Source organism: Sphingomonas sp. AOB5 (assembly GCF_029433115.1).
GTDB lineage: Bacteria > Pseudomonadota > Alphaproteobacteria > Sphingomonadales > Sphingomonadaceae > Sphingomonas.
In genome coordinates, this window is the sequence record NZ_JARNTV010000001.1 from 54925 (window position 1) to 108309 (window position 53385).

General features: G+C 66.3%; 66 protein-coding genes (2 of these 66 cut by a window edge). 33 read left to right on the forward strand and 33 right to left on the reverse strand.

Annotated elements, in window-relative coordinates; all coding sequences use genetic code 11:
• A protein-coding gene (locus tag P1X14_RS00310) for a M20/M25/M40 family metallo-hydrolase (RefSeq protein WP_277313296.1) crosses the window boundary here: on the forward strand, positions 1 to 30 show its 3' end. It extends 1674 nt beyond the left edge of the window; only the last 30 of its 1704 coding nucleotides appear in the window; its start codon lies beyond the left edge, outside the window; it ends in the stop codon at positions 28 to 30.
• Positions 31 to 36: 6 nt separating this feature from the next.
• On the opposite strand, the gene P1X14_RS00315 is transcribed toward P1X14_RS00310, so the two are convergent.
• The 7 genes from P1X14_RS00315 to P1X14_RS00345 form a co-directional block, all read right to left on the reverse strand.
• Positions 37 to 939 (reverse strand): SDR family NAD(P)-dependent oxidoreductase, encoded by a 903-nt coding sequence (locus tag P1X14_RS00315; RefSeq protein WP_277313297.1) that lies wholly within the window; start codon positions 937 to 939, stop codon positions 37 to 39.
• 124 nt (positions 940 to 1063) lie between these two features.
• Positions 1064 to 1741, reverse strand: a complete 678-nt coding sequence (locus P1X14_RS00320) for a TetR/AcrR family transcriptional regulator (RefSeq protein WP_277313298.1) — start codon at positions 1739 to 1741, stop codon at positions 1064 to 1066.
• Positions 1742 to 1795: 54 nt separating this feature from the next.
• Positions 1796 to 3376, reverse strand: coding sequence for an AMP-binding protein (locus P1X14_RS00325; protein WP_277313299.1), 1581 nt, complete (start codon positions 3374 to 3376; stop codon positions 1796 to 1798).
• Positions 3373 to 5004 (reverse strand): carboxylesterase family protein, encoded by a 1632-nt coding sequence (locus P1X14_RS00330; RefSeq protein ID WP_277313300.1) that lies wholly within the window; start codon positions 5002 to 5004, stop codon positions 3373 to 3375. The genes P1X14_RS00325 and P1X14_RS00330 overlap by 4 nt, the downstream gene beginning before the upstream one ends.
• Positions 5001 to 6332: an MFS transporter gene (locus tag P1X14_RS00335; protein WP_277313301.1), complete on the reverse strand. Its 1332-nt coding sequence runs from the start codon at positions 6330 to 6332 to the stop codon at positions 5001 to 5003. The genes P1X14_RS00330 and P1X14_RS00335 overlap by 4 nt, the downstream gene beginning before the upstream one ends.
• A complete protein-coding gene (locus P1X14_RS00340; protein ID WP_277313302.1) occupies positions 6329 to 8635 on the reverse strand; it encodes a TonB-dependent receptor in 2307 nt (768 codons plus the stop codon). Before P1X14_RS00340 ends, P1X14_RS00335 begins: the two co-directional genes overlap by 4 nt.
• 155 nt (positions 8636 to 8790) lie before the next feature.
• Positions 8791 to 9258: a GreA/GreB family elongation factor gene (locus tag P1X14_RS00345; protein WP_277313303.1), complete on the reverse strand. Its 468-nt coding sequence runs from the start codon at positions 9256 to 9258 to the stop codon at positions 8791 to 8793.
• Positions 9259 to 9422: 164 nt separating this feature from the next.
• Here P1X14_RS00345 and P1X14_RS00350 point away from each other — a divergent pair, with 164 nt between their 5' ends.
• Positions 9423 to 9869: an SRPBCC domain-containing protein gene (locus tag P1X14_RS00350; RefSeq protein ID WP_277313304.1), complete on the forward strand. Its 447-nt coding sequence runs from the start codon at positions 9423 to 9425 to the stop codon at positions 9867 to 9869.
• A 42-nt stretch (positions 9870 to 9911) separates the two neighbouring features.
• A complete protein-coding gene (locus tag P1X14_RS00355; protein WP_277313306.1) occupies positions 9912 to 10424 on the forward strand; it encodes a CAP domain-containing protein in 513 nt (170 codons plus the stop codon).
• Here the strand turns inward: P1X14_RS00355 and P1X14_RS00360 are convergent.
• The 12 genes from P1X14_RS00360 to P1X14_RS00415 form a co-directional block, all read right to left on the reverse strand.
• The gene (locus P1X14_RS00360) at positions 10414 to 10770 is read right to left on the reverse strand and encodes an iron-sulfur cluster assembly accessory protein (RefSeq protein WP_277313307.1); all 357 of its coding nucleotides are present in this window, start codon (positions 10768 to 10770) and stop codon (positions 10414 to 10416) included. The genes P1X14_RS00355 and P1X14_RS00360 overlap by 11 nt on opposite strands.
• Positions 10771 to 10873: 103 nt before the next feature.
• Positions 10874 to 11344, reverse strand: coding sequence for an SUF system Fe-S cluster assembly protein (locus tag P1X14_RS00365; protein WP_277313308.1), 471 nt, complete (start codon positions 11342 to 11344; stop codon positions 10874 to 10876).
• The gene (locus P1X14_RS00370) at positions 11341 to 12552 is read right to left on the reverse strand and encodes a cysteine desulfurase (protein ID WP_277313309.1); all 1212 of its coding nucleotides are present in this window, start codon (positions 12550 to 12552) and stop codon (positions 11341 to 11343) included. The genes P1X14_RS00365 and P1X14_RS00370 overlap by 4 nt, the downstream gene beginning before the upstream one ends.
• Positions 12549 to 13646: a SufD family Fe-S cluster assembly protein gene (locus tag P1X14_RS00375; protein WP_277313310.1), complete on the reverse strand. Its 1098-nt coding sequence runs from the start codon at positions 13644 to 13646 to the stop codon at positions 12549 to 12551. The genes P1X14_RS00370 and P1X14_RS00375 overlap by 4 nt, the downstream gene beginning before the upstream one ends.
• Complete coding sequence (sufC, locus tag P1X14_RS00380; RefSeq protein WP_277313311.1) at positions 13643 to 14386, reverse strand: Fe-S cluster assembly ATPase SufC; 744 nt, start codon at positions 14384 to 14386, stop codon at positions 13643 to 13645. Before sufC ends, P1X14_RS00375 begins: the two co-directional genes overlap by 4 nt.
• A gap of 93 nt (positions 14387 to 14479) precedes the next feature.
• Complete coding sequence (locus tag P1X14_RS00385; RefSeq protein WP_277313312.1) at positions 14480 to 15397, reverse strand: hypothetical protein; 918 nt, start codon at positions 15395 to 15397, stop codon at positions 14480 to 14482.
• On the reverse strand, positions 15394 to 15933 hold the full coding sequence (locus P1X14_RS00390; RefSeq protein ID WP_277313313.1) for a hypothetical protein: 540 nt from the start codon (positions 15931 to 15933) through the stop codon (positions 15394 to 15396). The genes P1X14_RS00385 and P1X14_RS00390 overlap by 4 nt, the downstream gene beginning before the upstream one ends.
• Positions 15933 to 16130 (reverse strand): hypothetical protein, encoded by a 198-nt coding sequence (locus P1X14_RS00395; protein WP_277313314.1) that lies wholly within the window; start codon positions 16128 to 16130, stop codon positions 15933 to 15935. Before P1X14_RS00395 ends, P1X14_RS00390 begins: the two co-directional genes overlap by 1 nt.
• A complete protein-coding gene (locus P1X14_RS00400) occupies positions 16130 to 16465 on the reverse strand; it encodes a hypothetical protein (RefSeq protein WP_277313315.1) in 336 nt (111 codons plus the stop codon). The genes P1X14_RS00395 and P1X14_RS00400 overlap by 1 nt, the downstream gene beginning before the upstream one ends.
• Positions 16462 to 17925, reverse strand: a complete 1464-nt coding sequence (gene sufB, locus P1X14_RS00405; RefSeq protein WP_277313316.1) for a Fe-S cluster assembly protein SufB — start codon at positions 17923 to 17925, stop codon at positions 16462 to 16464. The genes P1X14_RS00400 and sufB overlap by 4 nt, the downstream gene beginning before the upstream one ends.
• Complete coding sequence (locus tag P1X14_RS00410) at positions 17925 to 18344, reverse strand: SUF system Fe-S cluster assembly regulator (RefSeq protein ID WP_277313317.1); 420 nt, start codon at positions 18342 to 18344, stop codon at positions 17925 to 17927. Before P1X14_RS00410 ends, sufB begins: the two co-directional genes overlap by 1 nt.
• A gap of 95 nt (positions 18345 to 18439) precedes the next feature.
• Positions 18440 to 19297: a DUF6597 domain-containing transcriptional factor gene (locus P1X14_RS00415; protein ID WP_277313318.1), complete on the reverse strand. Its 858-nt coding sequence runs from the start codon at positions 19295 to 19297 to the stop codon at positions 18440 to 18442.
• A 296-nt stretch (positions 19298 to 19593) separates the two neighbouring features.
• Here P1X14_RS00415 and P1X14_RS00420 point away from each other — a divergent pair, with 296 nt between their 5' ends.
• On the forward strand, positions 19594 to 20571 hold the full coding sequence (locus P1X14_RS00420; RefSeq protein WP_277313319.1) for a quinone-dependent dihydroorotate dehydrogenase: 978 nt from the start codon (positions 19594 to 19596) through the stop codon (positions 20569 to 20571).
• Between the two features lie 112 nt (positions 20572 to 20683).
• Here P1X14_RS00420 and P1X14_RS00425 read toward each other — a convergent pair whose 3' ends face one another.
• Entirely contained in the window at positions 20684 to 22417 is a 1734-nt protein-coding gene (locus P1X14_RS00425) for a gamma-glutamyltransferase family protein (protein WP_277313320.1), read from the reverse strand.
• Positions 22418 to 22590: 173 nt separating this feature from the next.
• On the opposite strand from P1X14_RS00425, the gene P1X14_RS00430 reads away from it, so the two are divergent.
• Positions 22591 to 24402 carry an AMP-dependent synthetase/ligase gene (locus tag P1X14_RS00430; protein WP_277313321.1) on the forward strand — a complete coding sequence of 604 codons (1812 nt, stop codon included), beginning with the start codon at positions 22591 to 22593 and terminating at the stop codon, positions 24400 to 24402.
• A gap of 98 nt (positions 24403 to 24500) precedes the next feature.
• Here P1X14_RS00430 and P1X14_RS00435 read toward each other — a convergent pair whose 3' ends face one another.
• Complete coding sequence (locus tag P1X14_RS00435) at positions 24501 to 24830, reverse strand: cupin domain-containing protein (RefSeq protein ID WP_277313322.1); 330 nt, start codon at positions 24828 to 24830, stop codon at positions 24501 to 24503.
• Between the two features lie 45 nt (positions 24831 to 24875).
• Between P1X14_RS00435 and tgt the strand changes: the two genes are divergently transcribed.
• The 4 genes from tgt to P1X14_RS00455 all read left to right on the forward strand — a co-directional run bounded on the left by tgt (position 24876) and on the right by P1X14_RS00455 (position 27872).
• Positions 24876 to 26012, forward strand: coding sequence for a tRNA guanosine(34) transglycosylase Tgt (gene tgt / locus P1X14_RS00440; protein WP_277313323.1), 1137 nt, complete (start codon positions 24876 to 24878; stop codon positions 26010 to 26012).
• Positions 26013 to 26025: 13 nt separating this feature from the next.
• Positions 26026 to 26346, forward strand: coding sequence for a hypothetical protein (locus P1X14_RS00445; protein WP_277313324.1), 321 nt, complete (start codon positions 26026 to 26028; stop codon positions 26344 to 26346).
• A 155-nt stretch (positions 26347 to 26501) separates the two neighbouring features.
• Positions 26502 to 27491 (forward strand): cell wall hydrolase, encoded by a 990-nt coding sequence (locus tag P1X14_RS00450; RefSeq protein ID WP_277313325.1) that lies wholly within the window; start codon positions 26502 to 26504, stop codon positions 27489 to 27491.
• Positions 27492 to 27500: 9 nt separating this feature from the next.
• The gene (locus P1X14_RS00455) at positions 27501 to 27872 is read left to right on the forward strand and encodes a hypothetical protein (RefSeq protein ID WP_277313326.1); all 372 of its coding nucleotides are present in this window, start codon (positions 27501 to 27503) and stop codon (positions 27870 to 27872) included.
• A gap of 215 nt (positions 27873 to 28087) precedes the next feature.
• On the opposite strand, the gene P1X14_RS00460 is transcribed toward P1X14_RS00455, so the two are convergent.
• Positions 28088 to 28474: a hypothetical protein gene (locus tag P1X14_RS00460; protein ID WP_277313327.1), complete on the reverse strand. Its 387-nt coding sequence runs from the start codon at positions 28472 to 28474 to the stop codon at positions 28088 to 28090.
• 302 nt (positions 28475 to 28776) lie between these two features.
• On the opposite strand from P1X14_RS00460, the gene P1X14_RS00465 reads away from it, so the two are divergent.
• The 4 genes from P1X14_RS00465 to P1X14_RS00480 are packed head-to-tail and all read left to right on the forward strand — an operon-like array spanning position 28777 to position 31564.
• On the forward strand, positions 28777 to 30006 hold the full coding sequence (locus P1X14_RS00465; RefSeq protein ID WP_277313328.1) for an acyltransferase family protein: 1230 nt from the start codon (positions 28777 to 28779) through the stop codon (positions 30004 to 30006).
• Positions 30003 to 30635, forward strand: coding sequence for a hypothetical protein (locus P1X14_RS00470; RefSeq protein WP_277313329.1), 633 nt, complete (start codon positions 30003 to 30005; stop codon positions 30633 to 30635). The genes P1X14_RS00465 and P1X14_RS00470 overlap by 4 nt, the downstream gene beginning before the upstream one ends.
• A gap of 4 nt (positions 30636 to 30639) precedes the next feature.
• Entirely contained in the window at positions 30640 to 30933 is a 294-nt protein-coding gene (locus tag P1X14_RS00475; protein WP_277313330.1) for a transcriptional regulator, read from the forward strand.
• A 19-nt stretch (positions 30934 to 30952) separates the two neighbouring features.
• Positions 30953 to 31564 carry a hypothetical protein gene (locus P1X14_RS00480; protein WP_277313331.1) on the forward strand — a complete coding sequence of 204 codons (612 nt, stop codon included), beginning with the start codon at positions 30953 to 30955 and terminating at the stop codon, positions 31562 to 31564.
• A gap of 528 nt (positions 31565 to 32092) precedes the next feature.
• On the opposite strand, the gene recN is transcribed toward P1X14_RS00480, so the two are convergent.
• Positions 32093 to 33754 (reverse strand): DNA repair protein RecN, encoded by a 1662-nt coding sequence (recN, locus tag P1X14_RS00485; RefSeq protein ID WP_277313332.1) that lies wholly within the window; start codon positions 33752 to 33754, stop codon positions 32093 to 32095.
• Positions 33755 to 33809: 55 nt separating this feature from the next.
• On the reverse strand, positions 33810 to 34610 hold the full coding sequence (locus P1X14_RS00490; RefSeq protein WP_277313333.1) for an outer membrane protein assembly factor BamD: 801 nt from the start codon (positions 34608 to 34610) through the stop codon (positions 33810 to 33812).
• Positions 34611 to 34737: 127 nt separating this feature from the next.
• Here P1X14_RS00490 and P1X14_RS00495 point away from each other — a divergent pair, with 127 nt between their 5' ends.
• The gene (locus P1X14_RS00495) at positions 34738 to 35562 is read left to right on the forward strand and encodes a class I mannose-6-phosphate isomerase (protein WP_277313334.1); all 825 of its coding nucleotides are present in this window, start codon (positions 34738 to 34740) and stop codon (positions 35560 to 35562) included.
• 93 nt (positions 35563 to 35655) lie between these two features.
• The gene (locus P1X14_RS00500; RefSeq protein WP_277313335.1) at positions 35656 to 36201 is read left to right on the forward strand and encodes a glycine zipper 2TM domain-containing protein; all 546 of its coding nucleotides are present in this window, start codon (positions 35656 to 35658) and stop codon (positions 36199 to 36201) included.
• 77 nt (positions 36202 to 36278) lie between these two features.
• On the opposite strand, the gene P1X14_RS00505 is transcribed toward P1X14_RS00500, so the two are convergent.
• Positions 36279 to 36506 (reverse strand): hypothetical protein, encoded by a 228-nt coding sequence (locus P1X14_RS00505; RefSeq protein WP_277313336.1) that lies wholly within the window; start codon positions 36504 to 36506, stop codon positions 36279 to 36281.
• Between the two features lie 182 nt (positions 36507 to 36688).
• On the opposite strand from P1X14_RS00505, the gene P1X14_RS00510 reads away from it, so the two are divergent.
• From P1X14_RS00510 to P1X14_RS00545, 8 genes are all read left to right on the forward strand, one after another.
• Positions 36689 to 37417: a hypothetical protein gene (locus P1X14_RS00510; protein WP_277313337.1), complete on the forward strand. Its 729-nt coding sequence runs from the start codon at positions 36689 to 36691 to the stop codon at positions 37415 to 37417.
• Between the two features lie 194 nt (positions 37418 to 37611).
• The gene (locus P1X14_RS00515; RefSeq protein ID WP_277313439.1) at positions 37612 to 38103 is read left to right on the forward strand and encodes a methylated-DNA--[protein]-cysteine S-methyltransferase; all 492 of its coding nucleotides are present in this window, start codon (positions 37612 to 37614) and stop codon (positions 38101 to 38103) included.
• 42 nt (positions 38104 to 38145) lie between these two features.
• On the forward strand, positions 38146 to 38520 hold the full coding sequence (gene crcB / locus P1X14_RS00520; protein ID WP_277313338.1) for a fluoride efflux transporter CrcB: 375 nt from the start codon (positions 38146 to 38148) through the stop codon (positions 38518 to 38520).
• On the forward strand, positions 38517 to 39632 hold the full coding sequence (locus P1X14_RS00525; RefSeq protein ID WP_277313339.1) for an RluA family pseudouridine synthase: 1116 nt from the start codon (positions 38517 to 38519) through the stop codon (positions 39630 to 39632). Before crcB ends, P1X14_RS00525 begins: the two co-directional genes overlap by 4 nt.
• Positions 39632 to 40234 carry an FMN-binding negative transcriptional regulator gene (locus tag P1X14_RS00530; protein WP_277313340.1) on the forward strand — a complete coding sequence of 201 codons (603 nt, stop codon included), beginning with the start codon at positions 39632 to 39634 and terminating at the stop codon, positions 40232 to 40234. The genes P1X14_RS00525 and P1X14_RS00530 overlap by 1 nt, the downstream gene beginning before the upstream one ends.
• The gene (locus P1X14_RS00535; protein ID WP_277313341.1) at positions 40231 to 40890 is read left to right on the forward strand and encodes an HAD-IA family hydrolase; all 660 of its coding nucleotides are present in this window, start codon (positions 40231 to 40233) and stop codon (positions 40888 to 40890) included. The genes P1X14_RS00530 and P1X14_RS00535 overlap by 4 nt, the downstream gene beginning before the upstream one ends.
• Positions 40887 to 41108 (forward strand): hypothetical protein, encoded by a 222-nt coding sequence (locus P1X14_RS00540; RefSeq protein WP_277313342.1) that lies wholly within the window; start codon positions 40887 to 40889, stop codon positions 41106 to 41108. Before P1X14_RS00535 ends, P1X14_RS00540 begins: the two co-directional genes overlap by 4 nt.
• The gene (locus P1X14_RS00545; protein WP_277313343.1) at positions 41105 to 41782 is read left to right on the forward strand and encodes an ATP12 family protein; all 678 of its coding nucleotides are present in this window, start codon (positions 41105 to 41107) and stop codon (positions 41780 to 41782) included. Before P1X14_RS00540 ends, P1X14_RS00545 begins: the two co-directional genes overlap by 4 nt.
• Here the strand turns inward: P1X14_RS00545 and P1X14_RS00550 are convergent.
• The 8 genes from P1X14_RS00550 to P1X14_RS00585 all read right to left on the reverse strand — a co-directional run bounded on the left by P1X14_RS00550 (position 41774) and on the right by P1X14_RS00585 (position 47235).
• A complete protein-coding gene (locus tag P1X14_RS00550) occupies positions 41774 to 42346 on the reverse strand; it encodes a hypothetical protein (RefSeq protein WP_277313344.1) in 573 nt (190 codons plus the stop codon). The genes P1X14_RS00545 and P1X14_RS00550 overlap by 9 nt on opposite strands.
• Before the next feature lie 22 nt (positions 42347 to 42368).
• Positions 42369 to 43016, reverse strand: coding sequence for a guanylate kinase (gene gmk, locus P1X14_RS00555; protein ID WP_277313345.1), 648 nt, complete (start codon positions 43014 to 43016; stop codon positions 42369 to 42371).
• A 47-nt stretch (positions 43017 to 43063) separates the two neighbouring features.
• The gene (locus P1X14_RS00560; protein WP_277313346.1) at positions 43064 to 43264 is read right to left on the reverse strand and encodes a hypothetical protein; all 201 of its coding nucleotides are present in this window, start codon (positions 43262 to 43264) and stop codon (positions 43064 to 43066) included.
• A complete protein-coding gene (locus P1X14_RS00565) occupies positions 43261 to 43476 on the reverse strand; it encodes a hypothetical protein (protein WP_277313347.1) in 216 nt (71 codons plus the stop codon). Before P1X14_RS00565 ends, P1X14_RS00560 begins: the two co-directional genes overlap by 4 nt.
• Before the next feature lie 54 nt (positions 43477 to 43530).
• Complete coding sequence (gene fumC / locus P1X14_RS00570; RefSeq protein ID WP_277313348.1) at positions 43531 to 44922, reverse strand: class II fumarate hydratase; 1392 nt, start codon at positions 44920 to 44922, stop codon at positions 43531 to 43533.
• A gap of 77 nt (positions 44923 to 44999) precedes the next feature.
• The gene (locus P1X14_RS00575; protein WP_277313349.1) at positions 45000 to 45731 is read right to left on the reverse strand and encodes an HAD family hydrolase; all 732 of its coding nucleotides are present in this window, start codon (positions 45729 to 45731) and stop codon (positions 45000 to 45002) included.
• Positions 45728 to 46651, reverse strand: coding sequence for an aminotransferase class IV (locus tag P1X14_RS00580; RefSeq protein WP_277313350.1), 924 nt, complete (start codon positions 46649 to 46651; stop codon positions 45728 to 45730). Before P1X14_RS00580 ends, P1X14_RS00575 begins: the two co-directional genes overlap by 4 nt.
• Positions 46652 to 46752: 101 nt before the next feature.
• Positions 46753 to 47235, reverse strand: a complete 483-nt coding sequence (locus tag P1X14_RS00585; protein WP_277313351.1) for a ClpXP protease specificity-enhancing factor SspB — start codon at positions 47233 to 47235, stop codon at positions 46753 to 46755.
• A 112-nt stretch (positions 47236 to 47347) separates the two neighbouring features.
• Here P1X14_RS00585 and hisB point away from each other — a divergent pair, with 112 nt between their 5' ends.
• The 10 genes from hisB to P1X14_RS00635 all read left to right on the forward strand — a co-directional run.
• Positions 47348 to 47935, forward strand: a complete 588-nt coding sequence (gene hisB / locus P1X14_RS00590) for an imidazoleglycerol-phosphate dehydratase HisB (RefSeq protein ID WP_277313352.1) — start codon at positions 47348 to 47350, stop codon at positions 47933 to 47935.
• Entirely contained in the window at positions 47932 to 48204 is a 273-nt protein-coding gene (locus P1X14_RS00595; RefSeq protein WP_277313353.1) for a YciI family protein, read from the forward strand. Before hisB ends, P1X14_RS00595 begins: the two co-directional genes overlap by 4 nt.
• Positions 48201 to 48803 carry an imidazole glycerol phosphate synthase subunit HisH gene (gene hisH, locus P1X14_RS00600; RefSeq protein ID WP_277313354.1) on the forward strand — a complete coding sequence of 201 codons (603 nt, stop codon included), beginning with the start codon at positions 48201 to 48203 and terminating at the stop codon, positions 48801 to 48803. Before P1X14_RS00595 ends, hisH begins: the two co-directional genes overlap by 4 nt.
• Positions 48791 to 49534 (forward strand): 1-(5-phosphoribosyl)-5-[(5-phosphoribosylamino)methylideneamino]imidazole-4-carboxamide isomerase, encoded by a 744-nt coding sequence (gene hisA / locus P1X14_RS00605; protein WP_277313355.1) that lies wholly within the window; start codon positions 48791 to 48793, stop codon positions 49532 to 49534. The genes hisH and hisA overlap by 13 nt, the downstream gene beginning before the upstream one ends.
• Positions 49535 to 49634: 100 nt before the next feature.
• Complete coding sequence (gene hisF / locus P1X14_RS00610; RefSeq protein WP_277313356.1) at positions 49635 to 50393, forward strand: imidazole glycerol phosphate synthase subunit HisF; 759 nt, start codon at positions 49635 to 49637, stop codon at positions 50391 to 50393.
• A 104-nt stretch (positions 50394 to 50497) separates the two neighbouring features.
• The gene (locus P1X14_RS00615; protein ID WP_277313357.1) at positions 50498 to 50695 is read left to right on the forward strand and encodes a hypothetical protein; all 198 of its coding nucleotides are present in this window, start codon (positions 50498 to 50500) and stop codon (positions 50693 to 50695) included.
• A gap of 31 nt (positions 50696 to 50726) precedes the next feature.
• A complete protein-coding gene (locus tag P1X14_RS00620; protein WP_277313358.1) occupies positions 50727 to 51041 on the forward strand; it encodes a phosphoribosyl-ATP diphosphatase in 315 nt (104 codons plus the stop codon).
• A gap of 70 nt (positions 51042 to 51111) precedes the next feature.
• A complete protein-coding gene (locus P1X14_RS00625) occupies positions 51112 to 51906 on the forward strand; it encodes a DUF4198 domain-containing protein (protein WP_277313359.1) in 795 nt (264 codons plus the stop codon).
• Positions 51907 to 51989: 83 nt separating this feature from the next.
• The gene (locus P1X14_RS00630) at positions 51990 to 52367 is read left to right on the forward strand and encodes a histidine triad nucleotide-binding protein (protein WP_277313360.1); all 378 of its coding nucleotides are present in this window, start codon (positions 51990 to 51992) and stop codon (positions 52365 to 52367) included.
• Positions 52368 to 52505: 138 nt separating this feature from the next.
• Positions 52506 to 53385, forward strand: partial view of an amino acid permease gene (locus tag P1X14_RS00635; RefSeq protein WP_277313361.1) — the 5' portion only. 650 nt of this gene lie beyond the right edge of the window; the window shows 880 of its 1530 coding nt (coding positions 1–880); its start codon is at positions 52506 to 52508; its stop codon lies beyond the right edge, outside the window.

Here is a 53385-nt window from a genome sequence, read left to right on the forward strand (position 1 = left end):
AGCGTGGCGGTTTATAGCAGCTTCAACTGAGCCTGCTCAGGCGTCGGCGGTTACCGCGGCGCCTGCACTCGCCAGCTCGCGCTCGGACTGGGTGAAGCCATAGTCCGGCACGATCTCGCCGCTGCGATCCGACACCGAGTCCCATGAAGCGACCAGCGCCGCGCCCGCCTGATCGCCCGCGCCGAGATACACGCCATTCGACAAGGTCACGCTCGCGGTCGCGAAATGGCCGGCACCGGCGCACAGGATTGCGCGGGTCGGCGCTTCCTCGCCGGTCAGCGCCAGCAGGCCCGGGCTCACCAGCGACGGATCGAGCAGTTCGAGGCTGGCGCCGGACAGCACGCCCTCGGTCATGCCGGTCGCCGCAGTCGGCGCCAGACAGTTCACGCGGATGCCGTATTTCTCGCCTTCGATCGCCAGCGTCTGCATCAGCCCGACCAGCGCCATCTTCGCCGCGCCGTAATTCGCCTGGCCGAAATTGCCGTACAGGCCCGATGACGAAGTGGTCATCACGATGCGCCCGTAATTCTGCGCGCGCATGATCTCCCACACCGCCTTGGTGCAGATCGCCGCGCCCATCAGGTGCACGTCCACCACCAGCCGGAAATCGTCGAGGCTCATCTTCGCAAAGCTCTTGTCGCGCAGGATGCCTGCATTGTTGATCAGGATATCGATCCGGCCCCAGCGCGCCATCGTGTCCGCCACCATCGCCGCGACGGCGGCTTCGTCGGTCACCGACCCGGCGGCGGCAATCGCTTCGCCGCCCGCTGCCACGATCTCGTCCGCCACGGCCTGCGCCGCTTCGATGCCCAAATCGTTGACGACGATCTTCGCGCCCTGACGCGCCAGGAACAGCGCATGGCAGCGGCCCAGCCCGCCCCCGGCTCCGGTCACGATTGCGATACGGCCATTCAGCGGCGCTGCGGTTTCGAGCGACATCAGACTTCTCTCCCATCCCGCCTGCCCCATCCCGGCAGGCAATATGCGACTAGCCAAAGTTGAATTCACTCACAAGTGAGTTAGTTTTCTGATCGTGCTTTGGCCTAGGCGATGTTCGCCACGTTCAGCCGTTCGCGGCCCGCTGTGCGCAAACCGCCAGGAAACCCGCGGCCATGAACGACGCCATCCGGTCCTTCACCGCGACGAAATCGTCCGACCGGCACAGCCCGCCCGACAGCTTGTCGATACGCCCGGTCCGCGCCAGCGTCAGCATCAGCGCGCCGGTCACGAAGTGATAGCCCCAGAAGACATCGGCTTCGCTGCAATCGGGCAGCGCGCGTTTCAGCAGCTCGATCAGCCGCAACACGACCGGATCGAAATGCTCGTCCATCAGGTCGGCGCCCCATTCGGGTGCGTTCGCCACCTGCGCGCCGAGTGCGGCGTAGTTCTTCCAGCCCTCGCCGCCCTCGATATAGAGATCGAGATCGGTATCGAGAAAGGCGCGCAGCGCGCCCTCGACGGTCGGCTTGCCCCGGGTCGCCGCCTCATATTCGTCGAGCGCCTTCATCCGCCGCTCGCTGGTGACGACCGCACGCCGCGCGAACACCGCGTCGAACAGCTTCTTCTTGTCCTCGAAATAATAGTTGAGCAGCGTGTGATGCACGCCCACCCGCTTCGCCACGTCCTTCAGCGTGACGCCGTACAGCCCGTGCTTCGAGAACAGATATTCCGCCGCGTCGAGGATCTGCTCCATCATCTCGGCGCGCTGTTCCGCCTTGGTGGTGCGACGGCGGGGAGTCACGGTTTCGGGCACTAAACAGCCTTTCGGTGGCGGACGTCGCGGCCGGTTCCGCGCTCAGCCTTCACTATATTCGGATCGCAGACGCATCTTGTCGATCTTGCCCGTCGACGCCAGAGGCATGTTGGGCAGGCGATAGATGGCGTCGGGGATCCACCACGGCGCGAACCGGGCCTGAAGCGGCGCCAGCAGCGCCTCGTCGCTGATCGCCTCCTCGCCGCGCGTCTCGACCAGCAGGATCGGCCGCTCGCCCCATTTGGCATCGGCCCGGCCGATCACCGCCGCCAGCGACACTTCGGGCAACGCACCGACCACCGCCTCGATCTCGGCCGGATTGATCCATTCGCCGCCCGACTTGATCAGGTCCTTGGCGCGCCCGGTGATGATCAGATTGCCGTGCCCGTCGATCCGCGCGAGGTCGCCGGTGCCGAACCAGCCATCCGCATCCAGCGCGCTTTCGTCATGCCCGAAATAGCGATCGATCACCGCCGCACCGCGCACCCGCAAATGCCCTTCGACATCGCGCTGCTCGGGCAGCGCCACGCCGTCCGCATCGGTCAGCAACAGGTCGACGCCGATTGCGGGCCGGCCCGACAGCGCGGCCGAACGCCCGGTATCGCCCGGCGGCGAAACGGTGCCCGAGGGCGAAAGCTCGGTCATGCCCCAGCTCGTCTGGATCTTCACGCCCAGCCGCGACTCGATCCGGTCGATCAACGCGGGCGGCAGCGGCGCGCCGCCCATGATGATCCGCTTGAGCGACGGCACGTCGCCGCCGGTCGCTTCGAGATGCTCGATCAGCCCGAGCCACACCGTCGGCACGCCGACCGCGACGGTCACGTCCTCGGCGCGGATCAGCTTGGCCAGGCTCGCGCCATCGGCCTGCCGCCCGGGCAGCACCAGCTTGCCGCCAACAGCGGGCACCGCGAAGGGCAGGCCCCAGGCATTGGCATGGAACATCGGCACGACGACCAGCACCGCGTCCATGCCCGAGACCGCCATCACATCGGTCTGCAACAACCGCAGCGTGTGGAGATAGCTCGAACGATGCGTGTAGGTGACGCCCTTCGGCGCACCGGTGGTGCCCGAGGTGAAGCACAGGCCCGAAGGCGCGGTCTCATCGAACTCGCCCCAGACAATGTCGCAATCGGCTTCGGCGATCAGCGGCTCGAGCGGACGGACATTGGCGGCGGGCACGAAATCGCCCGGCGCGTCGATCACCAGTATCTGCGTGATCGCGGAGACCCGCTCGGCAATCTCGCGCGCCAGCGGCACCAGATCGGCGCTCACCACCAGCGTGCGGACCTGCGACTGCGCCGCCATCGACGCCAGCTGCGCCCCGGTCAGCCGCGGGTTGAGCGTATGGCACACCGCGCCAATGCCCATGATCGCGTACCACACCTCGACATGCGCCTGGCTGTTCCAGGCGAGCGTCGCGACCCGGTCGCCGCGGCGCGTGCCGAAGCTTTCCAGCACCACAGACACGCGCTTGCTGCGCGCCATCAGGTCCGCATAGCCGATCCGCTCGATCCGCCCGCCCTCGCGCGCAGTGACCACTTCGGCGCGTGGGTGCCATTTGGCGGCGTGTTCGAGAAACTTGTCGAGCGTCAGCGCGAACGACTGCATGCTGCCGTCGATCATCGGCACGACGCCACCGGCTCGGGGATCGGCGGGGCAAGCAGCCCGTAATTCCAGTTCCACGGCACACCGCCCTTGGCACGGCGGCGGCAGATCAGCTGCTCCATCAGCTCGTACATGCCGGGCAGCAGGCGCGTGCCTTCCTTCGGCGTTCCGGCAAAGGTGATGTACGCCCGGTCCGACCCATAGGCCGACCAGCGCGCCGATCCGGCAGCCGCGGGCACACCGTCACGCGCGAACGACACCCAGTAATCCATCATCGCGTCGGAGAGCTTCGCTTCCGCCGCAGTGTCCGGGATCTTCGGCCAGTTGGGCGGCGTGCGGCCGGGATTGCCGAACATGTACGGCAGCTCGGCGGCATGGAATGCGTGCAGGTCCAGCGCATCCGCGGCCGGATAGCCATGGTCGAAATAATAGAGGAATGCCGGCAGGCCAAGCGCGGTCTGCCGCGCCACCAGCCGTTCCGACGTCCAGCCATACAGCGCATCGCGCGGGATGGCGAGCATGCTGCCGGGCAGGTCGCTGGACGGATAGAGTTTAAGGAAATCATCGGCCAGATCGCCATAGCGCGCGCGGATCTGCGTCTCGTATGCCGCGGCATCGGCAGGCATCGGCGCCATCAGCATGCGCAGCGAACGGATCTCGCCGCTGTTGAACCCGGCGATCATCGGCACGCGCGCCTGCTCGCCGCGATCGAAGGTATCGACCAGCTGGCGCGGCAGGATCTTCCCGTCGACCGTGCCCCAGGGCGCATAGCCCGCGGCACCCGCCGCCGTGATCAGCGCCTCGGCATCGATACCGCGCATCGCGGCGATATTCTCCGCGCCCAGCTTGCCCATCAGATAATAGCCGACGCCCTCGGCCGGGATATCGCCATGCGGCGAGTTCCGCAGCTGCGGGGTCGAGATCATGTACGCGCTCTGCGCGATCGCCTTGGCGAACAGCCCCTTCGCGCGCGGCGAGGCCATCAGATACATCACGCTCAGGCCGCCCGCCGACTCCCCGGCTATGGTGACGTTGGCGGGATCCCCGCCGAACGAAGCGATATTCTTGCGCACCCATTGCAGCGCCGCGATCTGATCGAGCAGGCCGTAATTGCCCGAGATATCGTGCGCCGATTCCTTGCTCAGCTCGGGGTGCGCCATATAGCCGAGCACGCCCAGCCGGTAGTTGATCGAAACGACGATCACGCCCTTCTTCGCCAGCGCCGCGCCGTCATACAGGCTCTCGCGGCTCGATCCGCCCGACAGCGCGCCGCCATGGATCCAGAAGAAGACCGGGGCATTCTTCGCGTCCGCCGGCATCCAGATATTGAGCGACAGGCAGTCCTCGCTCATCGCGGGATAGGTCTGCGAATAGATGCTCTGCACCCGCGGCCGGGCCTGCATGCAGGCCGGGCCATAATCGCTCGCCGCCCGCTCGCCCTTCCAGGCAGGCATCGCCACCGGCGGCGTCCAGCGGCGGCGGCCGACCGGCGGCAGCGCATAGGGAATGCCCTTGAAGCTGTTGATCCCGTTCGCCGCCTCACCGCGCAGCTTGCCCGCGGGCGCCGCGACGACGGGCGCCTGCGCTGCCGCCAGATCGGGAACGGTCATGGATGCCGCCAGCGCGGCAGCGAGAAGCAGCTTCATACGGACACCTGCCTGGTACCGGCCTCGCGCCGCAGAATCCGCGCGAGCCAGAGGAAGAGAGCGATTGCGACGAGGTAGAAGGGCGTCAGCGTGTAGAGCGCGGTCTGCAGCCCATGGGGATTGCCCATCGACTTGAACCAGTCGCTCGCAAAGCCGACCCAGGTCGGGCCGAGGCCCAGACCGATGAAGTTCATGATCAGCAGCAACAGCGCACCCGCCAGCACGCGCTGGTTGGGCTTCACCTCTTCCTGCACCAGCGCCACCGACGCGGAGAGGTAGAAATAGTTGAACACCATCACGACGGCGAGCAGCGCCAGCGCCAGCGGCCAGCCCGGCGCCCAGACGAAGCCGAGATAGAAGGGCATCGCCACCGCCAGCGACAGCGCGGGTGCCATCGCATATCCGGCGCGCGACCGCTTCGTCATCCAGTCGATCACCCGGCCCGAAACGACCATGCCGCCGCCCATGCCGACCAGCAGCACCAGCGCATACCAGACCGCGACTTCGCTGAAGACCATGCCCTTTTCGCGCATCAGGAACAGCACGGCGAAATTGCCCAAGCCATAGGTGACGAACTGCGTCGCGCCGCTGCCCAGTGCCGCGAGCATCAGGATCGGATTGGACAGGAACATGCCGACCGTGGGCCAGAATGCGGCCTTCTCCGCGGTCGCCGCCTTGGGTACCGGATCGGTCGCGCCGCGCTCGGGCTCGCGCACCAGCAGCCACACCGCCAGCGCGGTGACGATGCCGATCGCGCCGACGACGATGAAGGGAATGCGCCAGCCATAGGTCTCGGCGATCGCCGCGCCGATCGCCACGACCGCCGCCGCGCCGATCGCCGGGCCGAGGTTGAAGATGCCCAGCGCCGCGGCACGCTTGCCGGGCGGATAGGTGTCGGTGATGATCGCATAGGAAGGCGGCACGCCGCCCGCCTCGCCGAAGCCGACCATCATCCGCGCGACGACCAGCTGGGTATAGTTCGACGCCAGTCCGCAGGCGACGGTCGCCCCGCTCCAGATCGCGCAGGCCAGCGACAGCACGCCGACCCGGTTGGTCCGGTCGGCGAACCAGCCGACGGGGATGGCGATGAAGCAATAGAACATCGCGAAATACAGGCCGCCGATCAGCCCGAGCTGACCATCGGTCACGCCCAGCGAATCCTGGATCGGTTTGGCCAGAATCCCGATCAGCTGGCGATCGAGGAAATTCAGCACATAGACGAAGCAGAGCATGCCAAGCACGAAGCCGGCCCGGGGGCCGGGTTGCGCCGGCCGTCCGGCCGATCCGGCCGCGGGTGCAGCAGCGATCGGATCGGCCGGCCCGCTCACAGGCCGTAACCCAGGCGGATGCCGAAGGTGCGCGGACGCATGGTGCCGAAGCGGCTCACCAGGAATGCCTCCGGATGGATATAGGTGACCGAGTGATCGTCGAAGACATTCTCGACATAGAGCTGACCCGACCACGCCCCCTTCTTCACGCCGAAGCTCAGGTTGACGTTGTTATACTCGTCGGTCACCCCGAAGGTCGACAGACGGACGGTCGGCGCGCCCGGCGTGTTCGGGAACGAGCTGTTGTACGATCCGACATGCTGGCCGTTGATCGCCAGCGTGCCCTTCGCATCGCTGCCGATGTCGAACGTGTAGGCGATGTACATCGATCCCTGAAGCCGTGGTGCGGACAGGCGATGGCCCAGCACCGCGCCCGAGATCGCCGCTTCGGTGGGCGAAAGCTTGGTGATCTTGGAGTCGTTGTACGAACCGTTGAAGCCGATCAGCAGCCCGGTGGTCGGCACCACGCTCATCTCGACTTCGAAGCCCTTGCTGCGCGCCGCGCCGATATTGGTGGCGAACTGGACCGAGTCCGACACGCGGTTGGCCTGCGCCTGGATGTTGCTCCAGTCGATCAGGTAGAAGGCCAGGTTGATGTTGACCCGCCCGTCCGCAAAGCGGCCCTTGGCGCCCAGTTCATAGCTCTTCAGATCGTCCGAGGACGCACCGTTCGGGATGATGATGTCGGCCGGATTGACCAGGCTCGGCCGCCCGGCGAACGCATTGACGATCGGCGCGCGGAAGCCGGTCGAGAAGGTCGCATAGGTGGTGACCGTATCGCTCGGCTTGAAGGTCGCGCTGAACTTCCACGACGGCTTCGAACCCGTCGCCTTGACGCCCTCGGTATAGGCATAGGGGGTGAAGGTGTTGAAGTTCACCGGAATGCCCAGCAGCGCATAGGTGAAATAGTTGAAGCCGCCCGCGGTCGCGAGATAACCCCCGGCCTCGGTGAAGCCCTGTGCCGAGGTGCGGCCATAGCGCATGCCGCCGGTCAGCCAGAACTTGTCGGAGAAGCGGTAGGTCAGCTCGCCGAAGCCCGCCAGTTCCTCGCTGATCGAGTGGGTGTACTGCTTCTGGTAATACTGGTCCGGCAGGCCGGTCAGCCCGCGCGCCGCAAGGAAGCTGGGCGACGAGCGGTAGAAATAGTCCACGTCGCGGCGGCGGTTGAGATAGAAGCCGCCCACGACGAACTGGAACGGACCATCGAACGACGAGACCAGCCGGGTCTCCTGCACGAACACCTTGTCGAAACCGTTGGCGTCCAGACCGAAGGCAATCGGCGCGCCGGCATAGGAGCCCGCAGGGAAGGTGCCGGCCAGATCGACCCAGAAGCGCTGGTCGAAATCCGAATAGGTCGACGAGCTGGTCAGCCGGGCGAAGTCGAAATCATATTCGATCGTCGCGTTCAGCACGGTCTGCTTGCCGGTGAAGCGGTCCGGCTGGTCCGACACGCGCTTCTCACGGCCGAGCGACGGCGAGGTCAGCGAAGAATCCTTGGGATCGCTATTCTCGTACGAACCGAGCAGGCGGATCGAGAGCCGGTCGTTCGGGCGCCACAGCGCGATCACCCGCCCGCCATAGTCGATCAGCGTGTTCGAGTTGTGGACGCCGGTGCCGACGTTATCGAGATAGCCTTCCTCGTTGCGATAGAAGCCGACTGCGCGGATGCCGAGCTTGTCGCTGACGATCGGCACGTTGACCATCACGTTATAGCGCTGGCGCAGCGAATCCGAACCGGTCAGGCCGATATCGGCCAGCGCCGCATAGTCGAAATCGTTGAGGTTCGGGCTCTTGGTCAGGATGCGCATCGCACCCGACAGCGAACCCGATCCGAACAGCGTACCCTGCGGGCCGCGCAGGAACTCGACGCGCTCGACGTCGAACAGGTTGGGATCGACCACCGTGGTGTTGCCGATCGTCGAGACTGGCAGTTCGTCGATATAGACCGCGACCGAGCTTTGCAGATTGGCGTTGTAGCCGTTGGTCGCGATGCCGCGCGCGGTGAAGTTGTTGAAGTTCTGGGTCGGGCGGTTGAGCACCACACCCGGTGTCTCGCGGGCGATGCCTTCATAGCCGACGATACCCTTGTCGGTCATTTCCTTCTGGGTGAAGGCGGTGACGCTCAACGGCACGTCCTGCAGCCGCTCTTCGCGGCGAGTCGCGGTGACGATGATTTCCTGATTGTCGGCGCTGTCTTCGCCATGGTCCTGCGTCCGGGCGGGCGCGGAGTCCTGCGCCATTGCCGGCGCGGCGGTGACGAGCAAGGCACCGGCCGCAGCCGACGCGAGAAGAATTGCTCTCATGCGTTCTCTCCCAGCGAGCGCCGATCGTGAATGCCGGTCGCTACGAGGGTCAAGCTGCATGCCGGGGCGGCAAATGTCAACACTCACTATCAAGCGTGTGAATATCTTTGAGGCCGCGCTGGTTACGCCTCCGGAACGGCAATTTCACCGCAATGTCAGTCGGGAATCACTTCGCTCGCCAGGATTTCGATGGCGTCGGGCTTGCCGTTGAACGCGACGAACTCCCCCGTTTCCGCGCCGATCAGCGCGCGGGCGAGCGGCGCCTGGAACGCGATCCGGTCCGCCGCGGGGTCGGCTTCGTCATGGCCGACAATGTCGATCACCCGCTCCTTGCCCGCCAGCCGGATGCGCACGCGCGATCCGATGGCGACCACATCCTCCTCGGGCACCGGCGCAACCTGCGCTGTCGACTGGCGCGTGTGCCAATAGCGCAATTCGCGCTTCAGCACTTCGCGGGCCTCGTCGTTGCTTTCGGCCGCAACCGCGGCTTCGATCTCCGCGACCTTGGCCGCCAGCAGCGCGGGTCCGCGCGGCGTGACCATGTTCGGACCGGCCGGCAGCGGCAGTTCGAACTTCGGCTCCTTGTGTTCCTCATCGCTTTCGCGGCGAAACGCGACACTCATGACTCTGATTCCAAGCTGTAAAATCCATCTCTGCCGCGCCCGCGCCAATTCTTCAAACGCCATGGCAAGAGGGATATTGATATTGTGCGCTTGCGAAGGAATACTGCTGCGATGCAGCACGCACCGGATTCGCTTCAGATCCTTCCGCCAGGCGGCGCCTGCTGATGCCCGTCGCGCCGCGGCTCACCCTGCTGCTGCGCCTCAAGGCTTCGCCCGAAACCGTGTTCGCATTGTGGACCAAGGCCGATCATGTCCGCCAATGGTGGGGCGGGACGAAGGGCCGCGCGATGATGGCGCAGCTCGATCCACGACCCGGCGGACGCTTCTGGGTGCCGGTGCGCCCCGCAGAGGGTCCGGGCTATGACACCTACGGCATCTTCAGCGATGTGATCCGCGGCGAAGCGCTGATCATCGACTGGGAAACCGACAATGCCCGCCCCTCGCGGCTGGTGATCCAGTTGCTCAAGCTGGGCGACTGGACCGAGATCACCATCACCCATCGCAACTTCCCCAGCGAAGCCGCGCGCGACCTGCAACTGGCGCGCTGGCAGGATTCGCTCGTGGCGCTGGAAACCTATGCGGCGACGATCGGACCCGACGACGAGGATTGACCGCGCTGGCCTTTCCCGGCCCCGCGATGTTAGCCTTCACCGATGCACAGCTTCCTGTTCCCGCTTGCCGCGCTCCTGACCCTGACCGGCGCCGTGCCGCCGCAATCGCCGTCGCTGCGCGACGCGATGCTTGCCGTCCATAATGGCGAGCGGCGCCAGCTCGGCGTACCGCGGTTGAAGTGGAACGAAGCGCTGGTCGCCGATGCGCGGGTGCATGCCGAATGGATGGCCCGCACCGGCCGCTTCGAACATTCGACCGCACGCAACAATCAGGGCGAGAATCTTTGGGCCGGCACACGCGGCGCCTATCGCTTCGCCGAAATGGCGCAGTCCTGGCTGGACGAGAAACGTTACTATCGCGACGCGCCGTCACCCAACAATTCCACCACCGGCAAATGGTCGGACGTGGGCCATTACACCCAGATGGTTTGGTCGACGACGACCGATGTCGGCTGCGCCGTCGCGAGCAGCGCATCGATGGACTATCTGGTGTGCCGCTATTCCCCGCCCGGCAATTATGCGGGGCAGAAGGCCTATCAGCCGTTCAGACCGTGAAGCTCTCGCCGCATCCGCATGCGCCCTTGGCGTTGGGATTGTTGAACACGAAGCCCGCGGTGAAATCGTCCTCCACCCAGTCCATCGTCGATCCGACCAGGTAGAGCACCGACGCGCCATCGACGAAGAAGGCGCCGCCCGGCGTCTCGATCCGCTCGTCGAACGGCTTGGCGTCGCTGACATAGTCGACCGAATAGGCCAGCCCCGAACAGCCGCGGCGCGGCGTCGAGAGCTTGACGCCCACCGTGCCCTCCGGCGCGCGCGACATCAGGTCGGCAATGCGCGCCTCGGCCGAGGGAGTGAGATTCAGCGCGGCTGGACGTGCGCGGGTTTTGATCTCGGTCATGGTCGGTCCTCAAAAATCCGGCGAGACCCGGTCCGTCGCTGGGGCGTTGCCGCTCCGACGACACCTCTCGCCTCACCCCTCCCGTTCGCGGGAGGGGATATTTTCACAACATGCCCAGTTCGAGCTTGGCTTCGTCGGTCATCTTGCTCGGGTCCCATGCGGGATCCCATACCAGATTGACCTCGGCATGGCCCACGCCGGGCACCGAACCCACGCGCAGCTCGACTTCGGCGGGCATCGATTCGGCCACGGGGCAATGCGGCGTGGTGAGCGTCATCGTCACCACCGCATGACCGTCCTCGGTCACCTCGACGCCATAGATCAGCCCCAGATCATAGATGTTCACCGGAATCTCGGGATCGTAGATTTCCTTCAGCGCATCGACGATCGCCGCCTGCAGCGCGCCGCCCTCGCCCGCTTGCGGGTCGGCAGCAGGCTTCTGCGACAGGAAGCCTTCGAGATAGTCGCGCTTGCGCTCGAACGTCTCGCGCGGGCTCGCATCGTCGACACGTGCCTTCGCCGGAGCCTCGACCGACTCGACTTCCTCGACTTCGAATTTGGGTTGTTCGCTCACCCGAATATCCTCGTTACGCGTTCGACGCCCTTCACCAGCGCCTCGATATCCCTTGGCCCGCTATAGACCGCGAAGCTGGCCCGCGCGGTGGCCGGCACGCCCAGCACGTCCATCAGCGGCTGTGCGCAATGATGCCCGGCGCGGATCGCGACCTGCCCTTCGTCCAAGATGGTGGCGACGTCGTGCGGATGCACCCCCTCCACCGCGAAAGAAACGATGCCCGCGCTGTCCTCCGGCCCGAACAGCCGCACGCTGTTGATCGACGACAGCGCCTCGCGCGTCATCCGCACCAGCGCGGTCTCGTGCGCATGGATGCGCTCCAGCCCGATCCCGTCGACATAATCGCACGCGGCATGCAGCCCGAGCACGCCGACGATATGCGGCGTCCCCGCCTCGAACCGGCCCGGCGGCGGCGCATAGGTGGTCTTGGCGAAGGTCACCCGGTCGATCATCGATCCGCCGCCCTGATAAGGCGGCATCGCGTCGAGCAGCTCGTAGCGGCCCCACAACACGCCGATCCCGGTCGGGCCGTACAGCTTGTGACCCGAGAAGACGTAGAAATCGCAATCCAGCGCCGCGACATCCACGGCCATCCGCGGCACGGCCTGACACCCGTCGAGCAACAACTTCGCACCGACCGCATGCGCCAGATCGGCGGCCCGCTTCGCATCGAGCGTCGAGCCGAGAACGTTGGAGACATGCGCCAGCGCGACCAGCTTGTGCCGCTCGGTCAGCATCGCCGCCATCGCGTCGAGATCGATCCGCTGGTCGGCGGTCAGCGGGATCACGTCGATCTCCGCGCCCACCCGCTCCGCGACCATCTGCCACGGCACGATGTTCGAATGATGCTCGAGCGTGGAAAGCAGGATGCGGTCGCCCGCCTTCAGCTGCGTGCCCGCCCAGCATTGCGCGACCAGATTGATCCCCTCGGTCGCGCCGCGGACGAAAATCGTCTCCTCGGGCTTGCCGCCGATGAACTTCGCCACCCGGTTACGCGCCGCCTCGAACGCATAGGTCATGTCGGCCGAGCGCTGATAGACGCCGCGATGGACCGTGGCATAGGTCTCGCCATAGCCGCGATGGATCGCATCGATCACCGGCTTCGGCTTCTGCGCCGTAGCCGCGGTATCGAGATAGGCCCAACCCTCGGGGATCGCCGGGAAATCGGCGAGCAGATCGAGCGGGCGGGTGTCGATGGCCACGCTCACAGCGCCGCCTCCAGCCACGCCTCGGCATCCGCCGCGAAAGCCTCACGCACAGTCTCGTCGCCGATCCGGTCGAGCGCATCGCCGACGAACGCATGGGTCAGCAGCGCCTTCGCACGCGGTTCGGGAATGCCGCGGCTTTCCAGATAGAACAACGCCTTGCGGTCCAGCTCGCCCACGGTCGCGCCGTGCGCGCACTTCACATCGTCGGCGAAGATCTCCAGTTCGGGCTTCAGATTCACCGTCGCGGTGCGCTTGAGCAGCAGGCCGCGCAGCGACTGCTCGCCATCGGTCTTCTGCGCATCGCGGCGAACCTGCGCGCGCGATGCCATGCTGGCAGTGGACAGGTCGGCCGCGACCGCGCGCCACACCTGACGGCTGGTCCCTTCGGGCAAGGCATGGTCGATGACGGTGGCGCTATCGACATTCTCGTCGCCGCGCGTCAGCAGCGCGCCGCCGGCTTCGCCATAGGCGCCTTCGCCGCACAGCAGCACCAGCGCCTCGATCCGCGCGGTGCGGCATCCGGCCACCAGCGCGGTGCTGGTGAAGCTGGCTGCCTTGGCGACCGTCGCCGACACATAATCGGTATGCGCGCCGCGATCCTTGAGGACCCGCACCGCACGCATCAGCCGCGCACCCTCGGCCAGCTCGACCCACAGGCTGGCATTGCTCCAGCCGGTGCCGACATGCGTTTCGACCAGCGAGGCGACTGCGTCGGACTGCATCACGATCTTGTTCGAAAGATGCGCGACACCGCCAGTGGTGGCGTGGATCACCTGGATCGGACCGTCGAGCGCGGCCTGGGATCTGAGATGCAGCACATAGCCCGCCTGCGCATCGTCACAGGCCCGGACGGTGTACGCATTGGCGCGGGTCTTGACCCGGGCCGCGGAAATCTCGAGCGGACCGGGTGCACTGCCCTGTGCATCGAACACACCGTCGACGAACAGCAGGCGCGGGCCCGGCACATCGATCCACAGATGCGCGATATCGGGCGCATCGCCGCGCGGCGATGCGGCCAGCGCCTCGAGCGGCGCGGCATCGAACCAGCGCCAGTCTTCCTTGATCGGCGCGTCGAGGACGAGGCCTTCGGTCACGCCGCCACCGCCCCATAGCCTTCGGCTTCCAGCGTCAGCGCCAGTTCCGCCCCGCCGGTCTTCACGATGCGGCCATCGGCCAGCACATGCACCACGTCGGGCCGCACATAATCGAGCAGGCGCTGGTAATGGGTGATCAGCAGCACGGCCTTGTCCGGCGCGCGCATGATGCGGTTGATGCCTTCGCCCACCGCCTTCAGCGCATCGATGTCGAGGCCGGAATCGGTCTCGTCGAGGATCGCGAACTTGGGGTCGATGATCCCCATCTGCACCATCTCGTTGCGCTTCTTCTCGCCGCCCGAAAATCCGACATTCACCGGCCGCTTGAGCATCTCCATGTCCATCCCCAGCGCCTCGGCCTGGGCGCGGGCTAGCTTGAGGAACTCGCCACCCGACAGCGGCGCCTCGTCGCGCGCGCGACGCTGCGAATTGAGCGCCTCGCGCAGGAACTGCACGTTGGAAATGCCGGGGATCTCCACCGGATACTGGAAGCCCAGGAACAGGCCCGCGGCCGCGCGCTCATGCGCGCCCAGTTCGAGCAGGTCGATCCCGTCGAACGTCACCGAACCGCCGGTCACTTCATATCCCGGGCGACCGCCCAGCACATAGCCCAGCGTCGACTTGCCCGCGCCGTTCGGCCCCATGATCGCGTGCACTTCGCCCGCATTCACGGTGAGGGTCAGTCCCTTGAGGATGGCCTTGCCATCGATTTCGGCGTGGAGGTCTTCGATCTTCAGCATGTTCATTCCTTGGGGCCGCCGTCACGGCGTCCGATGATTTGGGCGGACTTGAAGTCCGGCTGCGCAAGCTGTTCTCCGGGCAAGGTCATGGCTTCACCTTCCCACCCCCGGAAATTGCGCGTCGATCTCGATCTCGCCTTCATCGAGCAGCTTGTTCCGGGCCGCGACATCCGAATGCCCAGATGCCATCAGCGCGGCATCCGCGCGCTTGCGGGACTGGCTTTTCGTATCCGCGCATTCCAGCGCCGTGCGCGATTGATAAGTCGGCAGACCATTTCTGGGCGCGAGTTCCCGGCCCTTCAGCCGGCACTCCATATAGGGCGCATAGGCGTTATAGATCTCGGCGAGTATCGGCCGTGCGGCACGCGGCGGCGGCGGCATCGGCACGCCTTCACCGTCGATCCGATCGATCTCGGCCAGCGTCGCTTCCACCCGGGCATTCCGCTCGGCCGCATCGGAGACGCCGCTGCCAAGCAGAGCATGATCCAGGTTGCCGGCCACCGCCTTTCTCACCCTTGTGCAATTGGGCGCGCGCGATCGACGCGATCCGTCACCGATCCGGCACATGATATAGGGCTTCACCACCGGCATCAGTTCGGACGGAAAGCTGAACGTCGCCAGCAGTCGTGTGTTCGACGATGACCCGATGTTGCGACGCGCCGGCGGCGCCTCATCGGACTTGGTCGCGCTGGCGATTTCGACCTGCTCATAGCCGTCAAACGCAGTGACGATCGCGTTCCGGCGGCGCGAGGGATCGCTATAGGCGGGCAAGGCTGCGAGCAGCCTTTCCGACTGGTTCATCGCATCGACCTTCACCGAAGCGCAGGCGGCGAAGGCCGCACGGACGCGCGGCAAACGCGGCGCCGGCATCATGGCGGGACGAATCTTGTCGTACTCCTCCACGAAGCAGTCGCTGTATCGCACGACCTGCGGCGCGATCGCCTTCGGCACCGGGGCCCCGCCCGCATCCTGCACAGGCAGCATCAGCAATGCCATCATGGTAGCGATCATCGCGGCGTTTCCTGCCCGTTCGAAAGGGTGATGGCCGGGCCGCTGCTCGGCGCCTTGGGCAGCGGCGGCAGGGTCACCCGCTGGCGCTCGGTATCGCGGCTGACGCTTTCATTGGTGATCGGGCCGATCGCGGTCGGCGAAACCGGGGCGACCGGCTTGACCAGCGCGGGCATGGTGAAGGTCTGGACCCCGCTGTCGTCCTTGCCCGTCTCGACCGGCGGCGGGATGACGATCGCGGCCTGCTCCAGCGCGGTCAGCTCGACGCAATCGCTCACTTCGTCGCGGGTTTTTTCGTAGCAGACCGGCGTCGCCTTGCACGCGTCGCTGTCGCGCTTCTGGCTGCCGCTGGAAACCATCACCCGGCAGTTGCGCAGCTTGCCGTCCGCGGTCTTGTCGAACAGCATCGTGGTCCGCCCGAACGTGGCGCGCACAACGATCTCCTCACCCTGCTCCTCGTCCACAGCACCAGCGTCCTGCGCCCAGGCGGTGCCGGGGAGCAGGAGAGCAGCGAACAGGATCAGGAACAGTGTCCGCATCACGCTTCCACCAGATGCGAGGCTTCGAACACAAGCCACGCGCCGGCCAACCCGACGAGCGCGAGCGCCGCAAGATTGGCCACGCGGCTTCCCCGAGCGCTTCGAACCGCACTCGGCGCACGCGTCAGCAAGAAAGTGACGAGCGCCACGGCCAGAGCGATGCCGAACAAGAGCAGGTCGATATCGAGCCGCGACATCAGACGAGCGCCTCCGGCCGAACGAGGTTCAGCACAAACTTGACGTTGTACGCGAAGAATTCCCGCTCGGGCGTGATGACGAGATGGGTGACATGCGCGTGCGAGAAGCTGTCCTGCGCGGTGATGCCTTGGTCGTGGATGCCCAGATCGACCATCAGCGCGCCGTCCTTGCGGGCGACGTCCTTATATTCGTACACGGCCTCGCCACCGCCGCCGATGATCGTGCCGCCTTCGATCAGCACTTCATATTCCGGCTCGTCGATATCGACCCAGCGGCCCTGCATCTCGTCGGGCAGCGGCGCCTCACGCGGGAGGCGAACGGCTTCCTCGGTCACCCGACGCTTCCTTCAAGGCTGATGCCCAGCAGCTTCTGTGCCTCGACGGCGAATTCCATCGGGAGCTGTTGCAGCACCTCCTTGGCGAAGCCATTGACGATCAGCGCGACCGCGGCTTCCTGATCCAGCCCGCGCTGCATCGCATAGAAAAGCTGGTCTTCGCTGATCTTGCTGGTCGTCGCTTCATGCTCGATCTGGGCCGAGGGATTGCGCACCTCGATATAGGGCACGGTATGCGCGCCGCATTCCGAGCCGAGCAGCAGGCTGTCGCACTGGGTGAAGTTGCGGACATTCTCCGCAGTCGGCCCGACCCGGACCAGCCCGCGATAGGTATTGTCGCTGCGGCCCGCGCTGATCCCCTTCGACACGATGGTCGAGCGGCTGTTCTTGCCCAGATGGATCATCTTGGTGCCGGTATCGGCCTGCTGGCGATTATTGGTCACCGCGACCGAATAGAATTCGCCGACCGAATTCTCGCCCGCCAGCACGCAGCTCGGATATTTCCAGGTGATCGCCGAACCGGTCTCCACCTGCGTCCACGAGACCTTCGAATTCTTGCCCTGACAAAGCGCGCGCTTGGTCACGAAATTATAGATGCCGCCCTTGCCGTTCTCGTCGCCCGGATACCAGTTCTGGACGGTCGAATATTTGATCTCGGCATCGTCGAGCGCGACCAGTTCCACCACGGCGGCATGCAACTGGTTCTCGTCGCGCATCGGCGCGGTGCAGCCTTCGAGGTACGAGACATAGGCACCCTTGTCGGCGACGATCAGCGTGCGTTCGAACTGGCCGGTATTCTCGGCATTGATGCGGAAATAGGTGGAGAGCTCCATCGGGCAGCGCACGCCCTCGGGAACATAAACGAAGGTGCCGTCGCTGAAGACCGCGCAGTTCAACGCGGCGAAGTAATTGTCATGCTGCGGCACGACCTTGCCGAGCCACTTCTTCACCAGATCGGGATATTCGCGGATCGCTTCGCTGATCGAGCGGAAGATGACGCCCGCGGCTTCCAGCTCCTTGCGGAAGGTGGTGGCCACCGAAACGCTGTCGAACACCGCATCCACGGCCACCTTGCGGCTGCCCTCGACGCCCGCGAGCACTTTCTGCTCCTCGATCGGGATGCCCAGCTTCTCGTAGACGCGCAGGATCTCGGGATCGACCTGATCCAGCGAATCCAGCTTCGGCTTCGCCTTGGGCTCGGCGTAATAATAGGCGTCCTGATAATCGATCGGGTCGATATCCAGCTTGGCCCAGTCGGGCGGCGTCATCGTCAGCCAAAGACGATAGGCCTTCAGGCGCCATTCGAGCATCCACTCCGGCTCGTTCTTCTTGGCCGAGATGAAGCGGACCGTGTCCTCGGACAGGCCCTTGGGCGCAAACTCCTGCTCGATGTCCGAGCTGAAGCCCCATTCGTATTTCTTGTTCGCGGCGGCCAGCGCCTCGGCGTTCTTGGTAGCCATCAGGCGGGTTCCGGCAGCTTTGAGAGGGAAGCGAGCGTGACGCCCGCAAGCGCGCCGCGGACGGCGCCGTTGACGTTGTTCCAGTGCGGCTTCACGCGGCAGGTCTGGTCGATGCAGCAATCCTGCTTGCCGCCATCGACGCACGCGGTGAGCGCGATCGGCCCCTCGATCGCCTCGACGATATCGGCCAGGCTGATCGCCGCGGGCGGGCGGGCAAGGCGGAAGCCGCCACCGGTGCCGCGCGTGCTTTCGATCAGGCCCGCGCGGGAAAGGTGGCTGACCAGCTTCTGCACCGTCGGCAGCGGCAGGCCGGTCTCGTCCGCCAGCAGCGTCGCGTTCAGCCGCCCGCTGACGCCGCAATGGCGCGCGGCGGCGGCAAGCATCACCACGGCATAATCTGTCTGGGCCGACAAACGCATGCGTTTCTAGTTAGACCTCCGCGCAACAGCGCTACGGTCTGTTGCGAACCATTCTCAAATCGGAACAAATCGTTCCGATTGGCCATGTGGTCGCTCTAGTCGTCCTCGTCAACCGATTCGGGGATCACGTCCGGAAGGAAATGGAACGTCTCATTGTCCAGCGTCACCGCCAGCACCGGATCGATCCCCGCCTTCAGCGTGGTCGGGGTGTGGCCGGTGAAGTGCTTGATCTCCTTGATCATGTGCGGCTGGTCGGCGAACGGCTCGGCCACTTCGCGCGGATCGACGCCCTGATAGATCTGCATCGCGGCGCGGATCGCGCGGAACTTGCGCTCCAGATGCTTGGGCGGCCCGCCGAAATATTCGTTGCACAGCCGGGTCGCCTGGCGCGGCCCCATCGGCACCAGCTTGTAAAGCGCCTCGATCCCCGGCTCGCCCGAGGCCGCCCATTCGCGCACCGCGCGGGCAAGCGCCAGATGGGTCGCCGGCACCTTGCGGCGGCGCGCCAGCAGGAACGGCTCGACCAGCGCGATCATCTCCTCCAGCGTATCGAGGCCGCGCAACTGCTCCAGAATGGTCAGCACCTCGGGTCCGAGCACATCGGCGCCGTCCAGGATCGTATCGGCCACTTCATGCGCGGGCAGGCCGATCAGCGATTTCCACCCGATCGCGCGCAGCGACACGCCGAAACAGTGGAACGGTCCATCGACATGATAGGACGCCGCCGCCGTCCCCGCGCCATTGACCATCACCGGGCGCGACGCTTCGCTATGGCCATCGGGGAAGGTCAGCACCCCGCTCCCCTTCAGCATGAAGCGGATTTGCCCCATGTCCACCCGCTCGACGCCGTCGATGACCGCCGCATCGTAGCGGAACAGGTAGAAGGATTCGACGAAGGGCATCAGCGGCCCTTCCGGCTGAATGAACTGAATCTCCGGCCGCGCCGCGCTCATGGCGCGATCTTTCCGGCCGGCAGCGTTGCGCCCCGCATGATGACCCCTGTCCGCAGGCCCCGTCTGCCTGCTCGATTTGGGTATGGAGTAGGCCCGGCGACAAGAAAAGAGGCCCGGCCAGCAAGCCGGCCGGGCCTTAGAAGAAAGGATCCCCCTGTTCGGCGGGACCCTCGGGTCGCAGTAATCGACTACGCGTTTCCCCTGAGGGCCGTCTTGGAAGGATTCGACATTCGGCGCCCTCCGCTACGGAAAATGGCGCTTTGACGCGCGTGCGCAGCGATGCGAGAGGGCAGGCGATGCCGATCCAGCCCCACAAGATCCTCTTCGCGCTCGACCCCGAACGCGCCCATCGCACCAGCATCGCGGCCCTCCGCATCGCCGGGTCGCTCGGCATAAATTTTCAGTCCGATATGGCGCGATCCCGCCCGATCACCCTCGCGGGGCTGGTTTTTCCCAATCCCGTCGGGCTCGCAGCCGGAATGGACAAGGATGCCGAGGCGATTGCCGGCCTGTTTGGGCTCGGCTTCGGCGCGGTCGAAGTCGGCACGCTGACCCCGCGCCCGCAGCCCGGCAACCCCAAGCCGCGCCTGTTCCGGCTGACCGAAGACGAAGCGGTGATCAACCGCATGGGCTTCAACAATGGCGGGATCGACGCCGCGCTCGCCCGCATCGCGAAGCTGGGCAAGCGGCCGGGCATGCTCGGCATCAATGTCGGCGCGAACAAGGACAGCGACGATCGCGTCGCCGATTATGCGCTGGGCGTGGGCAAGGCCGCGCCCCATGCCGATTACATCACGATCAATGTCAGCTCGCCCAACACGCCGGGCCTGCGCGACCTGCAATCGCGCCCCGCGCTCGACGAGCTGCTCGCGGCCTCCCATGCCGCGCGCGGCACGGTCCCGCTGTTCCTGAAGGTCGCCCCCGATCTCGACCGTGCGGGTCTCGAAGGCGCGATCCAGGCCGCGATCGACCATCATGTCGATGCGCTGATCGTCAGCAACACCACCATCTCGCGCCCGCCGCTCGCTTCGAAATTCGCGGGCGAGGCAGGTGGCCTGTCCGGCGCGCCCTTGCGCGAACTTTCCCGCGCCAAGCTGATCGAAGCGCGCGAGATCGCAGGCGACGCGCTGCCGCTGATCTCGGCCGGCGGGATCGACAGCGGCGACGAAGCGAAGCGCCGCATCGACGCCGGCGCCACGCTCGTCCAGGTCTATAGCGCGCTGGTGTTCAAGGGGCCGGGGCTGGTCCGCGAGATCGTACGGGCGCTGGGCTGAGCCTCGTTTTGGTGCCGATCCTGTGCTCCGGCGAAGGCCGGAGCGTTGGCCGCATACCGGTCGGTTGATTGCCAGGGCTCCGGCCTTCGCCGGAGCACGGCGTTGCCAAACCTTACTGCGCCGTCTCCACGATCGCCCGGCCCTCGCGCCGCGGATCGTAACCGCCGTCGAACCGGCCGTTCCGCCACATCATCCCGTGCAGGCCCGAATCCTCGCCCTGCCCCGGCACCAGCCGGATGCCGCGCGCCTGCAGCGCGTCAAGCAGCATCGGCGAGAACTTGGTCACCTCGCCGTTGAACGCATTGCCGCGCGCGATCAGGTTCGGCAGCGCGATCGCGTCCTGCATCGGCAGGTTCCAGTCGATCGCGCCGACTAGAGACTTGGCGACATAGGGCAGGATCGCATTGCCGCCCGCCGAACCCAGCGCCCCGGCAAACCGGCCCTCGGCATCGATCAGCACCAGCGGCGTCATCGACGAACGCGGCCGCTTGCCCGGCGCTGGCGCATTGGCGGCCAGGCGGCCCTCCGCATCGCGTGGCTGCATCGCGAAATCGGTCATCTGGTTGTTGAGGAAGAAACCGTCGACCATCCGCCCCGACCCGAAGATCGATTCGACCGTAGTGGTCATCGACACGACATTCCCGTCCGCATCGCCGACGATGAAGTGCGAGGTGCCGGCAGGCTCGCGCGTCGTATCCATGGCCGCGACCACCGCGCCCGCCGGGTTGCCCGCGACCGGCGCCGGACCGGCAGTCTCGCCGATCAGCGCGGCGCGGGTCGCGACATAGGCGGGATCGAGCATCCCAGCGACCGGCACGCTGGTGAACGCCGGATCGCCGACATAGCGATCGCGGTCGGCGTACATGATCCGGCTCGCCTCGGCGAAGAGGAACCATGCCTGCGGATCGCTCGGCCCGCGCGTCGCGATATCGGTCCGCTCGAGGATCGCCATCAGCTGCAACAGGCCCACGCCGCTGGAAGGCGGCGGCGGCACGCAGACCTGATAGACGCGATAGCGCCCGCAGATCGCCTCGCGCTTGACCGGGCGATAGGCCGCCAGATCGGCCAGCGTCATGCTGCCCCCCAGCGGCGCGGCATTGGTCCGCGCCACGATCCGCTCGGCGGTCGGGCCCTTGTACAGCGCAGCAGTGCCCTGCTTCGCCAACCGCTTCACGAACGCGGCATAGGCCGGGTTCACCAGCTGGTCGCCCGCCTTCATCAGCGTGCCGTCGGGCTTGGTGAAATAGGCGCGCACGTCGGGCGCACTGTTCTCCGGGAAATTGCCCGCGATCATCCGGGCAAGGCGCGGGCTGACGATGAAGCCCTCGGCCGCGGTCCGCTCGACATCGCCGAACAGGCTGTTCCACTTCAGCTTGCCATGCTCGCGATGCGCCATGCCCAGCGCGCCGATCACGCCGGGCACGCCGGTCGCGCGCCCGCTCAGCACCGCCTGGCCGAACGGCAGCGCCTTGCCGGCATCGTCGAGGAACATCGTCTCCGAAGCACCCGCGGGCGCGGTCTCGCGGCCGTCATAGATGACGACCTTGCCCGTCCGTGCATCGAAATAGGTCATGAAGGCGCCGCCGCCCACGCCCGAGCTTTGCGGCTCGACCAGCGACAGCATCGCCTGCACCGCGATCGCCGCGTCCACCGCGCTGCCACCCCGGCGCAGCACCGCGAGCCCCGCTTCAGTCGCCAGCGGATTGGCCGCGACCACGAAGAATTGCCGCGTCTTGGGCGCTTCGGCCGCCTGAGCCGGCGCGACCTTCTCGCCCCCGCCCGCACCGGCGCACGCCGCCACCGCAAACACCGTCAGCGCCGCCAGAACCTGTCGCATCACCTTCATACAAGCTCCCGAACGCAAACCGTCCGATCCCGATACCCAAGCAGGGTGGACCCGTCCACGCCCCGCTGACGTTACGTCTTCTGGAGTTGGCAGAACCGGCAGGAGCATTCTATGACGGTCGTTCGGGGCAAAACCACCGACAAAGCAGAGAAGAAGCAAGGGGACGGGATGCAATGAGCCGCAAGCTCGAACGGTTCGACAATCTGGTCTCGATGTTCTTCGCCCGTGCGAAGGAAAAGGGGAGCGCCCCCTTCCTGTGGCAGAAGTCCGGCGGCGCGTGGCAGCCGACCAGCTGGGCCGAGGCCGCACAGCAGGTCGCCTCGCTCGCCACCGCGCTGCAGAAAATGGGGCTGAAGCGCGGCGACCGGGTGATGCTCGTCTCCGAGAATCGCCCCGAATTCTGCATCAGCGATCTCGCCATCATGGCCGCGGGCTGCATCACCGTGCCCACCTACACCACCAATACCGAGCGCGATCACCAGCATATCATCGAGAATTCGGGCGCCTGCGCGATCATCGTCTCGACGACCAAGCTGGCCAAGGTGCTGCTCCCCGCGGCGCTTCGCGCTTCCTCGGCCCGCATGGTGATCGGCATCGACGATGTCCGCGCGGGGCAACCCGGCAGCATGGACTTCCACGATTTCCGCAAGCTGATCGCCGACAATCCGGTCGATCCGCAGGAATTCGCCAAAACCGTGACCTTCAAGCGGGAGGACACCGCCTGCATCATCTACACCAGCGGCACCGGCGGCGCGCCGCGCGGGGTGATGCAGCATCACGGCGCGATCCTCCACAATGTCGAGGGCTGCTGCACCGTCATCTCGGAGGATTTCGGCTGGGACGACGAAGTGTTCCTCAGCTTCCTGCCGCTCAGCCATGCCTATGAGCATACCGGCGGCCAGTTCTTCCCGATCGGCCTGGGCGCGCAGATCTATTATTCCGAAGGCCTCGAGAAGCTCGCCTCGAACATCGAGGAAGTCCGCCCCACGCTGATGGTGGTCGTGCCGCGCCTGTTCGAAGTGCTGCGCACCCGCATCGTCAAGCAGGTGGAGAAGCAGGGCAAGGTCGCCAACTTCCTGCTCGATCGCGCCATGGCCATCGGCGGACGCCGCGCCGCGGGCAGCTATGCGCTGGGCGACGGCACCATGGGGCTGATCCTGAACGCCACGATCAAGCCCAAGCTGGCGAAGAAGTTCGGCGGGCGGATCAAGGCGATGGTCTCGGGCGGCGCGCCGCTCAATCCCGAAGTCGGCATCTTCTTCCAGTCGCTCGGCCTCACGTTTTTGCAGGGCTATGGCCAGACCGAATCCGCCCCGGTCATCTCGTGCAACCGCCCCCGCGCGGGCCTGAAGATGGATACGGTCGGCCCGCCGCTCGAAGGCGTCGAGGTCAAGATCGCACCCGATGGCGAGATCCTGGTTCGCGGCGAACTCGTCATGCACGGCTATTGGCGCAACGACGAAGAGACCGCGCGCGTCCTGAAGCCAGACCCGGCGGAGCCAGACAAAGGCGCCTGGCTCCATACCGGCGATATCGGCATCATCGACGATCGCGGCCGGATCAAGATCACCGATCGCAAGAAGGACATCATCGTCAACGACAAGGGCGACAATGTCGCTCCGCAAAAGGTGGAGGGCATGCTGACCCTTCAGCCCGAAATCGTGCAGGCGATGATCTCGGGCGACAAGCGGCCCTATATGACCGCGGTGATCGTGCCCGATCCCGAATGGACCCAGGAATGGTGCGCCAAATTTGCCGAGAAGTGCGACTTCAAGTCGCTGTCGCACAATCCGGACTACAAGGCGGCGCTGGGCGCGGCGGTCGAGCGGGTGAACAAGGAGCTTTCGGTGATCGAACGCATCCGCAAGTTCATCATCGCCGACGAACCATTCACGATCGAAAACGAGCAGCTCACCCCCAGCCTGAAGATCCGCCGCCACGTGCTGAAACAGGCCTATGGCGAACGGCTGGACGCTTTGTACTGACGCCTATTGTGCTCCGGCGAAGGCCGGAGCGCTGGCAGTCAACGTACCGCCATACGTCCAACGCTCCGGCCTTCGCCGGAGCACGGTCACTTGTCGGTTCAGGGCGACGGCACAGCATCGAGATGCAAAGCCAGCCACACCGTCGGCCGATCCGGCGCCGTGTACGTCACCCAATGCGGCACCCCCGCGGCGACAAACACATGATCCCCCGGCCGCAGCACCACCGCCGCCCCATCCCCGATCCGCAACCCCGCCTCGCCCTCGAGCAACACCACCCACTCGTCCGCATCCTGCACCATCGGCTCGCCCTCCGGCGTCGACTGGCCCAGCGACACGATCCGCTCCAGCCGCACCCCGGGACGCGACAGCAACTCGGTGAATACTTCGCCCGCTGAGGCATCGGGCAGGTCGGCGAACAGGTTCTGCATGGCCGCCAAGTTGCGCTCCCCGGCCAAAGGCGGCAAGGGCGCGACATGCCTCCCCGTTTCCACTTCACCATCCATGCGACCGACGGCAAGGCGCGGCTCGGCGAGATCGCCATGCGCCGCGGCACGATCCGCACGCCCGCCTTCATGCCCGTCGGCACCGCCGCCACCGTCAAGGCGATGAAGCCGCAGGACGTGCGCGCGACCGGCGCCGATATCCTGCTCGGCAACACCTATCACCTGATGCTGCGCCCCACCGCCGAGCGGGTGCATCGCCTCGGCGGGTTGCACGGTTTCATGGGCTGGGACCGCCCGATCCTGACCGACTCCGGCGGCTATCAGGTGATGAGCCTCGCCGAACTGACCAAGCGCAGCGAGGAAGGCGTCTCGTTCAAGTCGCATCTCGACGGCAGCAAGCATCTGATCAGTCCCGAACGATCGATGGAGATCCAGCGCCTGCTCGGCTCCGACATCGTCATGGCGTTCGACGAGCTGGTGCCGACCACTTCGACCAAGGAGGTTCAGGCCGCGGCGATGGAGCGATCGATGCGCTGGGCAAAGCGCTCGCGCGACGCGTTCGACGCCGGCGGCGAACATGCCGAGGGTGCGGCGCTGTTCGGCATCCAGCAGGGCGCGCTCGACGAAGGGTTCCGCAAATCCTCAGCCGATGCGCTCAAGCATATCGGGTTCGACGGATACGCGGTCGGCGGCCTTGCGGTCGGCGAGGGGCAGGAGGCGATGTTCGGCGTGCTCGACTATGCGCCGGGCCAGCTCGACGAACGCAAGCCGCGCTACCTGATGGGCGTGGGCAAGCCCGACGATATCGTCGGCGCGGTCGAGCGCGGGATCGACATGTTCGACTGCGTGCTGCCCACCCGCAGCGGCCGCACCGGTCAGGCTTTCACCCGCCAGGGTCCGATCAACATCCGCAACGCCCGCTTCGGCGAGGACAAGGGGCCGATCGACCCCGAATGCCCCTGCCCGGTCTGCGCGACGTGGAGCCGCGCCTATCTCCACCATCTGGTGCGTGCAGGCGAGATCCTCGGCGCGATGCTGATGACCGAGCATAATCTCTATTTCTACCAGCATTTGATGGCCGATCTGCGCCAGGCGATCGGCGAGGGCCGGCTCGCCATGTTCGCGAACGACTTCCGCGCCAGCTATTGCAGCAAGCCCGAGAGCTAGTATCCTCCCGCCCATGTTGCTGGTCCTCCGCCTCCTCTCGATCCTCGTCGGCGCAGGCACGGCGTGGCAGGTCCTTTCCGGCACGATGACCGCGCCATTGTTCAAGGTCGCGGATCTGGCGCTGGGTGCCGCGCTGGTGATCGCGGCGCTGATGCCCCGCGCCATCGCGCCCACCGCGCTGATCGCCGCCAACGCCTATGCGCTGGGCGTCTTCTCGATCGCGCTGGCCAGCTATCTGGTGCCCGGCCGCCCGGTCGCGCCGCTGCTGATCGGCTGCATGGCGATCAACCTGACTGCGATCCTGCTGCTGTTCCCGCGCGGCGGTCATCACTAAAATTACCTTAACCATCAAGTGTTTCGCCCCGGTACAACCGAAAATCGGGGGACGAAAAGCCTGCACGAATCCGCTATGACGCGCGTCCGCGGAGCCTTTGTCTGGCTCCGGGTTCAGCGGGGCTTTGGCGCTTGTTCTGGCGGCGTTTCACACGGATGCAGGCTCGGGGGCTGGCGGCGGCGGCGATTGCATCGCTGATCGGCGCTGGCTTCTCCGCCCAGGCACTCGGCCCCGGCGCAGCCGGCGCGGTGAAGCCGCGCGTGGTCGCCACCGGCTATGAGGCCGAGGATCATTTCCCCGGCGCCGCCTATTTCAACGCCGTCGACGACGCATCGGCCGAAGCTGCGGTTGCGGGCACCACCGGCACCGTCGCACTGCCCGACATGCCGATTCCCGCCGGCGCGGTGGTCGACGAATCGATCAAGCCCGCCCAGCCCTTCCATCTCGCCGGCAGCGAAGTGGACAAGGCCCGCGCGCTCCAGTGCCTGACCACCGCCATCTATTACGAAGCCGCGACCGAACCGGACGACGGCCAGCGCGCGGTGGCGCAGGTGATCCTCAACCGCGTCCGCCATCCCACTTTCCCCGCAACCGTGTGCGGCGTGATCTATCAGGGCAGCGAGCGGCGCGGCTGCCAGTTCAGCTATGCCTGTGACGGCGCGATGGCGCGCACCCCGTCGCGCGAATATTGGCTGCGCGCCCAGAAGGTTGCGGCCGCGGCGCTGACCGGCAGCGTGTTCGCGCCGGTCGGCCTCGCGACCCATTATCACACCTATGCCGTGACCCCGTCGTGGAACCGCACCTTGGTGATGACCGGCGTCTATGGCGCGCATTTCTTCCATCGCTGGAAGGGTTATTGGGGCACCGCTGCGGCGTTCACCCAGCGCTATCGCGGTCACGAACCGCTGCCGGGTCCGCACACGCCGGTCGCAGCACCGCCCGCCGCCACTGCAGCAGCCACGCCCGCCAAGCCCGGCCAGACCCCGCGCGAGATGATCCAGCCGGAATATCGCGACAGCGGCAAGCCGACCGGCGCGCTTCCAAGCCCCGCTCCGGCCGCAACCGCAGCACCGGCCAGCCCGGCGATGGGCGACGAATCGCAGATTCTCGACAGATGGCGCGACAGCGGAAAGCCGCTCCGCTAGTCTGCAGGGATGCGCATCCTCGTTTCAGCCGCCCTGCTGCTCGCCCCGGTCCCCGCGCTCGCGCAGGACTTCCACTGCCGCAACACGCAAGCCGAGATCCGCTGCGTCTCGACCGGCTGCGAAGTGGAAACCACCAGCTTCACCCCGATGGAACTGCGCCGCAGCGGCAACACGCTGTCGATCTGCTCCTATTCGGCCTGCTGGGAAGGACCGATCCGGATGCGGCGCAGCTATGACGGCGTCACCTTCCTCTCGGCCAGCGTGAAGATCACCCATCCCGGCGAACCCGGCCGCGCCCCGCTATCGGTAATGTACGACCGCGAAGGCACCGCCCAGATCCGCTGGCTCGGCTTCTCCAACGCGATGACCTGCGGGGAGTAAGTGCGCCCCTCTCCCGCTTTCGCGGGAGAGGCAGCGAGACTTAGAGAGCGAAGCGAACTTAGTCGCAGCGGTGAGGGTCTTCTTCTTCCGCCCGGGCAAGACAGAAGAAGACCCTCACCCCAACCCTCTCCCGTGAAAACGGGAGAGGGGGCAGAAACGGAAAAGGCCCCGCCATTGCTGGCGGGGCCTCCTCGGTTTCACCGTCGCCTGGGGGATTAGCGGCGGTGCGGACCGCGATGATCGCGATCATTCTTCTGGACGCGGATGCTGCGCTCCAGCGCGTCGAAACGGCGGTCCAGATCGCGGCGCTCGGCCATCGTCAGGCCGGGACGCGAAGCGCGATAGCGGGCCTCGAGGCGAGCGATCTCGCGGAACTGTGCCCGCAGGCGCTGCGCTTCGGCGCGGGTAAGCGCGCCCGAACGGATGCCCTGATTGATACGGTTCTCGATGCGGTTCTGACGCGCATTGATGTTCTGCCACGCGCCGCCCTGGTTGTAGCCATAGTCATAGCCATGGTTCGGCGCCGGCGCGGCCATCGCGGTGGCCGGGATCGCAGTGGCAGCCATACCCAGGCCAGCGAGCAGAATGGTGAACTTCTTCATCGTGTGTCTCCTCAAACAAAACTCGACCGCCCCTGCGGCCTGACACCTTTATGGGTGCCGCTTGTCGCATCGATGTGACGCAAAACCCGATTTAGTGTCGCAGCCTGTCGCAACCCTGAGCAGTTCGTTCAGGTTCGCGCCCCGCCGCAGCAGAATGTCCGGGAATCGGCTTCGTTCCGCACGCATATCGCCCGACATCGATAGACCAGTTTGAATTATAAACTTGTTGATGTATATCGCGAGTCGTGAAGCCTCACAGGCCGGCGAAGGAGCCCGGCATGGAGGCGCAGGGAGATTGTGAGATGACCGATACCGCCCCGGCCCCCGCCATGGGGGAACGGCTGCACGCGCTCGACGCGGTTCGCGCCGGTGCGCTGCTGCTCGGCGTGGCGTTCCATGCCAGCCTGTCCTTCCTGCCCGGCCCGCAGATCTGGGTCGTGCGCGACACGCCGAGCGAGGCGATCGCCACCACCGGCTATGTCGTACACATCTTCCGCATGGCCGCCTTCTTCGTGATCGCAGGCTATTTCGGGCGGATGCTGTTCCACCGCCGCGGTGCCTGGGGCTTCGTCCGCGACCGCAACAGCCGCATCCTGATGCCGCTGCTCGTCTTCTGGACCCCGGTGATGGCCGCGATCATCGCCTGCTTCATCTGGGGCGTCGCGGCGATGAACGGCGGCGTCCTGCCAAAGGATGGCCCGCCGCCCCCGCCGATCACGGTCGACACCTTCCCGCTGACCCATTTGTGGTTCCTGTACCTGCTGACCCTCTTCTACATCGCAGCGCTGGCGATCCGCGGGATCGTGGCGACGATCGACCGCAACGGCAGCCTGCGCGCCGGCCCCGTCGACGCAGCGATGCGCGCATTGCTGGCGACCCCGGCGGGCGCGGTGATCCTTGCCGTGCCGCTCTCGATCGCGCTGGCGATGCGGAACAACTGGTTCGCCTGGGGCGGCATCCCCACGCCCGATACCGGGCTGGTCCCCAATGCCGCGGCGCTGATCGCCTATGGCACCGCCTTCACCTTTGGCTGGCTGATGCAGCGTCAGCCGGTGCTGCTCGATGCGCTCCGGCGCTGGTGGCCGGTCTATCTGATCGGCGCCGTCGCGCTGACCATCGCCTGCTGCATCATGATCAGCGGCGTCTCGATCGTCACGCCGATGGCCGAGGGCGATCTGAAGAGCGCCTATGCCTATTGCTATGCGCTGGCGGTATGGACCTGGACGCTCGGGCTGATCGGCGCGGCGCTTACCTTCCTCACCCGCGAACGGCCCGCGATCCGCTATGTCGCCGATGCGTCCTACTGGGTCTATCTGGTCCATCTGCCGGTGGTGATGGCAATGCAGGTGCTGGTGTTCACTTTGCCCCTGCCCGCACTCGCCAAATGGGGGATCGTGATCGGCGCGTCTTTCCTTATCCTGCTCGCCAGCTATCACCTTCTGGTGCGGCACAGCTGGATCGGCAAATGGCTGAACGGACGCAAGCTGCCCTGGCGCAAGCCCGAGCCGAAACTGGAGATGCAGGCGACATGAAGGACCGGGCCGAAAGCGCGCGCGACGATCTCGCCTTCGTCCGCGCGCTGATGAGCGAAAGCGGACAGGTTCAGGATTCGCTGGGACAGGCGCTGCTCGCGGGCGGCGCCTGTTACGGCATCCAGTGCCTTCTTCAGGCAATCCTCGCCACCGGCATCCAGGTGCCGGTGCTCGTGCATCTGACGGTCGGGATCCTGCCCACCGTCATCTTCATCATATTGATCACCCGCATCAGCATCCGCGATCGGAACCGCAGCCAGCACAGCGTCGGCACCCGCGCGATCAACGCCGCGTTCGGCGGCGGCGGGCTGGCCGCGCTCACCACCGCGCTGATCTTCGGCTGGCTGGCATTCCGCACCCAGAATATGGGCACCTGGCTGCTCCACCCGATCATGATCTGCGTGGTTCAGGGCACCGTCTGGTACATCGCCTTCGCGATCCGGCGGCGCGGCTGGTACGGGCTGATCTCGGCGGGCTGGTTCGCCACGTCGCTGGGGCTGGCGATCATGCTCGGGCTGGGCGACGATGGGCTGATCGTCCCCTTCCTGCTGGTGCTGGCCGCGGCGCTGCTGGGCCTGATGGCGCTGCCGGGATGGGTGCTGATGCGCGCCGGACAGCATCAGGCCTGATCGCATGGGTGCTTTCGACATCGGACAGATCGACGATGTGATCCACGGACGCATGCGCCTGGGGATCATGGCCTATCTCGCCGATGCCGAAGCCGCCGATTTCAACGAGCTCAAGACGCTGCTGCAAGCGACGCAGGGCAATCTCTCGGTCCATCTGCGCAAGCTTGAGGAGGCCGGGTTCATCGAGATCGAGAAGAGCTTCCTCAACCGCAAGCCACTGACCCGCGCGCGCATCACCGACAAGGGCCGCGCGGCGTTCAAGGCCTATCTCGAAGCGCTGGGAAAGCTGATCGGGTAGCGACGACCAAAGGGGCAGCATGGACAAGTTCGAATTCTTCTTCGCCTTTTACAGCCTGCTCCTGGGCTTGGCCGTCACCGAACTGCTCGGCAATTTCGGCGCATTCGTGCGGGTACGGGCGACGAAGAATCTCGATCCGCGGACGATGCTGCTGGCGCTGTTCGCCTTCGTCGCGATCTGCGCCACCTGGATCGACGCGTGGAGCAAGCTGCAGGGCGTCACCATCGACTTTGCCGGCCTGTGGGTACCGATCCTGATCGCCACCTTCTATTATCTCGCCGCGACCACGATCTTCCCGCCCGATCCTGCGGGCACCGCATCCGCGCCCGACGACTATGACAGTCGCAAGCGCTTCGCGATCGCGATGATCATCGCCGCCGAGATCGGCGCCTGCTGGGTCTACTACCCCACTTATGTGAAGACCCTGACCACCAGCCCGGCCGGCTTCTGGCTGTTCCATCTGCCCTACAAGGTCGCACTGCTCGGCCTGATGGCCGCGCTGCTGGTGCTGCGTAACCGCACTGCCGAGATCGCCTGTCTGGTGATCCTTACCCTGCTGTTCCTGGTGCCCTATTGGGCCTTCGGCTGGATCTCCCGCGTCATCGCGTCCGCCTATGGCTATGCGAGCTAAGGTTGAAGACGTTCAGAAATCCTCCCCCGGAGGGGGAGGGGGACCGCGAAGCGGTGGAGGGGGACGCCCCAAGCGACATCGCCTGAGGCATTCCCCCTTCCGTCAGCCTTTGGCTGCCACCTCCCCCTCCGGGGGAGGATTGCCTGACCCCCGATTGGCCTTCGACCAGTCAACCGAACACAGTTGCAATGTAGGATTTGCGCTGCTGCACTCGGCAGGCCGGGCCGCTGTCCCGCCGCTCTTTGACATGCCGACGCCTAGGCAAAAATCTACTCCGGACGGGTAAAATCCAACCGCGGAACGCCGACGGCCGCAAAACGCCATGCCAGTGTGACTCTTGTGACTCTTCGCGGCTTTCCTTCCCCAAAAAGGGTAAAATCCAAAAAATCCTCCCCCGGAGGGGGAGGGGGACCGCGAAGCGGTGGAGGGGTAGTCTCCACAGGCTATACCGCCCGCGGATAATACCCCTCCGTCAGCCTTTGGCTGCCACCTCCCCCTCCGGGGGAGGAGTTGAATGCAGCATCAGCCCTAAGCCGGTTCGAGCAACCGCTCCGCCTGCGCACGCGCTTCGTCGGTGATTTCCGCGCCCGACAGCATCCGCGCGATCTCCTCGCGGCGCTGACCGGCATCCAGCGGGGTCACCCCGGTGCGGGTCACCGTCCCGTCATGGCTCTTGGCGATCAGCAGGTGCTTCGCCCCGCGCGCCGCGACCTGCGGGCTGTGCGTCACCACCAGCACCTGCGCGGTACCCGCCAGCCGCGCCAGCCGGTCGCCGATCGCGCTCGCCACTGCGCCACCGACACCGCGATCGATTTCGTCGAAGATCAGCGTGCGCGCCCCGCCTTCCTCGGCCAGCGCCACCTTCATCGCCAGGATGAAGCGCGACAATTCGCCGCCCGATGCGATCTTGATCAGCGGCGCGAACGGCGCGCCCGGATTGGTCGAGACCAGGAACTCCACCCGGTCCATGCCCGCCGGTCCCCAGCCCGCCTCGCCCTGCGGCTCGACCATGGTGCGAAAACGCGCCGCATCCAGCTTCAGCGGTTTCAGCTCGGTCTCGACCGCCGCATCCAGCCGGCTCGCCGCCATCGTCCGCGCTTCGGACAATGCCTGCGCCGCCGCTGCATAGGCCGTTCGCGACTCCGCAACCGCACGCTCCAGCTTCGCGATGCCCGCCCCGCCGCTTTCCAGCCGCTCCAGCTTGCCGCCCAGTTCCTCGGCCAGTGCCGCGAGATCGTCGGGCTGCACGCGATGCTTGCGCGCCACGCCGCGCAGCTCGAACAGCCGCGCCTCGTCATTCTCCAGCGCCGCCGGATCGAACGCCAGCGCCTCGGCCGCGGCATCGACCCTGTCCTGCGCTTCCGCGCCATCGTTGATCGCCCGGTCGATCGCGGCCAGCGCCTCGGCCAGCGCCTCGTGATCGCCAGACACACGTTCGAGGATGCGCGCCGCCTGACGCAGCTTCGTCAGGCCGCCATCCGATCCTTCGAGCAAGTCGGCGATCGACTGAAGCTCGGTCGCGATCTTCTCCCCGCGCTGCATCATCGCCCGGCGCTCGGCGAGTTGCTCCTCCTCGCCCGGCTCGGGCGCCAGCGCGCGCAGTTCGGCAACGGCATGTTCCAGCCAGTCGCGGTCGCGCTCCGCCGTCTCCTGTTCGGCCTGCGCGGCATCGAGCGCATCGACCGCCTCGCGCCACGCCCGATGGGCAGCCGCAACCCCGGCGGCATCGGTCCGGGCAAAGGCATCCAGCAGGTCGCGATGCCCGCGCGGGTTCAGCAGCCCGCGATCGTCATGCTGGCCATGGATCTCGACCAGATACGGCCCAAGCTCGCGCAGCAGCCCCGCCGAAGCCGGCTGGTCGTTGACGAAGGCGCGGCTGCCGCCATCGGCCTTGACGATGCGCCGCACGATCAGCGGCTCGCTGGCGTCGAAATCGAGGCCGTTCTCGGCCATCAGTTCGGCAACGGCGCCGGTCGCGGGAAGATCGAAGCTCGCGGTCACCACCGCCTGCGCCGCACCCTGCCGCACCAGTCCCGTCTCGCCGCGCCCGCCCAGCGCGAGGCCCAGCGCGTCGAGCAGGATCGACTTGCCCGCCCCGGTCTCGCCGGTGAGCACGCCAAGGCCCTCGCCGAATTCGAGGTCCAGCGCCTCGATCAGCACCACGTCGCGAATGGAAAGCGCAGTCAGCATGCCGCGCCCTTAATACAGGAACGAAACGGCAACGGAAGAGCGAACGGAACCGCCTTTACTTGCGGGCGGCGGCCAGCTTGTCCTGGTGATCGCCCATCAGCTTGTAGGCGCGCGTATACCATTCCGTGCCCGGATAGTTGTTGCCCAGCACCGCCGCCGCCTTGTTCGCTTCCTCGGGCAGGCCGAGCGCGAGATAGGTTTCGGTCAGGCGCATCAGCGCTTCCGGGGCGTGGGTGGTCATCTGATACTGGTCGACCACGTTGCGGAAACGCAGCGACGCCGCCAGCCACTGGCCACGCACCTGATAGAAGCGGCCGATCTCCATTTCCTTGCCGGCAAGGTGATCGCGGACCAGATCCATCTTCAGCCGCGCATCGGCGGCATAGCGCGAATTGGGATAGCGGCGGGTCAGCTCGCCCAGCGCGTCGAGCGCCTGCTGGGTGATCTTCTGATCGCGGGTGACGTCGCTGATCTGCTCGTAATAGCTCAGCGCGATCAGATAATAGGCATAGGGCGCATCGCGGTTGCCCGGGTGCACCGCCAGGAAACGCTGCGCCGAACGGATCGATTCCTGGTAATCCTTGTTCAGATAATAGCTGAACGCACCCATCAGCTGCGCGCGGCGCGCCCACACCGAATAGGGATGCTGGCGCTCGACCTCGTCGAACAGCGCCGCAGCCAGCTTGTACTGATGCTGGTCGAGCCGCTTCTTGGCCGCCGAATACAGAGTCCCCACGTCGCGTGCGACATAGGGCGTATCGGCGCGGGCACCGCCGCCACGGGCACAGCCGGCAAGGGGAAGTGCGATGGCGGCAAGCGCGGTCAGCGCAAGCGCGCGGGTCATGGAATAACGCATGGCGCCTTTCTTAGCAGCGAGTTTCCGCCGAACAACTGGATTCACGCGGCCTTTTCGGGGCCTTTTTGGGGCGGGATCGCAAGACAGCCATGGTGCGTTGCGGTATGGAGGGACCTCGGGAGTGACCATGACCACAACGCTGCTTGCCACACACCGCGTCGAAAAGCCCTGGGGCCGCATGAAATTGTGGCCCGGCTTTCCCGATCCCCCGGTCGGCAGCGATCCGGTGGGCGAGATCTGGTTCCAAACCCCGGGCGACGCCACACCCGATCTGCTGATCAAATATCTGTTCACCAGCGAGAAGCTGTCGGTGCAGGTCCATCCCGACGACGATCAGGCGCATGCCGCCGGCCTGCCCCGCGGCAAGGACGAGTGCTGGGTGATCCTCGACGCCGAGCCGGATTCGACCATCGCGCTCGGCACGCTGGAGCCGATGAGCCGCGAGGCCCTGCGCGAGGCAGCAATCGACGGTTCGATCGAGCATCTGCTCGACTGGAAGCCGGTCAAGGCAGGCGATTTCTTCTATTCCGCCTCGGGCACGATCCACGCCATCGGCGCCGGGATCACGCTGATCGAGGTGCAGCAGAACAGCGAGACCACTTACCGCCTCTATGATTATGGCCGCCCGCGCGAGCTGCATCTGGAGGAAGGCGTGGCCGTTTCCGATCCGGCACCGTTCGTCGCGCATCCGATGCCGGGCAAGGTCGCGGCCGAGCGGACCATCCTGGTCGAAGGCCCGAAATTCGTGCTCGAGCGCTGGCCGGGCGGCCATCGCAAGGTCTCGCTGCCCGAAGGCGTGACCGGCTGGCTGGTGCCGATCACCGGCGAAGGCGTGGCCGGTGGCGTCGCGTGGCGGGCCGGCGAATGCCTGACGATCAGCAGCGAAGCGGAGATCGAGGCGGCTGCGGGCAGCGACCTGCTGTTCGCCTATCCGGGCACCTCCCGCATCTGACCCGCGGATGAACAGAAGGTAGTTTCACGTTCACGCAACCTGTGCCGCCGCGGGACGTTCAACAACCACTCGATCATAATCAGGAGTGGAGAGATGCGTATCCTTGTTGCCGCGGCTACCGCGGCAGTCGCCATGTCGGCCGTGCCGGCGATGGCGCAGACGCCCCGCCAAGAATATCGCGAGAATGTGCGCGACGCCCAGCGCGACTGTGCCCGCGACCTTCGCAATTCGGACAGCCGCCGGGAATATAACCGCGAGCTGCGCGACTGCGAGCGCGACATGCGCAACGCGCGCCGCGAGTATAATCGCGACGTCCGCGACTGGCGCCAGGGCCGCAACTATGACTGGAACCGCGCGCCCGCGGGCGGCTATTATGCCGACGAATATTATCGCGATGGCCGCTATTATCGCGAGCGCCGCATGAGCCGCAACGACCGCGTCTATCGTGGCCGCGACGGTCGCTACTATTGCCGCCGTTCGGACGGTTCGACCGGTCTGGTGGTCGGCGCAGTTGCCGGCGGCCTGTTCGGCAATGCGATCTCGAACGGCCGTAACGCGACCATCGGCACGCTGCTCGGTGCAGCAGTCGGTGCCTCGATCGGCGCCTCGGTCGATCGCGGTCAGGTCCGCTGCCGCTAAGCGACAGACAAGACGAGCTTGCTCACGCAGGCAAGGAGAGGGTCCGGCGGGAAACCGCCGGGCCCTTTTCCGTCAGATCAGATGAAGCCGCCGGTCAGGAACACGCGCAGGCCGCTGATCAGAACGATGATCAGGTTCAGGTTGCGGCCGGCATTGCTGCTCGACATCGCGCCCAGCGCCGCGCCGACGATCGCGATCGGCAGCGCGATCCAGTTGACCAGCGGGAGGAGCGGGATCGGGAAGATGCCGATGAACGCGATCAGGCCCGCGATGATTCCGAAAAGGATCGAGAGGATGTTCAGCATGGTCCGGTTATGCCCCAAAGCAAGTGTGTTGACAAGATAATACAGTCTCGCCTAAAAAATGAACGTTGCGCGACCGTTCCGGTTCCACATGGTTAACGCGATTTTCGCCGGTTAACCCTGTTCGATTATCCTTCCTTAACCTTCCTCGGCGATGACGGACACTCACACAGGAGCGTCCCCGAATGGTCCGCCGGATCACTTTCTATCTTCTCGCCGTCCTGCCGCTCGCGCTGGCCGGATGCGGCAGCAACGTGCCGGCGGAAGACGAAGCGGCGAGCGCCAATGGCGTCGATCCCGCGCTGGCCAGCGCGCTGCAGAGCCAGATCATGGTCGATCCGTCGCTGGGCCAGCAGGCCAATGGCGATTCGGTCCGCCCGCCGGGCCAGCCCTATTCGGCCGGCGTTCCTGCCGATGGCGTCGCCGCGAACACCGATACCGCCAATCTCGGCGAGATGATGAAGGCGCCCGCTCCCACTCAGGCGACCAAGGACTGCACCGCGTGCGAGGCTTCGCGCCAGAGCGTGACCTTGGGTGGCCTCGCCGCGCGCCAGGGCGGCAAGACCGGCACCTGCGCCGCGAATGTCGAATATGGCGCAGGCTGGGCCCAGCGCCTGCCCGCCGATCTGCCGCTGTTCCCGCAAGCTCGCGTAACCGAAGCCGCGGGTACCCAGGGCGGCAGCTGCGCGCTGCGCGTCGTCAGCTTCTCGGTATCGCAGCCGATGCAGGTCACGCTCGACTGGTATTACACCAAGGCGGTTCGCGCCGGATACACGTCCGAGCATCAGGTGGACGGTCAGGAGCATATCCTCGGGGGCACCCGCGAACGCGATGGCGGCGCCTATGTCCTGTACCTGACCGCGCGTCAGGACGGCGGCACCGATGTGGATCTGGTCGCCAACAACGGCATCTGATCCGCGGCTTTGCCATGACGCCCTCCCCAGCGAAGGCTGGGGTCCAGTTGCACAGGTTCCTGTAACCAAGGGCTTCGCTCTCCCAAATGCGTCTCGCACCTGGGCCCCAGCCTTCGCTGGGGAAGTGCAGTTGGGATTGCTTTGACCGCAATCGCCGGATTTTTCGCTGGGCGCGGATGCGCCATAGCGGCGGCATGACCTACGCACATCGCATCATGCCATCGCCGGTCGGACGGCTCACCCTCGTTGCAAGCGACAAGGGCCTCACCGCGATCCTCTGGGAAGGCGACCGCCCGGACCGCGTCCCGCTCGGCCCCACGCGCGAGGATCGCGACCATCCCGTTCTGGCCGAGACCGAGCGCCAGATCGCCGCCTATTTCGCGGGCGAACTCACCCGCTTCACCGTCCCGCTCGATTTCAACGGCACCGATTTCCAGAAGAGCGTCTGGGCGGCCCTGCTCACCATCCCCTTCGGCGAGACGCGCAGCTATGCCGAGATCGCGCACCAGATCGGCCGCCCCAAAGCTGTCCGTGCGGTGGGCGCCGCGAACGGCCGCAACCCGATCTCGATCATCGCGCCGTGCCACCGCGTGATCGGATCGAACGGATCGCTCACCGGCTTCGCCGGAGGGCTCGAGGCCAAGCAGTTGCTGCTCTCGCTGGAGGGCCACCGCACCCTTCTTTGAAAAGGGTGTAATAAAATTGCATTCCGCGCTAACGGGCGCGGCATGCCCCATCTTCTTCTCGTCATGCTCGGCGGCGCCATCGGCGCCGCGGCGCGGCATCTGACCGGCCGTGCGACACTCGCATGGTTCGGGCCGGGCTATCCCTATGGCACGCTGGCAGTGAACCTGATCGGCGGGCTGCTGATGGGCGTGCTGGTCGGATATCTCGCGAAGTTCGAGGCGAGTGAGCCGTGGCGGATGCTGCTGGGCGTCGGCGTACTGGGGGGCTTCACCACTTTTTCGGCCTTCTCGCTCGACATGTTCGGCATGATCGAGCGCGGCGACTGGATCGCGGCGATCGGCTATGCGCTGGTCTCGGTGATCGGATCGGTCGCGGCGCTGGCGCTGGGCCTGTCGCTTACAAGGGCAATCGCATGAGCAACGACGTTCGCCAGTTCACCGTCGGTGCGGACGATGACGACATCCGGCTGGACCGCTGGTTCAAGCGGCATCTGCCCGACGCCAATTTCAACACCGTCTCGCGCTGGGCGCGCACCGGCCAGCTGCGCGTCGACGGCGCGCGCGCCACGCCGGGCGACCGCATCTCGGCCGGACAAGTGATCCGTGTACCCCCGGCCGAACCGGTCAAGGCGACCACCGCGACCCCGCCGAAGCGCGAGCGTCCCCGCGTGCCACTCACGCCCGAGCAGATCGAGTTCGCTCAGGACATGGTGATCCACAAGGACGCCTCGGCAATCGTGATCAACAAGCCGCCGGGCCTCGCCACGCAGGGTGGCACCGGCACGACCGAACATGTCGACGGCCTGCTCGACGCGCTCCAGTATGAAGCAGAGGGCCGGCCCAAGCTGGTCCACCGGCTCGACAAGGATACGTCGGGCGCGCTGGTGCTGGCCCGCTCGTCGCGCGCCGCCGGCTTCTTTGCCAAGAACTTCGCCACCCGCACCGCCAAAAAGGTCTATTGGGCGCTGGTCGTCGGCGTGCCCGAGATCGAGGACGGCATCATCGACCTGCCGATCGCCAAGCAGCCAGGCACCGGTGGCGAGAAGATGCATGTCGATATGAAGGAAGGCTCGCCCGCGCGCACCCGCTACCGGATGGTCGAGCAGGCCGGCAGCCGCACCGCATGGCTGGAGCTGCAGCCCTTCACCGGCCGCACCCATCAGCTGCGCGTCCATCTCGCCGCGATCGGCCACCCCATCGTCGGCGACGGCAAATACGGGCTTCAGGACGCGTTCCTCACCGGCGGGATCAGCCGCAAGATGCACCTGCATGCGCGGCGCATCCGCATCGAGCATCCCGATGGCGGCAATCTCGATGTCACCGCCGATCTGCCGAGCCATTTCGCCGAATCGATGAAGACACTCGGCTTCGATCTGTCGCTGGGCAACGCGATGGCGATGGACGACGGCCCCCCGCCGCCCAGCCGCGAGCAGCTCAAGGCCAAGGCCAAGGCGCATGCCAAGACGATCCGCAAGGAACGGCGCGGCGAGCGGCGCGGCCGGGGTAGCGGCGCACCCTCGAAGCGCTGATGCACCCCAACCCCAAGTTCCGCTGGGAAGACCGCGACGCGATCCGCGAGTTCGTGCGGGCGGCAGGCTTCGGCGCGCTGTTCGCCGCGACACCCGATGGGCCGCGCGTCGCGCATGTGCCGGTGGTATGGCTCGACGACGATACGCTGGGCCTGCACATCGCCCGCGGCAACGGGATCGCCCGGCATCTGGATGGCGCGACCGCGCTGTTCGCGGTGCAGGGGCCGGACGCCTATGTCAGCCCCGACTGGTATGACCTCGGTCCCGACGAAGTACCGACCTGGAACTATGTGACCGTCGAGCTGGAAGGCCGGATGGTGAAGATGGATCGCGACGCGCTGGTCGCCCAGATCGACGCGCTGAGCGCCGAACAGGAAGCGCGGCTGGCGCCCAAGCCCGAATGGACCCGCGCCAAGTCCGACCCGAAGAAGATCGAGGCGATGCTGGGCGCGATCACCGGCTACCGGCTGGAAATCCAGGCATGGCGCGGCACCCGCAAGCTGGGCCAGAACAAGCCCGACGCCGCCCGCCTGTCCGCCGCCGATGCGCTGGAGGCGCAGGGCCGCCGCGCCCTCGCCCACTGGATGCGGAACCCCGAATGAACCGGCTCGCGGTCTTCGATTGCGACGGCACTTTGGTCGACAGCCAGGCCAATATCTGCCGCGCGATGGAGGAATGCTTCGCCGCCGCGAAGCTCGATCCCCCGTCGCGGAACGACATCCGCCGCATCGTCGGCCTCAGCCTCGTCCCCGCCATCGCCCGGCTGCTGCCACAGGGTGACGCGCGGCTACACGAGGTGCTGGCCGAGGATTACAAGCGCGCCTTCCACGCGATGCGCCATAATGGCGGCCTCGATCCCGAACCGCTGTACGACGGCATTGCCGAGGCGATCGAAACGCTCGACGCTACGGGCTGGCTGCTCGGCGTGGCCACCGGCAAATCGGATCGTGGCCTCGCGCTGATCCTCGCCCATCACGGCCTCACCCACCGCTTCGTCACCCTCCAGACCGCCGACCGCCACCCGAGCAAGCCGCATCCCGCGATGCTCGAACTCGCCATGGCCGAAGCCGGCGCTGCGCCGGAGACGACCGTGATGATCGGCGACACCAGCTTCGACATGGCGATGGCCCGCGCGGCCGGCGCGCATGCTTTAGGTGTTGCATGGGGCTATCACACTCCCCATGAATTGATGGAGGCCGGCGCGCACAGCATCGCTGATCATGCGAGCGCGCTCACCCGGCATCTGGAGGTTCTATGACCGAAGACGAGGCGCTGGCGCGCAAGCGCTATTACATGATGACCGGCGTCAACCTGCTCGGCGCGGCGGGGGCCTTTTTCGGCCTCGTGCTCGCGGGCCGCTCGACCGACTGGTACGGTCAGGCACTTGGCGGTGCGATCGTGCTGTCGGCGCTCTACGTGATGGCGGTGGTGCCCAAGGCGATGGCGCAAAAATGGCGGACCCCGCCCGAGGTATGAGACGTTTCTGGAAAGAGGTAACGGCCGAGAATGGCGGCATCGCCCTCGACGGACGCCCGGTGCGCACGCCCGGCCGCGCGCCGCTGGTGCTGCCGACGCCGCAACTTGCCGAGGCGGTCGCGCAGGAGTGGCGCGACGTGGGCGAGACGGTCGATCCGCGCGCCATGCCGCTTACCGGCCTTGCCAATGCCGCGATCGACCGGATCGCACCCGAGCGGGAGACATTCGCCGCGGGCCTCGCCGCCTATGGTGAGAGCGACCTGCTCTATTACCGCGCCGAACTGCCCGAGCCGTTGATCGCGCGGCAGGAAGCGGCATGGGACCCGCTGCTCGACTGGGCGCGGGGCCGCTACGACGTGCATTTCGAGACGGTCGCGGGCGTGATGCACAAGGCGCAGCCCGACGCCACCATCGCGCGGCTGGGCGAAGCGGTCGCCGCGCTCGATCCGTTCCGGCTCGCGGGCCTGTCGCCGGTGGTCACCGTAAGCGGATCGCTGGTCGCGGCGCTCGCGCTGATCGAAGGCGCGGCGGACGCGGAAGCGGTGTGGACCGCCGCGCAGATCGATGAAGCCTGGCAGGCCGAAATGTGGGGCGAGGACGATCTCGCCACCAAGGCCCGCGACGCGCACCGCGCCGATTTCGACGCGGGCGCGCGGTTCCTTTCGCTACTCTGAGACCGGCACCGCGACCGGAACCGGCGTGGGCAATGCCCAGGCCAGCACCGCACCTGCCGCGATCCACGACGCCACGTCGCTGATCCACAGATAGACGAAATAGCCCCAGGGTGCGTGGTTGAAGATCGGCTGGCCCAGGTCCGAATAGGCCGTCACCGCCACCGCGATGATCGCCACCAGCTTCAGCCGGTCGGCGAAGCTCAGGGTCGATGCGGCCATCCGCATCGCGAACCCGGCCAGCAGCACGCAGACGATGCCGAGGATCAGCCCGCCGATCAGCGACGCGCTGTCGGGATTCGCAAAGCCCTGCGTGTTGAACAGCACCATTGCGGTCGGCCCCTGGCCATAGAGTGCGGTGCCCTGCGGCGTGCCCGGCCATGGCACCGGATAGGCGCCGGTGCCGAGCGGCCCGAGATGCTGGGCAAGGGCTGCATGAAGCGCCGCCGTCGTCGCTGCGTCAGTCTGCGACAGCGCGATAAGGCTGAGGGGCGTTCCCCAGAAGATGAAGCCAACGAGCCACATCGCGACGCCGCCGAGCACGCCACCGAGTATCAGTCTGGGCATTGGAACCTCCCCATTCAGGAGGTTACTTATTCAACCCGCGGATGAATCCGATCAACCCCGTCTGGCGGGAGCGCTTCAGCCGCTCGGCCTTCAGGATGGTGTGGACGCAATCATAGCATTGCTCGACATCGTCGTTGACCAGCACATAGTCATAGCCATCCCAGTGGCTGACCTCGGCATTGGCGCGCGACATGCGGCGATCGATCACTTCGGTCGAATCGGTGCCGCGATTGGTCAGCCGCTCGTGCAGGATCTTCATCGACGGCGGCAGGATGAACACCCGTACCACGTCGCCGCCCATCAGCTGGAACAACTGCTGCGCACCCTGCCAGTCGATGTCGAACAACACGTCGCGGCCCGCGCGCAGCATCGCCTCGACCGGGGCCTTGGGCGTGCCGTAGCGCTGGTCGAACACATGCGCCCATTCCAGGAACTCGCGATTCTCGACCATCGCCTTGAACGTGTCGGTATCGGTGAAGTGATAATCGACACCATCCTTCTCGCCCGGGCGGATCGTCCGGGTGGTGTAGGACACCGACATGTCGAGACCGTCATCGGCGGCAAGCAGCTTGCGCGCGATGGTCGATTTCCCCGCGCCCGAGGGCGAGGACAGGACGAACAACACGCCTCTGCGATTGAAACCGTGCGGATCTTCGGGGTGTTCGGCCATGGGCGCTAGTGACGGATGAGTCGGGCGCACGTCAAGCCGAGTCGGCCTCAACGATAGCGAGTTCGGCGCCGGCGGCCGAAAATCAGCCGCCACAGCATCACGATTCCCACCAGCAGCCAGCCGACCGGACCCAGCCGCCGCACGATCCGCTCGATCGCGACACCCATGATCGCACCCTTCAGGCCGCCCTTGCCGTCGCGGCGGTCGATCCGGTTGCCGATAAAGGCGGCGAGGAGCTTGCCGATCACTCGGCCGGCTCCGGCAACGCCTCCTCGCCACCAAGGCGCTTGCGAAGATAGCGGGCCAACAGCACGCCGCCGCCGATCAGGATCGCGGCGGGCAGCACGCGCTTGCCCGTCTCGTACACCGCGACACCGGTGATGGCGCCAAGGGTCCCGCCCTCGCCGTCCCGCCGGTCGATGCTGTGGCCGATCCAGCCCGCGATTGCCTTGCCGATCATGTACGTCTCCCGCTGAAGCTTTCCCCTCAAGCGCGGGAGAGGCACGGAAGTTCCTTACCGGCCGATCATCGTCTCAGGGCGGACATACTGGTCGAAAGTCGCTTCATCGACCAGGCCCAGCTCGAGGCCCGCTTCCTTCAGCGTCTGGCCCTTCTCGTGCGCATATTTCGCGATCTTGGCCGAATTGTCGTATCCGATCGCGGGCGCCAGCGCGGTCACCAGCATCAGCGAGCGATCGACCAGATCCTTGATCTGCGCCTCGTTCGCCTCGATCCCGTCGACGCAGCGCTCGGCGAAGCTGACCATGCCGATCGACAGCAGGTCGATCGAGCGCAGCACGTTCGCGCCGATCAGCGGCATGAACACGTTGAGCTCGAAATGGCCCTGCATGCCGCCCACGGTCACCGCCTGGTTGTTGCCGATCACCTGCGCCGCGACCATCGTCAGCGATTCGCACTGGGTGGGGTTCACCTTGCCCGGCATGATCGAGCTGCCCGGCTCGTTCGCGGGCAGCGACAGCTCGCCCAGGCCCGAACGCGGGCCCGAACCGAGGAAGCGGATATCGTTGGCGATCTTGTTGAGCGCCACCGCCAGCGTGCTGAGCGCGCCCGAGAAGAAGACCAGACCGTCCTTTGCCGCGAGCTGCTCGAACTTGTTCGGCGCCGGTTCGAACTGCTGGCCGGCGATGTCGCTGATCGCCGCCGACATATCCTCGGCCCAGCCCTCCGGCGCATTCAGCCCGGTGCCGACCGCGGTGCCGCCGATGGCCAGCTTGCGGAGATTGCCGTTCAGCGCGCCCTCGATCCGCGCCTTGGCGCTGATCAGCTGCGCCGCATAGCCGCCGAATTCCTGCCCCAGCGTCAGCGGAGTCGCGTCCTGCGTATGGGTGCGGCCGATCTTGATGATGTGATCCCATGCCTCAGCCTTGGCGACCAGCGAGGCAGTCAGCTGATCGAGCGCGGGGATCAGCGTCTTGTATGTCGCGACCACCGCCGCGACGTGCAGCGCGGTCGGGAAGCTGTCGTTCGACGACTGGCTCATGTTCACGTGGTCGTTCGGGTGCACCGGCGACTTGCCGCCCTTGGTGCCCGCCAGCACGAAATTCGCGCGACCGGCGATCACTTCGTTGACGTTCATGTTGGTCTGGGTTCCGCTGCCGGTCTGCCAGATCACCAGCGGAAACTGATCGTCCAGCGTGCCCGCGACGATCTCCTGCGCCGCGCTCTCGATCGCGTCGGCGATCTTGGCGTCCATGCCATGCTTGCGGTTCACCCGCGCCGCGGCCTGCTTTACGATGGCCTGTGCGTGCACGATGCCCAGCGGCATCCGCTCCTGCGAGCCGAACGGGAAATTCTCGATGGAGCGCTGGGTCTGCGCGCCCCAATAGCAATCCGCGGGAACTTCGATCGCGCCGATCGAATCGGTTTCGGTGCGGGTGCTGGTCACATGCGTCTCCATTTTCAGAAGCAGATTGGGGGCAACGGCAGATTTGGCCGCTCCCTTGGCCGCGCACCGGCGCGGGATCAAGCAAGTTTGTGTTGGGCCATCCGCTCGTAATAGGGCCGCGCCGCCTCGGCGACGGGCTTCAGCGTATCGGGCAGATCGTCGAACGTCGCGAACCGGGCAGGCGGATTGAAGCCCGTCGATCGCTCCACCGCATCATACCATGCAGGCGCCCAGACCCCGTCCGAAGCACGCCGTCCCGCGGGCCAGCTCAACATCTTCTCCGAGAACGGGATGCCCAGCGCCGCGCAAAGCCCGGACAGGGCAGCACGCGGGTCGGCCAGCACATCGCTGCCCTCGATCACCGGCGGCACGCTGCCGGTGCGATCGCATACAAGGTCGAATATCTCGTTCTGGCGGACCACCCCGATATCGTCGAGCGTCACCACCGTGCGCTTGGCGAGATACGACGCCAGCACCTGTTCGGGCGGCCGGATCAGGAAAGCGTTGGTGCAACCCGCCATCCACTCCAGCCCGAATTCGGGCAGCATATGGTGGCACATCTGCTTCTGGTACCAGACCGGACTGCCGCCCGGCGCCGGCCCCGCCATCGCCGCGGCGACATCGCGCCAGTCGTTCGGCTGCGACGCCAGCACTTCCTCGAACATCGGATGCTGCGCGCCGGTCTTCGCGAGAAAGGCGGCGTAGAAGGGTTCGTCGCTGACTTCGCTGTCGTCGCGATTCTCGAAGCTGCGCATCATCGCGGTCGAGATGTTGCGCGGGCCGCTCCACATGGCGATCTTGATCGTCATACGAACGGGTTCTCCGCTGCGTCGGCATCCTTCATCGCATCATAGGCCGCAGCGATCCGCTGCGTTACCGGGCCATTCACCTGCATCATCGGCACCCCGTCGATCGAGCGCACCGGCGTGATCCCGCCCATCGTGCCGGTGACGAAGGCCTCCTCGGCAGCCATCACATGGCGCAGCGGCACACTGCATTCGAGGATCGGCGCGGCGCCCGCACGGCACGCCGCGATCACGTTCGCGCGGGTCACGCCGTTGAAGCAATAGGCGCCGGTCGAAGTCTCCACCCGGCCCTCGCGCACCCAGAAGAAATTGGTCGCGTTGCAGCTTGCGACCTGCCCGTGCGGATCGAGCATCAGCGCCTCGTCTGCCTCCGGGTCCAGATCGATCGCCTCGATCAGCGCGCGGATCAGGTTCAGCCGACTGTGCGAATTGAGCCGCATGTCGAACGTGTCCGCACGCGAGGTCCGCGTGGTCACGCTGCGCAGCGCTAGACCGCCGCCGGGCAAGGGCGGCTTGGTCTTGTACTCGGCGGTGATCGCGACGGTCGCCCGGCCCAGCGCATTGCGCGGATCCTGATTGATCGTCGCCTTCAGCCCCCGTGTGACCATCAGCCGCAAATGCCCGCCATCGGTCATGCCGTTGGCCTCGAGCAATTCGCGCAGCGCGCCGCGCATCTGATCGCGGGTCAGCCCGATATCGATCCTGATTGCCTCGGCCCCGGCATAGAGCCGGTCGAGATGCGCATCGAGGAACAACAACGCGCGCTTGTGGAGCCGCAGCCCTTCCCACACGCCATCGCCCATCCCGAAGCCCGCGTCGAAGATCGAGACCTTCGCGGCTTCGGTCGGCACCAGCGCACCGTTCAGATGGACGAGCAGATTGGCGTTACGCGGATCGGGGGCGAAATCCTGGCTGCCGGGCATCTTCAGCCTTTTCCGTCATCCCAGCGAAGGCTGGGATCTTGCGAGGTGGAGCACTGCAGCCGCCCGAGATCCCAGCTTTCGCCGGGATGACGAACGAAGGATTACTTCTTCCGCTTGAAATCCACCGACACGACGTTCGACCCGTCGTCCGCGGGCGTCACGGTCGGGCCGTCATTCTCGGCTTCCTCGTGCGGTTCGGGCTCGTCCGGGCCTTCCTGCGCCTGGAAGCGCAGTTCGAAATTCACCGCCGGATCGTGGAAGCCGGTGATCGCGGAGAAGGGAATGTTGAGCGTCGCGGGGACCTGATTGAAGGTCAGCCCAACCGAGAAGCGCTCGTCATCCACCCGCAGGTCCCAGAATTTGTGCTGCAGGACGATGGTCATCTCGTCCGGAAAGCGCTCGATCAGCCGCTGCGGGATCTCGACGCCAGGCACCTGGGTCTTGAAGGTGATGTAGAAATGATGCGCACCGGGCAGCGCCTGGCTGGATGCCACCGTGCCCAGCACGCGGCCGACGACTGCGCGCAGGGCCTCCTGCACGATCTCGTCATAGGGAATCAAACTGTCAGGCACGGTACCGGTCATGCCCCTTGGGTAGCGGCTCGCGCCGATGGGTCAAGCCGATCAAACGCCCAAGCTTGCGTCCGGCCAAGCAACGCTATTTTGCCTGAACGCGCGCGGGCGCTATGGGAGCGCCATGCGCACCGCCACGATCAGCCGCAACACCAGCGAGACGTCGATCGACGTGACCGTCAATCTGGACGGGACCGGCGCCTATACGATCTCCACCGGCATCGGCTTTTTCGACCATATGCTCGAACAGCTCAGCCGCCATTCGCTGATCGATCTGGACGTGAAGACGGTGGGCGACCTGCATATCGACCAGCATCACACGGTCGAGGATACCGGCATCGCCATCGGCGAGGCGGTGGCCAAGGCGCTGGGCGACAAGCGCGGCATCCGCCGTTACGCCGACGCCCTCTCGCCGATGGACGAGACGCTGACCCGGGTCGCGATCGACATTTCGGGGCGGCCTTACCTCGTGTTCAAGACCGAGTTCAGCCAGAAGAAGCTGGGCGAGATGGATACCGAGATGTTCGAGCATTGGTTCCATTCGTTCGCGCAGGCGGCGGGCATCACGCTGCATGTCGAGACTTTGTACGGATCGAACAACCACCACATCGCCGAAAGCGCGTTCAAGGGCCTCGCCCGTGCGCTGCGCGAAGCGGTGGAGATCGATCCGCGCAAGGCCGATGCGATCCCCAGCACCAAGGGTGTGCTGTGATCATCGTCCTGCTGACCTATACCGGCGACGTCACGCCGCACCGCCCGGCGCATGTCGCGTGGCTGAAGGAGGCGCTGGCCAGCGGCCGCCTCGTCACCGCGGGCCGCCAGCCCGAGACCGGCGGCGTACTGATCGCCAACGGCACCCGCGCCGAAGTCGAGGCATGGGCCGCGAACGATCCGTTCGTGACCGGCGGTGTCGCCACCCCCAGCTTCGTCGAGTTCACCCCGAGCATGGCCGCCGAGGGACTGGAACAGCTGCTGCCGTGAGCATCGCGCTGATCGATTATGGCGCGGGCAATCTCCATTCGGTCCATAATGCGCTGAAGGCGGCGGGCGCTTCCGATATCGATGTGACGGCCAATCCGGCCGCAGTGCTGCGCGCGGATCGCGTCGTGCTGCCCGGCGTCGGTGCGTTCGGCGCCTGCGCCAGCGGGCTGCGCGGGATCGCGGGCATGGTCGAGGCGCTCGACCGGCGGGTGCGCAGCGACGGTGTGCCGTTTCTCGGCGTGTGCGTGGGCATGCAACTGATGGCCGATACCGGCGAGGAACTGGGCGTGCATCGGGGGCTTGGCTGGATTCCCGGCACCGTCCGCGCGATCCGGCCCGCCCCCGGCATCCGCGTGCCGCATATGGGCTGGAACGACGTGATCCCTGTCGCCGATCACCCGCTGATCGAGCGCGGCGAAGCCTATTTCCTCCACAGCTTCGCCTTTGAAGGCGAGCATGTGCTGGCCACCACCGAACATGGCGGCACCGTCACCGCCGCGATCGGCCGCGACAACCTCGCCGGCGTCCAGTTCCACCCCGAAAAGAGCCAGCGCTACGGCATCGCGCTGATGGAAAGGTTCCTCGCATGGCGTCCGTAGATTCTGGCCTGATCATCTTCCCCGCCATCGATCTGAAGGGCGGACAGGTGGTGCGGCTGGCCGAGGGCGATATGGATCGCGCGACCGTCTATGGCGACGATCCCGCCGCGCAGGCCGCGGCGTTCCTCGCCGCGGGAGCCAGCCATCTCCATGTCGTCGATCTCGACGGCGCCTTCGCGGGCGAATCGGTCAATGGCGCGGCGGTGGCCGGGATCCTTCAGGCCTTCGCGGGCAAGGTCCAGTTGGGCGGTGGCATCCGCTCGCGCGAATCGGTCGAGCATTGGCTCGATCTGGGCGTCGAGCGCGTGGTGATCGGCACCGCCGCGCTGGAAAACCCCGAGCTGGTCCGCGAAGCCGCGCGCGAACATCCGGGCCGGATCGTGGTCGCGGTCGACGCCCGCGACGGCATGGTGGCAACGCGCGGCTGGGCCGATGTGTCGGACGTGAGCGTGGTCGAACTGGCCCGCCGCTTCGAGGATGCGGGCGTGGCCGCTTTGCTCTTCACCGATGTCGGCCGCGACGGCCTGCTCAAGGGCTGCAACGTCGAAGCGACGGTGGCACTGGCCCGCGCGGTATCGATCCCCGTCATCGCCAGCGGCGGCGTGACCGATGTGCGCGACATCGAACTGCTCCGCCCCCATGTCGCCGACGGCATCGAAGGCGTCATCACCGGCCGCGCGCTATATGACGGACGGCTGGGGCTGGCCGAGGCGCTGGAGGCGGCGGCGTGACTCCATTTTCGTCACCCCAGCGAAAGCTGGGGTCTCGTGCGGCAAGCGCACAGCCCGACGTGAGAGACCCCAGCCTTCGCTGGGGTGACGGGTCTATCGAATGACCGTACGCGCACGCGTCATCCCCTGTCTCGACGTGTCGAATGGCCGCGTGGTCAAGGGCGTCAACTTCGTCGATCTGATCGACGCGGGCGATCCGGTCGAGCAGGCCCGCGCCTATGACGCGGCGGGTGCCGACGAACTCTGCTTCCTCGATATCGGCGCCAGCCATGAGGGGCGCGACACGATCGTCGATGTCGTCCGCCGTACCGCCGAAGTCTGCTTCATGCCGCTCACCGTCGGCGGCGGCGTGCGCAGCGTGGACGACGCCCGCGCGCTGCTGCTGGCCGGCGCGGACAAGGTCGCGGTCAATTCCGCCGCGGTTTCCCGCCCCGATGTCGTCGCCGAGATCGCCGACCGCATGGGCAGCCAGTGCGTCGTCGCTTCGGTCGACGCGCGGCGCAGCGGAGACCGCTGGGAAGTCTTCACCCATGGCGGCCGCCGCGCCACCGGCATCGACGCGGTCGAGCATGCGCTGAACCTCGCCCGGCTCGGCGCGGGCGAGATCCTCGTCACCTCGATGGACCGCGATGGCACCCGCGACGGCTATGACCTCGATCTGATCCGCACCATCGCCGATCAGGTAACGGTGCCGGTCGTGGCCTCGGGCGGCGTGGGCAACCTCCAGCATCTCGTCGAGGGCATCCGCGACGGCCATGCCAGCGCCGTGCTGGCCGCCTCGATCTTCCATTTCGGCGAAGCGAGCATCGCCGACGCGCATGCCGCGCTGGCCGCCGCGGGGATTCCCGTTCGCGCATAACTGTGCTCCGGCGAAGGCCGGAGCGTTGGCGGCCACTCATTTTCTCTCCAGCGCTCCGGCCTTCGCCGGAGCACATCTTAACTTTTGGCGGGTATCCTGCGCCCATGCTCCGCTACGCCCTTCCCCTGCTGATCGCCCTCCCGGCCTATGCCGAGGATGCACATACCGGCGTCGCAGGCACGCGATCGATGCCCGAGCTTTCCGATTTCGCCCTGTTCCTGTGCGCCGCGTTCGGCGTCTGGTTCGTCCGCCGGGCAATGCGCGCGAAGTTCCGCAAGGCAAAGGCGGAAGCTCAGGATTGACAGGATCGCCCGGCTGTCCCAGCCGGAAATCATGGATCCGCTCAACGCGCTCGAACAGGTCATTCAGGAACGCCGCACCGGCGATCCCTCGTCCTCCTATGTCGCGAAGCTGACCGCGAAGGGCCGCGCCAAGATCGCGCAGAAGCTGGGCGAGGAAGCGACCGAGACCGTCATCGCCGCGATCCAGAACGATCCGATCGCGCTGACCAGCGAAGCCGCCGATCTGGTGTTCCATCTGCTCGTGCTGCTTGCGGACGCGGGCCTCACGCTGGACGATGTCCGCGCCGAGCTGGTCCGCCGCGAAGGCGTTTCGGGGCTGGACGAAAAGGCATCGCGCGCCGACTGACCGCGAATAATGATTTGCGACTCATTCTCAATATCGTTAGCACGCCCTCGAAATCATCGAGGGAACTGACATGGGATCGATCTTCAAGCGCGCTGCAGGCCTGGCTGCGGGCATCACGCTGATCGTCGCGGGCGTCGCCAATGCGCACATGCCCTATATCCTGCCGACCCTGTTCGACATCACTGGCGATCACATCACCGTCACCTCGGCCTTTGCCGAGGATGCGTTCGTCCCCGAAGTCGCGATGCGCGACGCGCCGTTCCACCTGATCAAGCCCGACGGCACCCGCGGCGAAGTCGGCCCGGTCACCTATCTGCGCGACCTCTCGATCTTCGAAGCGGACGTGAAGGCGGACGGCACCTATCGCATCACCACCGGCCAGCGCGCCGGGCGCAAGTCGACCATGTATCATGACGGCACCAAATGGATCGTCCGCGGCGAGAGCGACGATCCGATCCCCGCGGACGCAAAGCTGGTCGATGTGCAGAGCATGACCCTTGCCGACGCCTATGTGACCAAGGGCGCCCAGACCGGCGCGGCGCTGAAGCCCTTCGGCGCGGCACTCGAAATCCAGGCGATCACCCATCCCAACAGCATCGCCGCGGGCGAAGCCGCGCAGTTCGTGCTGCTGTTTGACGGCAAGCCGCTGGCCGGTGCCGAAATCACCCTGTTCCGCAGCGCGGGCGTGCATGACGGCAAGAAGCTCGCCGCCACGGTGCGCAGCGACGCCGCGGGCAAGTTCGCGCTCACCCCCGCCGATGCCGGCACCTATCTGGTGCTGGTCCGCCACCGTGCGGAAGCCCCCGCCGGATCGCCGACGCCGTATCGCAGCTACACCTATACGCTGGCATTCGACGCGGTGTGACCGGGCCGGGCAGATTCCTCCGAAGACGCCTTTCCGGCCTCACCCGAAAGCTTCTAAGGAAGGGCCGAACCCCGGAGAGTTTCATGCCCGTCGACGCCACCCAGCCTTACGACCCGAACAACATCTTCGCAAAGATCCTGCGCGACGAGATCCCGTCGAAGCGCGTCTATGAGGACGAGTTCGCGCTCGCCTTCCACGACATCAATCCGGTCGCACCACAGCATATCCTGGTGATCCCCAAGGGCCCCTATGTCTCGTGGGACGATTTCTCGGCCAGGGGCAGCGATGCGGAGATCGCCGGGTTCGTCCGCGCCGTCGGCATCGTCGCGCGCGAGGCGGGAATGGTCGCGCCGGGCTATCGCCTGCTTGCCAATACCGGCACCGATTCCGGACAGGAAGTGCCCCACCTGCATGTGCACATCTTCGCAGGCAGGCGGATGGGGCCGATGCTGACGCGGTGAGCCGTGGCCCAACTGTTATAAAATTATTGCGCCCCTCCGTTTTGCGGTTAGGCTTCGCGCCAATCATCACACCGGAACGGGATTCCGGCGAGGGGGAAACTCATGGCATCAGCTCCGAATAAGGGAATTGTGGGGCGCATGTTCGCCCGCAAGTCCATCGCGCAGGTACAGCGCGAAACCGCAAACAGCGAACTCAAGCGCACGCTCGGCAAATGGAATCTCCTGCTGCTGGGCATCGGCTGCATCATCGGCGCGGGCATCTTCGTCCGCACCGGCAGCGCCGCGGCGCTCCATGCCGGCCCAGCCGTGCTGCTATCGTTCGTGGTCGCGGGCATCGTCTGCGCGTTCGCGGGCCTCTGCTATGCCGAGCTTTCCTCGACCCTGCCGGTGTCCGGCTCGGCCTATACCTATGGCTACACCACGCTGGGCGAGTTCATCGCCTGGGTGATGGGCGTGCTCCTCCTCCTCGAATATGGCATCGCCGCCTCGGTGGTCGCGGTCGGATGGGCAGGCTATGTCGTCAGCCTGCTCGGGGATTTCGGGATCCACATACCCGCGCAATTCACCGGGCCTGCCGGGCACCTTCTGATGAAGGACGGCGCGCCGGTGCTGGTCGACGGCGCAACCGTCACCACCATCTTCAATCTGCCCGCCTTCCTGATCTGCATCGCGCTCGCGCTGCTGCTGGTGATCGGCGTGTCGGAATCGGCCAAGGTCAACAACGTCATCGTCGCGATCAAGGTGAGCGTGCTCACCGCGTTCATCGTCGTCGGCGGCCTGATCGTGCTGTCGAAGTTCGGCGAGCTTTCGGCGGCCCACTGGGTCCCGTTCATCCCGGAGAACCAGGGTGACGGCAAGTTCGGCGTGGACGGCATCATGCGCGCCGCGTCGATCGTGTTCTTCGCCTATATCGGCTTCGAAGCGGTCTCGACCGCGGGTCAGGAAGCCAAGGATCCGGGCAAGGACATGCCGTTCGGCATCATCGGTTCGCTGGTCGTCTGCACCGTGATCTACATGC

Excerpts from the sequence above, each read along its gene's own strand:
- P1X14_RS00315 (WP_277313297.1), bottom strand. The coding sequence starts at position 939 with ATGTCGCTCGAAACCGCAGCGCCGCTGAATGGCCGTATCGCAATCGTG.
- P1X14_RS00325 (WP_277313299.1), bottom strand. The coding sequence starts at position 3,376 with ATGATCGACGGCAGCATGCAGTCGTTCGCGCTGACGCTCGACAAGTTT.
- P1X14_RS00330 (WP_277313300.1), bottom strand. The coding sequence starts at position 5,004 with ATGAAGCTGCTTCTCGCTGCCGCGCTGGCGGCATCCATGACCGTTCCC.
- P1X14_RS00340 (WP_277313302.1), bottom strand. The coding sequence starts at position 8,635 with ATGAGAGCAATTCTTCTCGCGTCGGCTGCGGCCGGTGCCTTGCTCGTC.
- P1X14_RS00345 (WP_277313303.1), bottom strand. The coding sequence starts at position 9,258 with ATGAGTGTCGCGTTTCGCCGCGAAAGCGATGAGGAACACAAGGAGCCG.
- P1X14_RS00350 (WP_277313304.1), top strand. The coding sequence starts at position 9,423 with ATGCCCGTCGCGCCGCGGCTCACCCTGCTGCTGCGCCTCAAGGCTTCG.
- P1X14_RS00355 (WP_277313306.1), top strand. The coding sequence starts at position 9,912 with ATGCACAGCTTCCTGTTCCCGCTTGCCGCGCTCCTGACCCTGACCGGC.
- P1X14_RS00360 (WP_277313307.1), bottom strand. The coding sequence starts at position 10,770 with ATGACCGAGATCAAAACCCGCGCACGTCCAGCCGCGCTGAATCTCACT.
- sufC (WP_277313311.1), bottom strand. The coding sequence starts at position 14,386 with ATGCTGAAGATCGAAGACCTCCACGCCGAAATCGATGGCAAGGCCATC.
- P1X14_RS00385 (WP_277313312.1), bottom strand. The coding sequence starts at position 15,397 with ATGATCGCTACCATGATGGCATTGCTGATGCTGCCTGTGCAGGATGCG.
- P1X14_RS00390 (WP_277313313.1), bottom strand. The coding sequence starts at position 15,933 with ATGCGGACACTGTTCCTGATCCTGTTCGCTGCTCTCCTGCTCCCCGGC.
- P1X14_RS00395 (WP_277313314.1), bottom strand. The coding sequence starts at position 16,130 with ATGTCGCGGCTCGATATCGACCTGCTCTTGTTCGGCATCGCTCTGGCC.
- sufB (WP_277313316.1), bottom strand. The coding sequence starts at position 17,925 with ATGGCTACCAAGAACGCCGAGGCGCTGGCCGCCGCGAACAAGAAATAC.
- P1X14_RS00410 (WP_277313317.1), bottom strand. The coding sequence starts at position 18,344 with ATGCGTTTGTCGGCCCAGACAGATTATGCCGTGGTGATGCTTGCCGCC.
- P1X14_RS00415 (WP_277313318.1), bottom strand. The coding sequence starts at position 19,297 with ATGAGCGCGGCGCGGCCGGAGATTCAGTTCATTCAGCCGGAAGGGCCG.
- P1X14_RS00420 (WP_277313319.1), top strand. The coding sequence starts at position 19,594 with ATGCCGATCCAGCCCCACAAGATCCTCTTCGCGCTCGACCCCGAACGC.
- P1X14_RS00425 (WP_277313320.1), bottom strand. The coding sequence starts at position 22,417 with ATGAAGGTGATGCGACAGGTTCTGGCGGCGCTGACGGTGTTTGCGGTG.
- P1X14_RS00430 (WP_277313321.1), top strand. The coding sequence starts at position 22,591 with ATGAGCCGCAAGCTCGAACGGTTCGACAATCTGGTCTCGATGTTCTTC.
- P1X14_RS00435 (WP_277313322.1), bottom strand. The coding sequence starts at position 24,830 with ATGCAGAACCTGTTCGCCGACCTGCCCGATGCCTCAGCGGGCGAAGTA.
- tgt (WP_277313323.1), top strand. The coding sequence starts at position 24,876 with ATGCCTCCCCGTTTCCACTTCACCATCCATGCGACCGACGGCAAGGCG.
- P1X14_RS00445 (WP_277313324.1), top strand. The coding sequence starts at position 26,026 with ATGTTGCTGGTCCTCCGCCTCCTCTCGATCCTCGTCGGCGCAGGCACG.
- P1X14_RS00450 (WP_277313325.1), top strand. The coding sequence starts at position 26,502 with ATGCAGGCTCGGGGGCTGGCGGCGGCGGCGATTGCATCGCTGATCGGC.
- P1X14_RS00455 (WP_277313326.1), top strand. The coding sequence starts at position 27,501 with ATGCGCATCCTCGTTTCAGCCGCCCTGCTGCTCGCCCCGGTCCCCGCG.
- P1X14_RS00460 (WP_277313327.1), bottom strand. The coding sequence starts at position 28,474 with ATGAAGAAGTTCACCATTCTGCTCGCTGGCCTGGGTATGGCTGCCACT.
- P1X14_RS00465 (WP_277313328.1), top strand. The coding sequence starts at position 28,777 with ATGACCGATACCGCCCCGGCCCCCGCCATGGGGGAACGGCTGCACGCG.
- P1X14_RS00470 (WP_277313329.1), top strand. The coding sequence starts at position 30,003 with ATGAAGGACCGGGCCGAAAGCGCGCGCGACGATCTCGCCTTCGTCCGC.
- P1X14_RS00475 (WP_277313330.1), top strand. The coding sequence starts at position 30,640 with ATGGGTGCTTTCGACATCGGACAGATCGACGATGTGATCCACGGACGC.
- P1X14_RS00480 (WP_277313331.1), top strand. The coding sequence starts at position 30,953 with ATGGACAAGTTCGAATTCTTCTTCGCCTTTTACAGCCTGCTCCTGGGC.
- recN (WP_277313332.1), bottom strand. The coding sequence starts at position 33,754 with ATGCTGACTGCGCTTTCCATTCGCGACGTGGTGCTGATCGAGGCGCTG.
- P1X14_RS00490 (WP_277313333.1), bottom strand. The coding sequence starts at position 34,610 with ATGCGTTATTCCATGACCCGCGCGCTTGCGCTGACCGCGCTTGCCGCC.
- P1X14_RS00495 (WP_277313334.1), top strand. The coding sequence starts at position 34,738 with ATGACCACAACGCTGCTTGCCACACACCGCGTCGAAAAGCCCTGGGGC.
- P1X14_RS00500 (WP_277313335.1), top strand. The coding sequence starts at position 35,656 with ATGCGTATCCTTGTTGCCGCGGCTACCGCGGCAGTCGCCATGTCGGCC.
- P1X14_RS00505 (WP_277313336.1), bottom strand. The coding sequence starts at position 36,506 with ATGCTGAACATCCTCTCGATCCTTTTCGGAATCATCGCGGGCCTGATC.
- P1X14_RS00510 (WP_277313337.1), top strand. The coding sequence starts at position 36,689 with ATGGTCCGCCGGATCACTTTCTATCTTCTCGCCGTCCTGCCGCTCGCG.
- P1X14_RS00515 (WP_277313439.1), top strand. The coding sequence starts at position 37,612 with ATGACCTACGCACATCGCATCATGCCATCGCCGGTCGGACGGCTCACC.
- crcB (WP_277313338.1), top strand. The coding sequence starts at position 38,146 with ATGCCCCATCTTCTTCTCGTCATGCTCGGCGGCGCCATCGGCGCCGCG.
- P1X14_RS00525 (WP_277313339.1), top strand. The coding sequence starts at position 38,517 with ATGAGCAACGACGTTCGCCAGTTCACCGTCGGTGCGGACGATGACGAC.
- P1X14_RS00530 (WP_277313340.1), top strand. The coding sequence starts at position 39,632 with ATGCACCCCAACCCCAAGTTCCGCTGGGAAGACCGCGACGCGATCCGC.
- P1X14_RS00535 (WP_277313341.1), top strand. The coding sequence starts at position 40,231 with ATGAACCGGCTCGCGGTCTTCGATTGCGACGGCACTTTGGTCGACAGC.
- P1X14_RS00540 (WP_277313342.1), top strand. The coding sequence starts at position 40,887 with ATGACCGAAGACGAGGCGCTGGCGCGCAAGCGCTATTACATGATGACC.
- P1X14_RS00545 (WP_277313343.1), top strand. The coding sequence starts at position 41,105 with ATGAGACGTTTCTGGAAAGAGGTAACGGCCGAGAATGGCGGCATCGCC.
- P1X14_RS00550 (WP_277313344.1), bottom strand. The coding sequence starts at position 42,346 with ATGCCCAGACTGATACTCGGTGGCGTGCTCGGCGGCGTCGCGATGTGG.
- gmk (WP_277313345.1), bottom strand. The coding sequence starts at position 43,016 with ATGGCCGAACACCCCGAAGATCCGCACGGTTTCAATCGCAGAGGCGTG.
- P1X14_RS00565 (WP_277313347.1), bottom strand. The coding sequence starts at position 43,476 with ATGATCGGCAAGGCAATCGCGGGCTGGATCGGCCACAGCATCGACCGG.
- P1X14_RS00575 (WP_277313349.1), bottom strand. The coding sequence starts at position 45,731 with ATGACGATCAAGATCGCCATGTGGAGCGGCCCGCGCAACATCTCGACC.
- P1X14_RS00580 (WP_277313350.1), bottom strand. The coding sequence starts at position 46,651 with ATGCCCGGCAGCCAGGATTTCGCCCCCGATCCGCGTAACGCCAATCTG.
- P1X14_RS00585 (WP_277313351.1), bottom strand. The coding sequence starts at position 47,235 with ATGACCGGTACCGTGCCTGACAGTTTGATTCCCTATGACGAGATCGTG.
- hisB (WP_277313352.1), top strand. The coding sequence starts at position 47,348 with ATGCGCACCGCCACGATCAGCCGCAACACCAGCGAGACGTCGATCGAC.
- hisA (WP_277313355.1), top strand. The coding sequence starts at position 48,791 with ATGGCGTCCGTAGATTCTGGCCTGATCATCTTCCCCGCCATCGATCTG.
- hisF (WP_277313356.1), top strand. The coding sequence starts at position 49,635 with ATGACCGTACGCGCACGCGTCATCCCCTGTCTCGACGTGTCGAATGGC.
- P1X14_RS00615 (WP_277313357.1), top strand. The coding sequence starts at position 50,498 with ATGCTCCGCTACGCCCTTCCCCTGCTGATCGCCCTCCCGGCCTATGCC.
- P1X14_RS00620 (WP_277313358.1), top strand. The coding sequence starts at position 50,727 with ATGGATCCGCTCAACGCGCTCGAACAGGTCATTCAGGAACGCCGCACC.
- P1X14_RS00625 (WP_277313359.1), top strand. The coding sequence starts at position 51,112 with ATGGGATCGATCTTCAAGCGCGCTGCAGGCCTGGCTGCGGGCATCACG.
- P1X14_RS00630 (WP_277313360.1), top strand. The coding sequence starts at position 51,990 with ATGCCCGTCGACGCCACCCAGCCTTACGACCCGAACAACATCTTCGCA.